This is a genomic window from Mesorhizobium captivum, assembly GCF_033977165.1.
Classification (GTDB): Bacteria; Pseudomonadota; Alphaproteobacteria; order Rhizobiales; family Rhizobiaceae; genus Mesorhizobium; species Mesorhizobium captivum.
In genome coordinates, this window is record NZ_JAVIJB010000028.1 from 55,934 (window position 1) to 102,185 (window position 46,252).

48 protein-coding genes, 1 other RNA gene and 2 pseudogenes (1 of these 51 only partly in view) are annotated in these 46,252 nt (G+C 64.2%); 14 read left to right on the forward strand and 37 right to left on the reverse strand.

Going from position 1 to position 46,252, the window contains the following annotated elements:
- Nucleotides 1-205: the final stretch of a carboxypeptidase M32 gene (locus RFM40_RS22385; RefSeq protein WP_320278249.1), read on the forward strand. The gene continues 1,280 nt to the left of window position 1, outside the view; the window shows 205 of its 1,485 coding nt (coding positions 1,281-1,485); the start codon falls outside the window, past its left edge; it ends in the stop codon at nt 203-205.
- Nucleotides 206-221: 16 nt separating this feature from the next.
- Here the strand turns inward: RFM40_RS22385 and RFM40_RS22390 are convergent, their stop codons facing one another.
- A complete protein-coding gene (locus RFM40_RS22390; RefSeq protein ID WP_320278250.1) occupies nt 222-2,024 on the reverse strand; it encodes an ABC transporter transmembrane domain-containing protein in 1,803 nt (600 codons plus the stop codon).
- A gap of 206 nt (nt 2,025-2,230) precedes the next feature.
- Here RFM40_RS22390 and rpmE point away from each other — a divergent pair, with 206 nt between their 5' ends.
- The gene (rpmE, locus tag RFM40_RS22395) at nt 2,231-2,452 is read left to right on the forward strand and encodes a 50S ribosomal protein L31 (protein WP_112559687.1); all 222 of its coding nucleotides are present in this window, start codon (nt 2,231-2,233) and stop codon (nt 2,450-2,452) included.
- A gap of 183 nt (nt 2,453-2,635) precedes the next feature.
- On the opposite strand, the gene RFM40_RS22400 is transcribed toward rpmE, so the two are convergent.
- Nucleotides 2,636-3,277 carry a TetR/AcrR family transcriptional regulator gene (locus RFM40_RS22400; RefSeq protein ID WP_320227605.1) on the reverse strand — a complete coding sequence of 214 codons (642 nt, stop codon included), beginning with the start codon at nt 3,275-3,277 and terminating at the stop codon, nt 2,636-2,638.
- Between the two features lie 133 nt (nt 3,278-3,410).
- On the opposite strand from RFM40_RS22400, the gene RFM40_RS22405 reads away from it, so the two are divergent.
- Nucleotides 3,411-3,887: an anthrone oxygenase family protein gene (locus tag RFM40_RS22405; protein WP_320278251.1), complete on the forward strand. Its 477-nt coding sequence runs from the start codon at nt 3,411-3,413 to the stop codon at nt 3,885-3,887.
- A 33-nt stretch (nt 3,888-3,920) separates the two neighbouring features.
- On the opposite strand, the gene RFM40_RS22410 is transcribed toward RFM40_RS22405, so the two are convergent.
- The 3 genes from RFM40_RS22410 to RFM40_RS22420 form a co-directional block, all read right to left on the reverse strand.
- Nucleotides 3,921-4,232: an Rdx family protein gene (locus RFM40_RS22410; protein ID WP_320227603.1), complete on the reverse strand. Its 312-nt coding sequence runs from the start codon at nt 4,230-4,232 to the stop codon at nt 3,921-3,923.
- Between the two features lie 18 nt (nt 4,233-4,250).
- Nucleotides 4,251-5,000: a YebC/PmpR family DNA-binding transcriptional regulator gene (locus tag RFM40_RS22415; RefSeq protein ID WP_320227602.1), complete on the reverse strand. Its 750-nt coding sequence runs from the start codon at nt 4,998-5,000 to the stop codon at nt 4,251-4,253.
- A 218-nt stretch (nt 5,001-5,218) separates the two neighbouring features.
- Complete coding sequence (locus RFM40_RS22420; RefSeq protein WP_320278252.1) at nt 5,219-5,542, reverse strand: ArsR/SmtB family transcription factor; 324 nt, start codon at nt 5,540-5,542, stop codon at nt 5,219-5,221.
- A 51-nt stretch (nt 5,543-5,593) separates the two neighbouring features.
- Between RFM40_RS22420 and RFM40_RS22425 the strand changes: the two genes are divergently transcribed.
- From RFM40_RS22425 to RFM40_RS22435, 3 genes are read left to right on the forward strand one after another with little or no spacing between them, the layout of a single operon-like run.
- Entirely contained in the window at nt 5,594-6,076 is a 483-nt protein-coding gene (locus tag RFM40_RS22425; protein ID WP_292341063.1) for an SRPBCC domain-containing protein, read from the forward strand.
- A gap of 29 nt (nt 6,077-6,105) precedes the next feature.
- Entirely contained in the window at nt 6,106-6,495 is a 390-nt protein-coding gene (locus tag RFM40_RS22430; RefSeq protein WP_320227600.1) for a VOC family protein, read from the forward strand.
- Nucleotides 6,496-6,512: 17 nt separating this feature from the next.
- Nucleotides 6,513-6,974 carry an SRPBCC family protein gene (locus RFM40_RS22435; protein ID WP_320227599.1) on the forward strand — a complete coding sequence of 154 codons (462 nt, stop codon included), beginning with the start codon at nt 6,513-6,515 and terminating at the stop codon, nt 6,972-6,974.
- Between the two features lie 219 nt (nt 6,975-7,193).
- Here the strand turns inward: RFM40_RS22435 and RFM40_RS22440 are convergent.
- The 4 genes and pseudogenes from RFM40_RS22440 to ssrS form a co-directional block, all read right to left on the reverse strand.
- Nucleotides 7,194-7,957: pseudogene (locus RFM40_RS22440) on the reverse strand (TerC family protein).
- An 82-nt stretch (nt 7,958-8,039) separates the two neighbouring features.
- Nucleotides 8,040-8,864, reverse strand: coding sequence for a TIGR00282 family metallophosphoesterase (locus RFM40_RS22445; RefSeq protein WP_320227597.1), 825 nt, complete (start codon nt 8,862-8,864; stop codon nt 8,040-8,042).
- Nucleotides 8,865-8,942: 78 nt separating this feature from the next.
- The gene (locus tag RFM40_RS22450; protein WP_320227596.1) at nt 8,943-9,530 is read right to left on the reverse strand and encodes a 5-formyltetrahydrofolate cyclo-ligase; all 588 of its coding nucleotides are present in this window, start codon (nt 9,528-9,530) and stop codon (nt 8,943-8,945) included.
- A gap of 82 nt (nt 9,531-9,612) precedes the next feature.
- Nucleotides 9,613-9,767, reverse strand: a non-coding RNA gene (ssrS, locus tag RFM40_RS22455) — 6S RNA.
- 126 nt (nt 9,768-9,893) lie between these two features.
- Between ssrS and RFM40_RS22460 the strand changes: the two genes are divergently transcribed.
- From RFM40_RS22460 to msrB, 4 genes are all read left to right on the forward strand, one after another.
- Complete coding sequence (locus RFM40_RS22460; protein ID WP_320278253.1) at nt 9,894-10,733, forward strand: AAA family ATPase; 840 nt, start codon at nt 9,894-9,896, stop codon at nt 10,731-10,733.
- Between the two features lie 90 nt (nt 10,734-10,823).
- Nucleotides 10,824-11,270, forward strand: coding sequence for a GNAT family N-acetyltransferase (locus RFM40_RS22465; RefSeq protein WP_320227594.1), 447 nt, complete (start codon nt 10,824-10,826; stop codon nt 11,268-11,270).
- 5 nt (nt 11,271-11,275) lie between these two features.
- Complete coding sequence (locus RFM40_RS22470; RefSeq protein ID WP_320272448.1) at nt 11,276-12,466, forward strand: vWA domain-containing protein; 1,191 nt, start codon at nt 11,276-11,278, stop codon at nt 12,464-12,466.
- 217 nt (nt 12,467-12,683) lie between these two features.
- Nucleotides 12,684-13,088: a peptide-methionine (R)-S-oxide reductase MsrB gene (gene msrB / locus RFM40_RS22475; RefSeq protein ID WP_320227592.1), complete on the forward strand. Its 405-nt coding sequence runs from the start codon at nt 12,684-12,686 to the stop codon at nt 13,086-13,088.
- Between the two features lie 71 nt (nt 13,089-13,159).
- On the opposite strand, the gene RFM40_RS22480 is transcribed toward msrB, so the two are convergent.
- On the reverse strand, nt 13,160-13,504 hold the full coding sequence (locus RFM40_RS22480) for a hypothetical protein (RefSeq protein ID WP_320227591.1): 345 nt from the start codon (nt 13,502-13,504) through the stop codon (nt 13,160-13,162).
- 181 nt (nt 13,505-13,685) lie between these two features.
- Between RFM40_RS22480 and RFM40_RS22485 the strand changes: the two genes are divergently transcribed.
- Nucleotides 13,686-14,195: an arsenate reductase ArsC gene (locus RFM40_RS22485; RefSeq protein ID WP_320278254.1), complete on the forward strand. Its 510-nt coding sequence runs from the start codon at nt 13,686-13,688 to the stop codon at nt 14,193-14,195.
- A 48-nt stretch (nt 14,196-14,243) separates the two neighbouring features.
- Here RFM40_RS22485 and RFM40_RS22490 read toward each other — a convergent pair whose 3' ends face one another.
- The 12 genes and pseudogenes from RFM40_RS22490 to RFM40_RS22545 form a co-directional block, all read right to left on the reverse strand.
- The gene (locus RFM40_RS22490; RefSeq protein ID WP_320278255.1) at nt 14,244-14,693 is read right to left on the reverse strand and encodes a hypothetical protein; all 450 of its coding nucleotides are present in this window, start codon (nt 14,691-14,693) and stop codon (nt 14,244-14,246) included.
- A gap of 21 nt (nt 14,694-14,714) precedes the next feature.
- Nucleotides 14,715-14,975, reverse strand: coding sequence for a DUF2312 domain-containing protein (locus RFM40_RS22495; protein WP_095804728.1), 261 nt, complete (start codon nt 14,973-14,975; stop codon nt 14,715-14,717).
- A 266-nt stretch (nt 14,976-15,241) separates the two neighbouring features.
- A complete protein-coding gene (gene pyc, locus RFM40_RS22500; protein ID WP_320278256.1) occupies nt 15,242-18,700 on the reverse strand; it encodes a pyruvate carboxylase in 3,459 nt (1,152 codons plus the stop codon).
- A 269-nt stretch (nt 18,701-18,969) separates the two neighbouring features.
- A complete protein-coding gene (locus RFM40_RS22505) occupies nt 18,970-20,088 on the reverse strand; it encodes a branched-chain amino acid ABC transporter substrate-binding protein (protein ID WP_320227588.1) in 1,119 nt (372 codons plus the stop codon).
- 137 nt (nt 20,089-20,225) lie between these two features.
- Nucleotides 20,226-20,573: a DUF6867 family protein gene (locus RFM40_RS22510; RefSeq protein ID WP_320221580.1), complete on the reverse strand. Its 348-nt coding sequence runs from the start codon at nt 20,571-20,573 to the stop codon at nt 20,226-20,228.
- A 14-nt stretch (nt 20,574-20,587) separates the two neighbouring features.
- A complete protein-coding gene (locus tag RFM40_RS22515) occupies nt 20,588-21,316 on the reverse strand; it encodes an ABC transporter ATP-binding protein (protein WP_320221581.1) in 729 nt (242 codons plus the stop codon).
- Between the two features lie 17 nt (nt 21,317-21,333).
- Nucleotides 21,334-22,512: pseudogene (locus RFM40_RS22520) on the reverse strand (ABC transporter ATP-binding protein); the annotation flags it as partial.
- Nucleotides 22,512-23,903, reverse strand: a complete 1,392-nt coding sequence (gene livM, locus RFM40_RS22525; protein ID WP_320221582.1) for a high-affinity branched-chain amino acid ABC transporter permease LivM — start codon at nt 23,901-23,903, stop codon at nt 22,512-22,514. The pseudogene RFM40_RS22520 and the gene livM, both read right to left, overlap by 1 nt.
- Nucleotides 23,904-23,908: 5 nt before the next feature.
- Nucleotides 23,909-24,811 carry a branched-chain amino acid ABC transporter permease gene (locus RFM40_RS22530; RefSeq protein WP_320221583.1) on the reverse strand — a complete coding sequence of 301 codons (903 nt, stop codon included), beginning with the start codon at nt 24,809-24,811 and terminating at the stop codon, nt 23,909-23,911.
- 340 nt (nt 24,812-25,151) lie between these two features.
- The gene (locus RFM40_RS22535; protein WP_320272445.1) at nt 25,152-26,153 is read right to left on the reverse strand and encodes a 4-hydroxyproline epimerase; all 1,002 of its coding nucleotides are present in this window, start codon (nt 26,151-26,153) and stop codon (nt 25,152-25,154) included.
- A gap of 32 nt (nt 26,154-26,185) precedes the next feature.
- On the reverse strand, nt 26,186-27,529 hold the full coding sequence (locus RFM40_RS22540) for an NAD(P)/FAD-dependent oxidoreductase (protein WP_320227586.1): 1,344 nt from the start codon (nt 27,527-27,529) through the stop codon (nt 26,186-26,188).
- A gap of 32 nt (nt 27,530-27,561) precedes the next feature.
- Nucleotides 27,562-28,455 (reverse strand): dihydrodipicolinate synthase family protein, encoded by an 894-nt coding sequence (locus RFM40_RS22545; RefSeq protein ID WP_320278257.1) that lies wholly within the window; start codon nt 28,453-28,455, stop codon nt 27,562-27,564.
- A 69-nt stretch (nt 28,456-28,524) separates the two neighbouring features.
- Between RFM40_RS22545 and RFM40_RS22550 the strand changes: the two genes are divergently transcribed.
- On the forward strand, nt 28,525-29,229 hold the full coding sequence (locus RFM40_RS22550) for a GntR family transcriptional regulator (RefSeq protein WP_320227584.1): 705 nt from the start codon (nt 28,525-28,527) through the stop codon (nt 29,227-29,229).
- A 47-nt stretch (nt 29,230-29,276) separates the two neighbouring features.
- Here the strand turns inward: RFM40_RS22550 and RFM40_RS22555 are convergent, their stop codons facing one another.
- The 3 genes from RFM40_RS22555 to RFM40_RS22565 form a co-directional block, all read right to left on the reverse strand.
- On the reverse strand, nt 29,277-29,594 hold the full coding sequence (locus RFM40_RS22555) for a hypothetical protein (protein ID WP_320227583.1): 318 nt from the start codon (nt 29,592-29,594) through the stop codon (nt 29,277-29,279).
- Nucleotides 29,595-29,850: 256 nt separating this feature from the next.
- A complete protein-coding gene (locus RFM40_RS22560; RefSeq protein WP_320227582.1) occupies nt 29,851-30,156 on the reverse strand; it encodes a hypothetical protein in 306 nt (101 codons plus the stop codon).
- 390 nt (nt 30,157-30,546) lie between these two features.
- Nucleotides 30,547-32,043: a CoA-acylating methylmalonate-semialdehyde dehydrogenase gene (locus RFM40_RS22565; RefSeq protein ID WP_320221590.1), complete on the reverse strand. Its 1,497-nt coding sequence runs from the start codon at nt 32,041-32,043 to the stop codon at nt 30,547-30,549.
- Between the two features lie 374 nt (nt 32,044-32,417).
- Here RFM40_RS22565 and RFM40_RS22570 point away from each other — a divergent pair, with 374 nt between their 5' ends.
- Nucleotides 32,418-33,299, forward strand: a complete 882-nt coding sequence (locus RFM40_RS22570; protein ID WP_320272439.1) for a LysR family transcriptional regulator — start codon at nt 32,418-32,420, stop codon at nt 33,297-33,299.
- 7 nt (nt 33,300-33,306) lie between these two features.
- Here the strand turns inward: RFM40_RS22570 and RFM40_RS22575 are convergent, their stop codons facing one another.
- The 11 genes from RFM40_RS22575 to rsfS form a co-directional block, all read right to left on the reverse strand.
- Nucleotides 33,307-33,879 carry a hypothetical protein gene (locus tag RFM40_RS22575; RefSeq protein WP_320227580.1) on the reverse strand — a complete coding sequence of 191 codons (573 nt, stop codon included), beginning with the start codon at nt 33,877-33,879 and terminating at the stop codon, nt 33,307-33,309.
- Between the two features lie 40 nt (nt 33,880-33,919).
- The gene (locus RFM40_RS22580) at nt 33,920-35,179 is read right to left on the reverse strand and encodes a D-amino acid dehydrogenase (RefSeq protein ID WP_320227579.1); all 1,260 of its coding nucleotides are present in this window, start codon (nt 35,177-35,179) and stop codon (nt 33,920-33,922) included.
- Nucleotides 35,180-35,201: 22 nt separating this feature from the next.
- On the reverse strand, nt 35,202-35,738 hold the full coding sequence (locus tag RFM40_RS22585; RefSeq protein WP_320278258.1) for a GreA/GreB family elongation factor: 537 nt from the start codon (nt 35,736-35,738) through the stop codon (nt 35,202-35,204).
- Nucleotides 35,735-36,154, reverse strand: coding sequence for a nucleoside diphosphate kinase regulator (gene rnk / locus RFM40_RS22590; RefSeq protein WP_320278259.1), 420 nt, complete (start codon nt 36,152-36,154; stop codon nt 35,735-35,737). Before rnk ends, RFM40_RS22585 begins: the two co-directional genes overlap by 4 nt.
- 274 nt (nt 36,155-36,428) lie before the next feature.
- The gene (gene alr / locus RFM40_RS22595; RefSeq protein ID WP_320278260.1) at nt 36,429-37,571 is read right to left on the reverse strand and encodes an alanine racemase; all 1,143 of its coding nucleotides are present in this window, start codon (nt 37,569-37,571) and stop codon (nt 36,429-36,431) included.
- Nucleotides 37,572-37,957: 386 nt separating this feature from the next.
- The gene (locus RFM40_RS22600) at nt 37,958-38,476 is read right to left on the reverse strand and encodes an RNA pyrophosphohydrolase (protein WP_320227575.1); all 519 of its coding nucleotides are present in this window, start codon (nt 38,474-38,476) and stop codon (nt 37,958-37,960) included.
- 33 nt (nt 38,477-38,509) lie between these two features.
- Nucleotides 38,510-39,703, reverse strand: a complete 1,194-nt coding sequence (locus RFM40_RS22605; protein WP_320278261.1) for a divergent polysaccharide deacetylase family protein — start codon at nt 39,701-39,703, stop codon at nt 38,510-38,512.
- 177 nt (nt 39,704-39,880) lie between these two features.
- The gene (locus RFM40_RS22610) at nt 39,881-41,212 is read right to left on the reverse strand and encodes a S41 family peptidase (protein WP_320221602.1); all 1,332 of its coding nucleotides are present in this window, start codon (nt 41,210-41,212) and stop codon (nt 39,881-39,883) included.
- Between the two features lies 1 nt (nt 41,213).
- Nucleotides 41,214-42,548: a murein hydrolase activator EnvC family protein gene (locus RFM40_RS22615; RefSeq protein WP_320227573.1), complete on the reverse strand. Its 1,335-nt coding sequence runs from the start codon at nt 42,546-42,548 to the stop codon at nt 41,214-41,216.
- Between the two features lie 149 nt (nt 42,549-42,697).
- Entirely contained in the window at nt 42,698-43,180 is a 483-nt protein-coding gene (gene rlmH / locus RFM40_RS22620) for a 23S rRNA (pseudouridine(1915)-N(3))-methyltransferase RlmH (protein WP_320278262.1), read from the reverse strand.
- A 61-nt stretch (nt 43,181-43,241) separates the two neighbouring features.
- On the reverse strand, nt 43,242-43,619 hold the full coding sequence (gene rsfS / locus RFM40_RS22625; protein ID WP_059189846.1) for a ribosome silencing factor: 378 nt from the start codon (nt 43,617-43,619) through the stop codon (nt 43,242-43,244).
- A gap of 242 nt (nt 43,620-43,861) precedes the next feature.
- On the opposite strand from rsfS, the gene RFM40_RS22630 reads away from it, so the two are divergent.
- On the forward strand, nt 43,862-44,713 hold the full coding sequence (locus tag RFM40_RS22630) for a mechanosensitive ion channel family protein (protein WP_320278263.1): 852 nt from the start codon (nt 43,862-43,864) through the stop codon (nt 44,711-44,713).
- Nucleotides 44,714-44,718: 5 nt separating this feature from the next.
- Here RFM40_RS22630 and RFM40_RS22635 read toward each other — a convergent pair whose 3' ends face one another.
- Nucleotides 44,719-46,005, reverse strand: coding sequence for an MFS transporter (locus RFM40_RS22635; protein ID WP_320278264.1), 1,287 nt, complete (start codon nt 46,003-46,005; stop codon nt 44,719-44,721).
- Nucleotides 46,006-46,252 lie beyond the last annotated feature (247 nt).

The window sequence follows — 46,252 nt, forward strand, 5'->3', positions numbered from 1 at the left end:
ATGGGCGGCCCTGACCAGGGAACATCCGTCCGCGGACAAGGACCTCGCCAAGGGCGATTTCGGCGCCATCAACGACTGGCGCCGCAAAAGAATCTGGTCGCGAGGCTCGCGCTGGTCGACGCCGGATCTTCTCGAGCGCGCCACCGGCGAGAGGCTCAACGCGGCTTATTTCACCGAGCACCTGCGCAGGCGCTACGGCGACTGACGCGTATCGGTCGTAGCTACTCCGCTGCGCCCTTGAAGGCGCTGGCGCCGCTCTCGAACTGCAGCTTGGCGAGCCGCGCATAAGTGCCGCCCTTGGCGACCAGGCTCTGATGCGTGCCTTCCTCGACGATGCGCCCGCCGTCCATGACCAGGATCCGGTCGGCCTTGAGCACCGTCGCCAGCCGGTGGGCGATGACGATGGTGGTACGGCCGCGCATCAGGCGCTCGAGCGCCGTCTGCACCAGCGTCTCGCTTTCGGCGTCAAGCGCCGACGTCGCCTCGTCGAGCAAAAGGATCGGCGCGTCGCGCAGGATGGCGCGGGCGATCGCCACGCGCTGGCGCTGGCCGCCGGACAGCGTCACGCCGCGCTCGCCCACCTGGCTGTCATAACCCTTGTCGAGCCTGGCGACGAATTCATCCGCAAGCGCCGCCTTCGCCGCTGCCTCAATCTCGGCATCGCCGGCGCCGGGCCGGCCGAAGCCGATATTGTCGCGGACGCTTGCCGCGAAGATGGTGACGTCTTGCGGCACGATGGCGATACGATCGCGGATCGCGGCCGGATCGGCCTCGCGCACGTCGACGCCGTCGATGACGATGCGGCCGCTTTCCGGATCGTAGAAGCGCAGGATCAGCGAGAAGACCGTGCTTTTTCCGGCGCCCGACGGGCCGACGATCGCCACCGTCTCGCCTGGCTTCACCTGGAAGCTCAGGCCATGCACGGCGGCTCGGTCCGGCCGCGCCGGATAGGAGAAGGAGACGTCGTCGAAGCTGATCGCGCCTTTCGCCTTTGCCGGCAGCGGCTGCGGATCGACGGGCGACTGGATGGCAGGCTCCTCAGCCAGGATCTCGGTCAGCCGCTCGGCGGCGCCCGCCGCCTGCGACAGCTCGCTCCACACCTCCGACAGCGCGCCGAGCGCGCCGGCGGCGAACACCGAATAGAGCAGGAACTGGCCGAGCGTGCCGGCTGACATCGTGCCGGCAAGCACGTCGCGCGAGCCGAACCAGAGCACCGCCACCACCGAGGAAAAGATCATGAAGATGGCGAAGAAGGTAAGGAAGGAGCGGGCGAAGACCGAGGTCCTTGCCGCCTCGAAGGCGGCCTCCACGGCTGCCGAGAAGTGCCCCGTGACCAGCTTCTCGTTGGTGAAAGCCTGCAGCGTGCGGACCGCGCCGATCTGCTCGCTGGCATAGGCGGTGGCCTCGGCGAGCGTGTCCTGCGCCAAGCGCGACTTGCGCCGCACCGAGCGGCCGAAGGCGACCAGCGGCAGCACGATCAGTGGGATGGCTGCAATGACCAGGCCGGAGAGTTTCGGACTGGTGAAGACCATCATCGCCACGGCACCGAGGCCGAGGATGAGGTTGCGCAGCGCGACCGAGGCCGTGGCGCCGACCGCCGATTTCACCTGCGTGGTGTCGGCGGCGAGCCGCGACACGATCTCACCGGAATGCGCTTTGTCGAAAAAGGCCGGCGAAAGCGTCGTGACATGCGAAAAGACGTCGCGGCGGATGTCGGCGACGACCCGCTCGCCGAGCGTGATGACGAAATAGTAGCGGCTGGCCGACGCCGCCGCCAGCAAGGCCGCCATCAGAACAAGCGCCGCGAAATACTCGGCGATGAAGGTGGAGCCCGACGCCTGGAAGCCATGATCGATCATGCGCCGCACGGCCATCGGCAGGGCCAGCGTCGTCGCCGCCGCCACGATCAGTGAGATGACGGCGCCGACCGCCAGTTTCCGGTAACGGGTAATATAGGGAAAAAGGCTTCTCAGCGGCCGGATCGAACGCTTGCGCGCGTCTCCACTGACACCGATATCCGCCATGAGCGTTTCCTCTGGCCGCTTGCCGGTAACGCGCTTCAATATGCGCTTGCCGCGGCCTTGTGATTCAATTCCGGCTGATGTATAGGCTCGCCGACCGTTTTAGAAGCCGTGGCTTTTCATTAGCTGCGGCTTCGAGTTTTAAAAAGGGGCGCATCGACGCAGGCCGTGGGCCCGTCACCGGCGCCGGCAAGCCAGGAAATAAGACAATGAAGGCCGATATCCATCCCGACTACCACACCATCAAGGTCGTCATGACCGACGGCACCGAATACATGACCCGCTCGACCTGGGGCAAGGAAGGCGACACGATGAACCTCGACATCGACCCGACCACGCACCCGGCCTGGACCGGTGGCCAGCAGACCCTGCTCGACCGCGGCGGCCGCCTGTCGAAGTTCAAGAAGCGTTTTGAGGGTTTCGGCCTCTAAGCCCTCATCCGCTTTGTCGCAGATCAAAAACCCGCCCTCGAGGCGGGTTTTTTGTTGGCCAGCGTTTGCCCCAACCTCCCCCTTGTGGGGAGGTCGGACCGAAGGTCCGGGTGGGGGCCTGGCGCCGCCCCCTCCCCGCTGCTTCGCAGCCACCCTCCCCGCGAGGGGGAGGGTGGGAGCATCCTACTCATCAACCAACTCCCGCAGCGCCATGCGCTTGTAGGCTGCGACCAGCCTGTCGCCTTCTTCCCGGTCGACCGATATCGCCAGCCGCACGGCAGCCTCGCCCATCTGCCAGACGAGGAATGCCGTAGTCTCCAGATGCACCGGATCAGCGTCCGGGCGTAGCCGCTTCAGCACCGCGACCAGGAATTCGGCGTTGGCCCGGCTGTCGGCGAGTTCCAACTCGCGCAGCGCCTTGTCGGCCTGCGTGCCCGACCAGATGTCGCGCATAACCGGCTCGGCCAGGAACAGCCGGTAGTAGACGTCGACCAGTTCCGAAAACGCCCGCTTCAGCGCTTCGGCGTCGCCGACATCCTTCAGCGCCGCCGAAATGCAAGCTTGACTTTCGGCGGTGTAGCGCTCGGCCAGCGCCCAGACGATCGCCCGCTTGTCCGGGAAGAATTGGTAGAGCGAGCCGATCGACACCCCTGCCCTTTCCGCCACCTCGCCCATGCGCATGGCGTCGCTGCCTTGCTCGGCAATCAGCGCGGAGGCGGCGGCAAGCATGCGCTCGACCCGCTCGCGGCTGCGTTGCTGCGTCGGCGCCCGCCGCGGTGAAGCAATGGCGGTCTGGTCGGTCTTCGCCGCGACTTTTTCATCCATGGCTCCCTCCGGGACGATTTTTCGAAAACTGGCTTGACTCGAAAAATACGAGGGTTTATCACGTTTTGCAAATGTGAGGATTTATCACATTTCAATCCCGGGCATCGCCCGCTGCAAATCTGGAGCAACCGACATGATGAAACTTCTTCCCACCCTCACCTTCATCGCCGCGATCGGCTCCGGCGTCGTCGGCGGCGTGTTCTTCGCCTTTTCCAATTTCGTCATGGCGGCGCTTGCCAGGCTGCCCGTCCCAGCCGGCATCGCAGCGATGAATTCGATCAACATCACGGTGATCACCCCGACCTTCATGACGGCGTTGTTCGGCACCGGCCTCATCTGCCTGGTGCTTATCGCCGCCGCCATCATGGGCTGGAGCCAGCCGGGCTCATACTGGCTGCTTGCCGGCGCCGTGATCTATCTCATCGGCAATCCGATCGTGACCATGCTCTTCAACGTGCCGCTCAACGATGCGCTCGCCGCCGTCGATCCTGCGAGCAGCAACGGCGCGGCCGTGTGGGCGAACCATCTGAGCCAGTGGGTAATGTGGAATCACGTCCGCACCGTCACCGCTATCGTGGCGATGGCTTGCTTCATCATGGCATTGATCTGACGATAAGCAGCCCGGGAACGCAAAGACCCCGTCTCAGGCGGGGTCTGTCTTCTTTTGCGTCTTGCGGTCGGCATGACCGAGATCCCGATCCGGATCGATGACGTCGCGCACCAGCTGTTTGAGCTTTGCCGCATCTGGAAAGCCGCCGTCGCGCTTGCGCTCCCAGATAAGCTGATCGTTGCAGGAAATGGTGAAGATGCCGCCGGTGCCCGGCACCAGCGTCACTTCGCCGAGATCGGTCCCGAAGGTCGAGAGCAATTCCTGCGCCATCCAGCCTGCTCGTAACAGCCACAGGCATTGCGTGCAGTAGGTGATGCGGATGGCCGGAAGCGGTTTCTCGCTCATGTCGGATCCCGCGGCCGATCACGCCGCGCTGAGCTTGGCCATCGTTTCGTCGTCGACTTCGAAATTGGCGTAGACGCTCTGCACGTCGTCATCGTCCTCGAGGGTGGCGACCAGCTTCATCAGCGACTGCGCCCGCTCTTCGTCGACCGGGACGTTGTTCTGCGGCCGCCAGATTGCCTTCACCGATTCCGCCTCGCCGAGCGAGGTTTCCAGCGACTTCGCCACGTCGCCGAGATTTTCGAAGCTGCAATAGATGGTGTGGCCTTCCTCGTCGGACTCCACGTCATCCGCGCCGGCCTCGATCGCCGCTTCCATGACCTTGTCGGCGCTCCCGGCAGCGGCCGGATAGTAGATCTCACCGATGCGGTCCCACATGAAGGACACCGAGCCGGTTTCGCCGAGCGCCCCGCCGGCCTTGGTGAAGGCGGCGCGCACATTGGACGCGGAGCGGTTGCGGTTGTCGGTCAACGCCTCGACGATCAGCGCCACGCCACCTGGACCGTAGCCCTCATAGCGCACGGCCTCGTAGTTTTCTCCGTCGCCGGCGGAAGCCTTGTTGATGGCGCGCTGGATGTTGTCCTTCGGCATCGACACCGCCTTGGCGTTCTGCACCGCAAGGCGCAGCCGCGGGTTCATCGCCGGGTCCGGCGTGCCGGTCTTGGCGGCAACGGTGATTTCGCGCGCCAGCTTGGAAAACATTTTCGACCGCACCGCGTCCTGGCGGCCCTTGCGGTGCATGATGTTCTTGAACTGTGAATGGCCAGCCATGGCACCCCTGTCGTGTTCGGCTAGAGCATTTTCGGCCAGGAGCGATCACCCGGCATCGGCAAATGCTCGAATTCAAAATTTCAGAACGCTGCAAGCATGCCCGCGAAGGCATGCGGCGTCTCTGTCGGAATGGCCGGCTTATAGATAAATCGGCTCAATTCGTCCAGCCGCGCCGTTTCACCGGTCGCGACGCCGAGCTGGCCATCCGGCTGAGTGCGTCAGCCCACCAGATCCGACTTGAGCCGGTCGAGGATGCTGATCGCGTGGCCGGCATACCGGCTGATCCAGCGGTCGTGGATCTGCTTGATCGGCAAAGCGTTGATATGGTTCCAGCGCTCGCGCCCCTCGCGCTTTGCCACAACCAGGTCGGCCTCTTCGAGCACCTTGAGATGCATCATCACCGTGCAGCGGTCCATGTCCGGGAAAGCCTCGCAGAGCGCGCCGGTGGTCTGCGGCTGATCCTTCAGCCGGTCCAGCAATTCGCGCCGGCGCGGATGCGCCAAGGCCTTGAAAACATGGTCGTCCGTGGTTTGACTTGACATGTTATATTTCTATAACATATCGTTTCGAGCGGCAAGCAAGGAGCTGTGGATATGTCTCTTGGATTCAGGATTTCCGGACGCATCGGCAAGCCGGTCGCGGAGGTCTTCGACGCGGTGGTCAATCCGACGAAGCTTAGCGGCTATTTCACCACCATCGGCGGCGCCTCCGCCCCACTGGTCGCCGGCACCACCGTGACCTGGTGGAAGACCGTGCCGGTCGAGGTCGATGAAGTGACGAAAGACAAGCGCATCGTGCTGCGCTGGGACGCGACCGACGCCGAGGGCAAGCCGGCCTACAAGACCCGTATCGAGATGAATTTCGAGCCATTGGATGACGGCGGCACCTTCGTCACCATCGCCGAGGAGGGCTGGCGCGAAGGCGAGGCCGGACTGAAGAAATCCTACCTCAATTGCGAGGGCTGGTCGCAGATGCTGGCCTGCATGAAGGCCTATCTTGAATACGGCATCAACCTGCGCGACGGCTATTATCGCAGTGAGCTGCGGGGCGAGCCGGCCAACGAAACCAACATCTGAGCCCCAACGTCAGAGTAAAGGAGGCCGCTGTGAAAGTAACGCCGTTCCTGATGTTCGAAGGCCGGGCGGAAGAGGCGATGACCTTCTATTGCGAGACCATTCCGGAGAGCCGCGTCGTCGACGTCACGCGCTATCGCGCCGGCGAGGACGGGCCCGAAGGGACGGTCAAGCTGGCCCGCGCCTCGATCGGCGGCACGGAGGTGATGATCTTCGACAGCCCGGTGCATCACGCCTTCACCTTCACGCCGTCGATCTCGCTCTTCGTCGACTGTTCCTCCGAAGCGGAGCTGGAGCGCATTGTCGAGGCGCTGGCCAAGGACGGCGCGTTCCTGATGCCGACCGGCAATTACGGCTTCAGCCGCCGTTTCGCCTGGCTCAACGACCGGTTCGGCGTCTCCTGGCAGATCAACCTGCCCTGAACGAACGGGAGGAAGTCATGGAACTCAAAGAATCTCCCACCGCCGAAGCCGCCATGCTGATCCGCCGGCCCGTCGCCGATGTCTTCGAGGCCATCGTCGACCCGGCGATCACCACGAAATTCTGGTTCACGCATTCCACCGGCCGGCTGGACGCGGGCAAGCCGGTCGAGTGGGAGTGGCGGATGTACAGCGTCTCGACCAGGGTCGAGGTCGGCGAGATCGTCCCCAACGAAAAGATCGTCATGCAATGGAGCGATCCGCCGACCACCGTCGTCTGGACTTTTACCGAAATGCCTGGCGACGCAACGTTCCTCGAAGTCCGCAATTTCGGCTTCGCCGGCAACGGCGACGAGCAGGTCCGTCAGGCAATCGGCTCGACCGGCGGCTTCTCTCTGGTGCTCGCCGGGGCCAAGGCCTGGCTGGAGCAAGGCCTGACGCTCGGCCTGATCGGCGACCGGCATCCGAAGGGCCTAAAATGAATTCGTCATGCTAGGGCGGAGCAAGGAGCGAAGCGACGCGCGCAGACCCTAGCATCCATGCCGTGACGCCGACGTTCCGCCGCGTCTCAGGATGAAACACCCAAAAATCCGACAGCTAACTCTCAGCCGATACTCAATTCTGCCTTTGGTCTGCGCGCCGCTTCGCGTCGCTACGCCCAAGGATGACGAAGCTGGAGACCCTTCGGCCGGCATCTTTCTTCAATGCCCACCTGACCTTTGCTTCTTGCGGTGCCGCGCCAGCATGTTGAGGCCTTCGACCAGCGCCGAGAAACCCATGGCGGTGTAGATGTAGCCCTTGGGCACATGGTAGCCCATGCCGTCGGCGATGAGCGTCATGCCGATCATCAGCAGGAAGCCCAACGCCAGCATGACGATTGTCGGGTTCTTGGCGATGAAATTGGCGAGCGGCGTCGCCGCCAGCATCATCACGCTCACCGCCACGATCACCGCGATATACATGATGGCGATCTCGTCGGTCATGCCGACGGCGGTGATGATCGAATCGATCGAGAAGACAAGGTCGAGCAGCAGGATCTGGAAGATCGCGCCGGCAAGGCTCATCTGCAGCGTCTCCCCCATCATCGTGTCCTGGTGATCTTGAGGATCGACCGTGTGGTGGATTTCCTTGGTCGCCTTCCAGACCAGGAACAGGCCGCCGGCGATCAGGATCAGGTCGCGCCAGGAAAAGCCATGCCCGAGCGCCGTGAACACCGGCGCCGTCAGCTGCACGATGATCGAGATGGTCGCAAGCAGCACCAGCCGCATGATCAGCGCCGCCGAGATGCCGAGCCTGCGGGCGCGGGCCCGCTGCGCTTCCGGCAGCTTATTGGTCAGGATTAGATGAAGATCAGGTTGTCGATGCCTAGCACGACCTCCAGCACCACCAGCGTCAGCAGCGCGACCCACGCGGTCGGATCGGAAACGAAGGCAAAGTGGGGCGCCAGGAATTCGACAAGCTGCATGGAGGTCGTCCCCTCTACGATCTGAAGCAGGTTTTTCGGCGAGTTCCGCGGGAGTTAGGTGCTTGAGGTCCTGATATCAATGTCACGACCAGAAGGCCGGCGCCGTTTCCTCCAGCCGCGGCCCGCGACGAAACGGCGCGATCCTCTCGGCGAGCCCGGTTCGGTCGGAAATCTCGACGCCGATGCCGCACAATGTCGCCGGTCCGCTCGCCGCCTCGAAGCGGCCTTTCGGCACTTTCGACAGGAAGCGGTTGAGCGGTTCTTCCTTGTCCATGCCGAGCGAGGAGTCGTAGTCGCCGCACATGCCGGCGTCCGAGATGTAGGCGGTGCCGCCATTGAGGATCTGGTGGTCGGCGGTCGGCTGGTGCGTGTGGGTGCCGACAACCAGGCTGGCGCGGCCGTCGACAAAATGCGCGAAGCACATTTTTTCAGAGGTCGCCTCGGCGTGGAAATCGATCACCGCCGCATCCGCCTGCTCGCCGAGCGGGCAGGCTGAAAGCTCGCGCTCGCCGGCCTGGAACGGATCGTCGAGCTCGGGATGCATGAAGACGCGGCCCATGATGTTGGCGACCAGCACCCGCGCGCCGTTCCTGGCGATGTAGACGCCGGAGCCGCGCCCCGGCGTGCCCTTGGGAAAATTGGACGGGCGCAGGAAACGCTCCTCGCGCGGCGCGAAGATCAGCGCGTCGCGCTGGTCCCAGACATGGTTGCCGGTGGTGACGACATCCGCGCCCGCCGCGAGCGTCTCGCGAAAGATCTCTTCGGTGATGCCGAAGCCGCCGGCGGCGTTCTCGCCATTGACGATGACGAAGTCGAGCCTGAAGTCGGAAATCAGCCCGGGCAGTTGTTCCCACACCGCCGTGCGTCCAGTTTTTCCGACCATGTCGCCGAGGAAGAGAAGTCTCATACGATCCCGCGCCGAAAGTCCGCCAAGCAAAAGCTGCATGACTTTCCGCAAAAGATCATGCGTTTCTCAACCGCTTTTCTACAATTGCGGCGTGAACCGGCGCAACCCGCTCTCGGTGAGTATTTCCGAGATGATCACGTCGTGGTTCTCATCCGGCACCTGGCCCACTTCCTGGCAATCGAAGGCGATGCCGATCAGCCTGGGCGTCAGGCCTTTGTCGGCGAGCCTGGCGATCGCCCGGTCGTAATAGCCGGCGCCGTAGCCGATGCGGTGGCCGCGCGCGTCGAAGGCGGCGAGCGGTATCAGCATGAGCGAAGGGTCGAGCACTTCGGCCTCGTCATGCGGCCCGACCGTGCCGAAGCCCATCTCGACCATCGGCGCGCCACGCACCAGTTCGCGGAAGACGATCGTCGTCTTGTCGAGGATCGCCGGCAGGCAGAGCCTGGCGCCTTTCTCGCGCAGCGCGAACATCAGCGGCCGCACATCGACTTCCGAGCGCATCGGCCAGAAGCCGGAGACGATCTGCCCCGGCTCGACGGCGATCTGGTCGCGCGCCGTCTCGGCCATTTCGAGCGCGATCTCCACCCGCCAGAACTCATCGAGCGCGTCCCGGCGCGCCAAAGCGTCCTTGCGAAGCTGTTTTTTCAGGTCTTTTGATGGGGTCATGCGACGACGGTAGAGATGGCCTGATCAGGGCGAAGTTGCAGGAGCGACGTTTTCTACCGCACGGCTCCCAAAATCGGGAGAGTGGCGATCCACACAACCGGTGGAGAGGTCGATCCCGGGTGCCTACAAAGTAGGTGGGCGCCGTGTGAGAAAACCCACGGGTCTTCCCAGGGACAGCTCCCTAAGGATCGATAAGGCCCCGGGGATAAGTTCTCCTGCCGGGAAGCGCAGACCGCCATTGCCAATATAGGCCGACGGTTGGCCGAGCGCCAGAGAAACGAAGGGCGAGAAACGAACGGCCGTTAGAGCTTGCGCGCATCCACAGGGCTCCTTACGGTCCCCGCCGCACGGACAGGAGAAAAAATGCGTTTCGAAGGCACCGCGAGCTATGTTGCCGACAAGGATCTGATGGTGGCGGTCAATGCCGCGATCGCGCTGGAGCGGCCCTTGCTGGTCAAGGGCGAGCCTGGCACCGGCAAGACCGAGCTCGCCCGCCAGGTGGCGGCAGCGCTTGGGCTGGATTTCATCGAATGGAACGTCAAGTCGACCACCAAGGCGCAACAGGGCCTTTACGAATATGACGCCGTCTCGCGGCTGCGCGACAGCCAGCTCGGCGACGACCGCTTCAACGACATCAAGAACTACATCAAGCGCGGCAAGCTCTGGGACGCCTTCGCCGCCCCGAAAAAGGTCGTGCTTTTGATCGACGAGATCGACAAGGCCGACATCGAATTCCCCAACGACCTCCTGCAGGAGCTCGATCGGATGGAATTCTTCATCTACGAGACCGGCGAGACCATCCGCGCCGCCTTCAGGCCGATCGTCATCATCACCTCGAACAACGAGAAGGAGCTGCCGGACGCCTTCCTGCGCCGCTGCTTCTTCCACTATATCCGCTTTCCCGACATCGAGACGCTGCACCGCATCGTCGACGTGCATTATCCCGGCATCAAGCTGAACCTGGTGCGCGCCGCCCTTACCCAGTTCTACGAGATCCGCGAGGTGCCGGGATTGAAGAAGAAGCCCTCGACCTCCGAAGCGCTCGACTGGATCCGCCTGCTTGTCGCCGACGACATCGCGCCGGAGGATCTGCGCGCCGACCCCAAGAACGCGCTGCCGAAGCTGCACGGCGCGCTGTTGAAGAACGAGCAGGACGTACACCTCTTCGAGCGCCTGGCCTTCATGGCCAGGCGGCAGGGATAGACTGGCAGCAATAGCGCTTTCCCCGGCTGTGGACCGTTGCCGGCGAACGGCCGACAGCGCAGCTTCGGTTCCAAAGCATTGGAGGAGAAAATGACCGAGATCACCGTCCGCCCCTTGGCGCAGTCCGATCACGCCGAATGGCGCCAGCTGTGGACCGCCTATCTCACCTTCTATGAGACCAAGCTGCCGGAAGAGGTCTACGACGTCACCTGGAAGCGCCTGTTCACGGCGGGCGAATTCGAACCGAAAGGTTTCATCGCGACGCTCGACGGCAAGGCCGTTGGCCTGACCCACTACCTCTACCATCGCTCCTGCTGGTCGCCGGTCAACAACTGCTACCTACAGGACCTGTTCGCCGACCCGGACGTGCGCGGCAAGGGCGTGGGTGCTGCCCTGATCAAAGCCGTGCAGGACGAAGCCGGCAAGATCGGTGTGAAGAACGTCTACTGGATGACGCACGAAACCAACGCCACCGCGCGCCGGCTCTACGACCGCGTCGCGCGCCGCACGGGCTTCATCGAGTACGATCTGCTATAAGGGCAATGTTCATCCCCTTCTTCCTCGAACTGAAGGCCGCGCGGGTTCCCGTTTCGCTCAAAGAATACCTGTCGCTGCTGGAAGGCCTGGAAGCGGGGCTGGTCGACTATGACGTCGAGGGTTTTTATTACCTCGCGCGCTCGGCCCTGGTGAAGGACGAGCGCCACATCGACCGCTTCGACCAGGTCTTTTCCCATGTCTTCAAGGGCGTCGAGGCGCTCGCCGGACCGGACGCCGTCGATGTCGCCAACATCCCCGAGGAATGGCTTCGCCGTTTGGCGGAAAAGCACCTGAGCGACGAGGAGAAGAAACTGATCGAGGCGCTTGGCGGTTTCGACAAGTTGATGAAGACGCTGAGGAAGCGGCTGGAGGAGCAGAAGGGTCGGCACCAGGGCGGCTCGAAATGGATCGGCACCGGGGGCACCTCGCCCTTCGGCGCCTATGGCTACAATCCGGAAGGCGTGCGCATCGGCCAGCATGAAAGCCGCCATCGCCGCGCGGTGAAGGTGTGGGACAAGCGCGAGTTCAAAAACTTTGACGACGCGGTCGAACTCGGCACCCGCAACATCAAGGTGGCGCTGAAGCGGCTGCGGCGTTGGGTGCGCGAGGGCGCGGAGGAGGAATTCGACCTGCCCGGCACAATCCATGCGACCGCCGAGCATGGCTATCTCGACCTCAAGACGCGCCCCGAGCGCCGCAACGCGGTGAAGCTCTTGATGTTCTTCGATGTCGGCGGCTCGATGGACGATCACATCAAAAGTGTCGAGGAACTGTTCTCGGCCGCCCGCGCCGAATTCCGCCAACTCGAATATTTCTACTTCCACAACTGCCTTTACGAGCGCGTCTGGAAGGACAATCGCCGCCGGCTTGCCGAGACGATCCCGACCTTCGACCTCATCCACAAATACGGGCCTGACTACAAGGTCATCATCGTCGGCGACGCCTCGATGAGCCCTTACGAGATCGTGCATCCCGGCGGCTCGGTCGAGCACTGGAATCCGGAGGCCGGCAGCGTCTGGCTCGGGCGGCTGTTGCAGCAATGGCCGAACGCGGTGTGGCTGAACCCGGAGGCCGAGAAGAACTGGCGCTACACCCATTCCGTCGCGATGATCAGCGATATTTTCGGCGGTCGCATGTTCCCGCTGACATTGGCCGGGCTCGAGGCCGCGACGAAGCAGCTTTCGAGGAAACATTGATCCGCTGTCTGGACGGCTGAGATTCAGGTCAGGCCGAGTCGAAAATGGTGGCGTCCGATAACCGGAGCGGAGCGTACTTGAAGTACGTGAGCACCGGAAGCGCAGGAGGCCGCCATTTGCAGGCCGGCCTGACCTGAATATAGTTGTAACAAATGCCTATGTTTGCGCGAATATAGGCTGCCAACCAACAACGAGCCGCCAAGGCCGAGGAGATTTCATGGACACCCACGCCTATCCCGTCACCCGCACCGATGCCGAGTGGCGCGCCCGGCTGACGCCGGAGCAGTATGCCGTCATGCGCAACCACGGCACCGAGCGTCCCGGAAGCTGCGCCCTGCTCTACGAGAAGCGCGCCGGCACCTTCTTCTGCGTCGGCTGCGACCAGCCGCTGTTCGAATCCAAGCTGAAGTTCGAGAGCGGCACAGGCTGGCCGAGCTTCAACGACCCGGTGCCCGACTCGATCGAAACCACCGTCGATCGCAGTTACGGCATGGTCCGCACCGAATGCCATTGCTCGCGCTGCGGCAGTCATCTCGGCCATGTCTTCGAGGACGGCCCGCCACCGACCGGCTTGCGCTACTGCATCAACGGCGTGGCGCTGCGGTTCGAGCCGGCGGCCTGACCGGTAACCCCGTCATAGCTTCGGAAAGGGCGGCTTCGGCCGCCCTTTTTCTGCGCGGCACCGAGCGCCGGTCAGGCAATGACCGTCGCAATCAGCCAGAGCGCCGAGCCCAACATCATCATCGATGCCTTGGCGCCGCCTGTCTTCTCCGCCGTTCGCCAGACGGCGAGGGCGAGGAAGATGTTGTAGGGCACCGGCAGGAGATGCACCGTAAGAACCAGCCAGAGCGGCAGCTTCAACCCGAGCAGAACGAGCGCCACCCCCGAGGAAGCGATGTTGATCGCGGTGCCGACAAGCAGCATGTCGCGCCAGAACAACCGGTCGAGCGACATCTCGCCCCGCCAGCACGCGCGAAAGAAGCTCGCCAGGCGGGCAATCTTGCCGGACGCAGTCCCGGCCGGATGCGAATCGTCCATTTGTCAGCCTCGCCTGCGCTCACACAACGCCGAAGATGCCGAACACCGTCGGCAAAGCAAGGCCCCGCGAGATCTCACGCGAATGTGACAGGAAAATCTGCCATCAATGTTCGAGTGGCCGCGATGCGCGATCCGCATCACCGGTCAGTCATTGGCAGAGTCCGGAATGGAGGGGTCCCAAATGAGTGATCATGTCTACAACGTTCTCTTTCTCTGCAATGCCAACTCGGCTCGCTCGATCATGGCCGAAGCCATTCTCAATCGGGTCGGAGCCCGCCGATTCAAGGGGTATTCGGCCGGCGCGCGTCCCAGGGGCAGCATCAACCCCTATGCCATCCAGCTGCTGCAAAGCCTGAGCTACGATACCTCCTTTGCCCGCTCGAAGAGCTGGGATGAGTTTTCAGGGCCCGACGCGCCGGAAATGAACTTCGTCTTTACACTCTGTGACAGCACGGCGAACGAAAGCTGTCCCGTCTGGGCCGGTCATCCAATGACGGCACTTTGGACAGTGCCGGATCCGTCCAGGGCCGCCGGCACGGACGCCGAGCGGCATTTCGCTTTCGCGGACGCTTATCGCATGCTCAACAACCGGATCGGCCTGTTTATCAACCTGCCGATAGGCTCGCTGGATCAACTGGCCCTGAAGCAGCACCTGGAAGAGATCGGTCGCGACCAGCCGCGGCCGAATTGAAGTTCCGGAATGTGCGGGGTCAGCGATCCGATCGAAAGCTGAACCGCTCTAAAGTCGGGATTCGTCTTCCAGGACCGCGAGAACAGCGCGCTCGAAGCGCGAGCATTCCGTCACCAGCCAGTCGGCCATGGCCGGCCAGTTGTCCTCGGCAAAACAGTTGACCCGCCACTGCGAATTGATGCCGAGGTTCTGCGCGCTCTGCTCCGGCCTGAGCTTCAGCCGCGCCTCGATCGCCGGCTGGAAAGGCTTCAGCCGTGTCCAGACACCGGTCGCGCCGAGCTTCTCATTGCGGCCGAAGAAGACGCCGACCACATTCTCGCTGGGCGCGACATACATGGAAAGCACCAGGCCGAACTCGGGCATTCCACGCTGCCAGAACCACGGCCCGCGTCGCGCCAACCGGGCCCTTTCTTCCGGATGCCGCTCGGCGAACAGCGCCCAGAAGCCGCGATGGCGGAACTCCGAAGCGCGGCGGCCGCCGAAGTCGAACTCACTCATGGCCGGCCCCGGCCATGAGACTTACACCATGCCGAGCGCGGCCTTGTAGAGATCAAGGATGGACTCCTCCTCCTGGCGCTCGGCCTGGTCCTTCTTGCGCAGCCGGATGATGGTGCGGATCGCCTTGGTGTCGAAGCCGGTGCCCTTGGCCTCGCCATAGACGTCCTTGATGTCGTCGGAAATCGTCTTCTTTTCTTCCTCGAGCCGCTCGATGCGCTCGATAATGGCGCGCAGCTGGCCGGCGGCTACAGTCTGGCTGGTCTCGGTGATCTCGTCGGCCATTTTTCTCTCCGCGTTTTTGCGCCACGGCGATTCCCGCCCCGGCAAAATTGGAGCGCGTTCGATGCCCGAGCAGGCACGGCGGGTCAAGACATTATCGATGCGGCATGAAAGGCCGCGGCACCCTAAGGTGTGTTGAGATTCAGGTCAGGCCGAGTCGAAAATGGTGGATTCCGAGTACCGGAGCGGAGCGTACTCAAAGTACGTGAGCACCGGAAGCGCAGGAAGCCTCCATTTGCAGGCCGGCCTCACCTGAATATCGGCACACCTTACCCAAAAGCGATCAGCAGATCTTTCGCATCGATCTGGTCGCCAGCCTTGACCAGCACTTCGGCGACAACGCCGTCGCGCTCGGCATGGAGTGCGGTCTCCATCTTCATCGCCTCGATCGAGAGCAGCACGTCGCCCGCCTTGACCGCCTGGCCGGCGGCGACGGCAAGAGCGGAAACCACGCCCGGCATCGGTGCGCCGATATGCGCTTCGTTGCCCGGCTCCGCCTTGCGCCGCGCCTTGGCGGCCGAGGCGCCATGCGCGCGGTCCGGCACCTTGACGCGGCGCGGCTGGCCGTTGAGCTCGAAGAAGACGGTGACCATGCCCTTTTCATCGACATCGCCGAACGCCTGGCAGCGTACCACCAGGGTCTTGCCCTTCTCGATGTCGACGAAGATCTCGTCTTCCGACTTCATGCCGTAGAAATAGGTCGGCGTCGGCAAGACGCTGACAGGGCCGTAGGTCTCCTGCGCTGCGGCAAAGTCGGTGAAGACTTTCGGATACATCAGCCAGGAGGCGAACTCGAACTCCGTGAGCTTGCGTTCGAGCTTCTCCTCGATCTCCTTGCGGCTGGCCTTGAGGTTAGCCGGCTTGAGCAGCGAGCCTGGCCTGACCGCGATCGGCTTCTCGCCCTTCAGCGCCTTCTTCTGCAGCGCTTGCGGCCAGCCGCCGGGCGACTGGCCGAGATCGCCGCGCAGCATCGAGACTACCGAATCCGGGAAGGCGATGTCCTTTGCCGGGTTCTCGACATCGGCAACGGTGAGGTCCTGGCTAATCATCATCAGCGCCATGTCGCCGACCACCTTGGAGGACGGCGTCACCTTGACGATGTCGCCGAACATCAGGTTGACGTCGTGATAGGCCTGCGCCACCTCGTGCCAACGCGTCTCCAGCCCCAGCGAGCGCGCCTGCTCCTTGAGATTGGTGAACTGGCCGCCAGGCATCTCGTGCAGATAGACTTCCGAGGCCGGCCCCTTGAGGTCGCTTTCGAAGGCGGCGTACTGGTTGCGCACCGCTTCCCAGTAGAAGGAGATGTGGCGGATCCACTGCGGATCGAGGCCGGGGTCACGCCCGGTGCCCTTGAGTGCCTCGACGATCGAGCCGAGGCATGGCTGCGAGGTGTTGCCGGAGAAGGAATCCATCGCCGCGTCGATAGCGTCGACGCCGCTTTCCACCGCCGCCAGTACCGTCGCCGCCGAGAGACCGGAGGTGTCGTGCGTGTGGAAATGGATCGGCAGATCGGTCTCTTCGCGCAGCGCCTTGAACAGCACGCGTGCGGCACTGGGTTTCAGGAGACCCGCCATGTCCTTGACGGCAATGATATGCGCGCCGGCCGCTTCCAGCTCCTTCGCCAGCCCGACATAGTATTTGAGGTCGTATTTGGCGCGTGCCGGATCGAGGATGTCGCCGGTATAGCACATCGCCGCTTCGATCAGCTTGCCCTCGGCGCCCACCGCGTCCATGGCGACGCGCATGTTCTCGACCCAGTTCAGGCAGTCGAAGACGCGGAACAGGTCGACGCCGCCGGCGGCCGCCTGTTTGACGAAATGCTGCACGACATTGTCGGGATAGTTGGTGTAGCCGACGCCGTTGGCGCCGCGCAGCAGCATCTGCAGCAGAAGGTTGGGCGCGGCTTCGCGCACCCGTGACAGACGCTCCCACGGATCCTCGGTGAGGAAGCGCATGGCGACGTCGAAGGTGGCGCCGCCCCAGCATTCCAGCGACAGGAGCTGCGGCAGCGCCCGCGCGTAGGCGCCGGCGATGCCGGCTATGTCATAGGTGCGCATGCGGGTGGCGAGCAGCGACTGGTGACCGTCGCGCATCGTCGTGTCGGTGACCAGCACCTGGTTCTGCTCGCGCATCCAGGCCGCGAACTTCTGAGGCCCGAGCGCATCGAGCCGCTGCTTGCTGCCATCCGGCACCTTGCCGTTGAGATAGGGCACGACAGGTGCGGCGGCATCGGCCTTGGGCACCGGCCGTCCGCGCGTCTCCGGATGGCCGTTGACGCTGACATCGGCCAGATAATTGAGCAGCTTGGTGGCGCGGTCCTGCCGCTTCACCTGCTGGAACAGCTCCGGTGTCGTGTCGATGAACTTGGTGGTGTAGGAATTGTCGGCGAAGCTCGGGTGATTGATGATCGCTTCGAGGAAAGTGAGGTTGGTGGCGACGCCGCGGATGCGGAATTCGCGCAGCGCCCGATTCATGCGGGCGATCGTCTCGGCCGGGGTCGGCGCCCAGGCCGTCACCTTTTCCAGCAGCGGATCGTAGAAGCGGGTGATGACAGCGCCCGAATAGGCGGTGCCGCCGTCGAGGCGGATGCCGAAGCCGGTGGCGCCGCGATAGGCGGTGATGCGGCCATAATCCGGAATGAAATTGTGCTCCGGATCCTCGGTGGTGATGCGGCACTGCAGCGCGTGGCCGTTGAGCCTGATGTCTTTCTGCATCGGCACGCCCGATTCCGGCGTGCCGATGGCGAAGCCGTCGAGGATGTGGATCTGCGCCTTCACGATATCGATGCCGGTCACCATTTCGGTGACCGTGTGTTCGACCTGGATGCGCGGATTGACCTCGATGAAGTAGAACTTGCCGGTATCGGCATCCTGCAGGAACTCGACCGTACCGGCGCCGATATAGCTGGTCTCGCGCGCGATCTTCAACGCATAGCCGCAAAGCTCCTGGCGTAGATCCTCGCTGAGATAGGGCGCCGGCGCGCGTTCCACGACCTTCTGGTTGCGGCGCTGGATCGAGCAATCGCGCTCGAACAGATGCACGGCATTGCCATGTGTGTCGCCGAGCACTTGCACCTCGACATGGCGCGCGCGCTCGATCAGCTTTTCGAGATAGACCTCGTCCTTGCCGAAGGCGGCCTTGGCCTCGCGCTTGCCTTCCATCACCTCGCGGGCGAGGTCGGCCTCCGAGCGGATGGCGCGCATGCCGCGGCCGCCGCCGCCCCACGAGGCCTTCAGCATCACCGGATAGCCTATTTTCGCGGCGAGCTTCTTCACCTCCTCCATGTCGTCGGGCAGCGGATCGGTGGCCGGCACCACCGGCACGCCGACCTCGATCGCCAGGTTGCGCGCCGCGACCTTGTTGCCGAGCCGGCGCATCGTCTCCGGTTTCGGCCCGATGAAGGTGATGCCGGCGGCAGCGCAGGCCTCGGCGAATTCCGGGCTTTCCGACAACAGGCCGTAGCCGGGATGGATCGCATCGGCGCCCGACAATCTGGCGACGCGGATCACTTCGTCGATCGAGAGATAGCTTTCGATCGGTCCCATGTCCTTGTTGAGGTGCGGCCCCCGCCCGACCTGGTAGCTTTCGTCGGCCTTGAAGCGGTGCAGCGAATATTTGTCCTCTTCCGCCCAGATCGCCACGGTTTTGAGGCCCAGTTCATTGGCCGCGCGAAAGACGCGGATGGCGATTTCGGACCGGTTGGCGACGAGGATCTTCGTGATTGCCAAGGACTGGGCTCCAGTAGCGGAAGGTGAGATGAACGGGGCAATGATTAGCGTGAAAATGCTGCAGCGCAAACAAAATCGCGCGACACTTAAACCGATTTAAATCGTTTGTTTGCGCCAAAACCCTCGCTGTCGTCCCGCAAGCGGTTCAGGAAGACTTTTCAGATTGTCCTAATAGCGGAACGCTTGGTCGACCGGACGCAAGCGTCCGCCAACAAAAATGCCCGGCGCTGAGCGCCGGGCATCCAAAAAGTCGGCTTCTGTTTGCCGGCTTATTTCTCGAAGTAGCTGTACTTGCCGTCTTCGCCCTTCTTCCACTCGTAGACGACATAGTCCGGACGGGTGATGTCGCCCTTGGAGTCGTAGCCGATCTCGCCGATGGCCGTCTTCCACGGACCGCCGGACTTGATCGTGTCGGCCACCTTCTGCGCATCGTCGGCCGAACCGACCTTGGCGATGGCCTGAGAGATGATCTGGATGGCGGCATAGGAGTAGAGCGTATAGGCTTCCGGCTCGAAGCCGGCGGCGCGGAACTTCTCCACCACTTCCTTGGCGGCCGGATTCTTGCGCGGATCCGGAGCGAAGGTGTTGAGCGTGCCGGCAACGGCGTCGCCGGCGATCGAGGCCAGCTCGTTGGAGACGATGCCGTCGCCCGAGAACAGCGGCGCCTTCAGGCCCTGGTCGGCCGACTGACGGATGATCAGGCCGGCTTCGGTATGCAGGCCGCCCCAGTAGATCAGGGTGACGCCGTTTTCCTTCATCTTGGCGATGAGGGCCGAGAAGTCCTTATCGCCGACGTTCACGCCTTCATACATGACTTCCTTGGTGCCGTTGGCGTTCAGGTTCTTCTTGGTCTCGTCGGCGAGACCCTGACCGTAAGGCGTCTTGTCGTGGATGATGGCGATCTTGGCGTCCTTGAAGTTCTTGGCGATATAGTCGCCCGCCACCTTGCCCTGCTGGTCGTCGCGACCGCAGGTACGGAAGGTGTTCCACAGGCCGCGCTCGGTGAGCTTCGGATTGGTCGCCGCCGGCGTCATGACGAGGATGCCGTTCTCGGCATAGACTTCCGACGCAGGAATGGTCACGCCCGAGTTGAAGTGGCCGTCGACGAACTTGACGCCGTCGGCGACGAACTTGTTGGCGACCGAGATGCCCTGCTTGGGATCGGAGACGTCGTCACCGACCTCGAGCTTCAACTGCTGACCGTTGACACCGCCGGCCGCGTTGATATCGGCGACCGCCTGTTCCGCGCCCTTCTGCAACTGCGCGCCGAAGGCGGCGTTCGGACCGGTGATCGGGCCGGCGACGCCGATCAGGATGTCGGCCCACGCGCTGCCGCTGAACGCGATGAACGCGGTCAGCGCCACGGCGGACAAAAGTGATTTTTTCATTGAAACGCTCCCATTTACGGAGTGGGCGTGGATGATACTTTCATGCGATGCCCACCCTTATCGCAGAAAGCATAGAATGCCGATTTTCAGGCACTTGTCACGCCGATTCATCCCTGAAACGACGTTAAGCATGAACCTCAACCTTTCGGTTTCCAGCTCAATAAGGAAGCTCTTTCGTAGAGCCAATTATACTGCGTGACCATCTGGTTGGTGCGCGTGTATTGATAGCCGAGGAAGCCCAGTATCATCAGCACGATGGTGTCGACGATATAGTAGTGCAGCGAGAACATCGTGCCTTCGAACAAGGCATGATGGATGAACCTTACCGCGATGCCGAGGCCGAGCATGTACAGGAACAGGCGAAAGTGGGTGCCCCAAGTCTGGGCCACTGCTTTGCCGGTCATCCATGCGGCCCCGCCGCCGAGCAACCCGGTGACGAAGAGAAAGTGCCAGATCGAAGCCTCTTCGTAGAGAATACCCTGCATGATGAAGACCTCTCTTAGTGATGCCCGCCTTCGAGATAGGCGGCGCGCACTTCCGGATTGGCGAGCAACTCCTTGCCGGTGCCGCTCATCGTCACATTGCCGTTGACCATGACGTAACCGCGATCGGCGAGCTTGAGCGCGCCAAAGGCGTTCTGCTCGACCAGAAACACGGTCAGCCCCTGCGTCTTGTTCAGTGCGCGGATGGCGTCGAAGATCTGCTTGACGATCAGCGGCGCGAGGCCCAGCGACGGCTCGTCGAGCAGAAGCAGTTTCGGCCGCCCCATCAGTGCGCGCCCGATCGACAGCATCTGCTGTTCGCCGCCCGACAGCGTGCCGCCGCGCTGGGCGATGCGCTCCTTGAGCCGCGGGAACAATGCGAACACCTTCTCGGCATCCTCGTCAAAATGCTTGAGGTTGTCGATGCTGGCGCCCATCTGCAGGTTTTCCATCACCGTCATGCGCGGGAAGATCCGGCGTCCTTCCGGCGACTGGGCGATGCGCAGCCGCGCGATCTCGTGCGTCGGCATCTGGGTGATGTCGGTGCCGGCGAAGGTGATGGTGCCGGCGCGAGCGCGCGGCGCGCCGAAGATGGTCATCATCAGCGTCGACTTGCCGGCGCCGTTGGCGCCGATCAGCGCCACGATCTCGCCCTGGTTGACGTTGACGTCGACGCCGTTCAGCGCCCGGATGTTGCCGTAGTAGGTCTGCACGCCTTTGATATCGAGCAGCGTTGTGCCGGCCATTATTTACGCCCTCCACGCTTGCCCGCTGGGGGCCTAGCCGCCGCTTCCTTGCCCTTCGAAGCGCTGTCGGCCTTTGCGGCCGGAGCCTTGGCGGCCGTTTTCTTCGGCGCTGCTTTCGCCGTGCCCCGCTTCGCGGCCGGCTTGGCTGCTGCGGTGGGCTTGCTGGCGACCGATGCGGCGCGCGCATCGACCTGAGCCGCCTTCGAGGCGCCTTTCGACACCGTGACCCGCTCGCCCTCATCCGCATGTTCGACACTATCGGAAACCGGCCCCGCCATCATCGAAGCGGAATTGCCCGGACCATGCGCAGAGTCGGGGCCGGTATCTAGCTGTTCGATCACATCCTCGTCGCCGACTTCGGTCAGCACGGTTTCGACCTCCTCGTCGTCGACGCCGAGATAGGCGGCGATGACTCGCGGGTCGGTCCGGACCGACTGCGGATTGCCGTCGGAGATCTTGCGGCCATATTCGAGCACGACGACATGGTCGGAGATCTGCATGACGACCGACATGTCGTGCTCGATGAGCAGGATCGAGGTGCCGGTGTTGTCCTTGATATCGTTCAGGAGCGCGTTGAGCGAGGCCGATTCCTTCGGGTTGAGGCCGGCTGCCGGCTCGTCGAGGCAAAGCAGCTCAGGCCCGGTGCACATGGCGCGCGCGATCTCCAGCCGCCGCTGCGCGCCGTAGGGCAGGTCGCCGGCCGGATCGTCGGCGCGGTCGACGAGGTCGGCCTTCTCCAGCCAGTGCCTGGCGAGATCGATCGATTCGGCCGAGGCCTGGCGATAGGTCGGGAAGCCGAACAGGCCGAGGAAGGTGTAGCCTGAGGCCTTCATCAGCTTGTTGTGCTGGGCGACCAGCAGGTTCTCCAAGAGCGTCATGCCCGAGAACAGTCGGATGTTCTGGAAGGTGCGCGCCACGTTGGCGCGCGCCGGGATCTCGTGATTGGGCAGGCGCTCGAGCAGATAGGTCGAGCCGTCGCGTTTGTTGAGCGTGATCATGCCCTCGGTGGGCTTGTAGAAGCCGGTGATGCAGTTGAACACCGTCGTCTTGCCGGCGCCGTTCGGACCGATCAGCGCGGTGATCTCGCCGCGCCTGGCCTGGAAGGACAGGTCGCCGATGGCGACCAGGCCGCCGAACTTCATCGACAGGTGTTCGACCTGCAGAATGAAATTGTTGGAGGGAGCTTGCGCGTCCATCAGCCGTGGCCCTCCTTGGTGAAGGAGCCTGAGACCGCTTTTCGCTTCTTCAGGAAGGCCGTCGGTTCCCGGCTGCCGACGAAGCCGCGCGGCTTCCACAGCATGACGATGACCATGGCCATGCCGAACAAAAGCATGCGGTAGAGCTCCGGCGTGAAATCGGGCCCGAACACCGCCTTGAGGAAGCCGAGCTCGCGCAGGATCTCGGTGCCGCCGATCATCACCAGCGCCGCCACCGCGATGCCGCCGAGCGAGCCCATGCCGCCTAGCACCACGATGGCAAGGATGATCGCCGATTCCAGGAAGACGAAGGATTCAGGGCTGACGAAGCCCTGTCGGGCGGCGAAAAACGCGCCGGCGAAACCGCCGAACATGGCGCCGGTGGCGAAGGCGGTCAGCTTGGTGGTGGTGGTGTTGATGCCGAGCGAGCGGCACGCGATCTCATCCTCGCGCAGCGCTTCCCAGGCTCGGCCCACCGGCAGGCGGCGAAGCCTGATGGTGACGAAGGCGGTGAGGAAGCAAAGCCCCAGGATCAGGTAGTAGAGGAAGATCTTGTAGTAGGCACCCGACTGGGCAATGCCCAGAACCTTGGCGATGTAGTTCGGGTCCGAGACGTTGAACGACATCAGCCCGAAGAGGGAGACTTTCGGGATGCCCGAGATGCCGGCCGAGCCGTTGGTCACCTCGCGCCAGTTGATGATCACGAGACGGATGATCTCGCCAAAGGCGAGCGTCACGATCGCCAGATAGTCGCCGCGCAGCCGCAGCACCGGGAAGCCGAGCATGACGCCCCAGAAGGCGGCCATTGCGCCGGCGGCCGGCAGCAGGATCCAGAACGACAGGCCGAAATGCGTGCCGAGCAGCGCGTAGGCATAGGCGCCGACCGCATAGAAGGCAACGTAACCGAGGTCGAGCAGGCCGGCCAGCCCGACGACGATGTTGAGCCCCCAGGCCAGCATCACATAGATCAGGATCTGGATGCCGAAATTGTCGACCCACTTCAGCGAACCCTGGAAGCCGAAGGCGAGCACCATTGCGACCGGGTAGAGGATCAGCACTGTGACGCCGATCTTGTTGAAGTTTCGCCGCACGAAGCCGGGCTCCGCCGCGACCGCGGGCGCCTTAGCCTTTTCGGCCCTTGACCGTTCGATCGCCGGAACCGCATAGGCGACATAGAGAAAGCGCCCGGCGGCGACGGCGACGACCACCAGGGCAAGCAGACCCCAGCGCTGCACCAGGATCAGCTCGTTGCTGATGTTCTGATCGGTCCTGAGCCCGATGAACAGCACGAACAGGCCAAGCGCGATTGCGCCGGCATAGAGGGCTTCGCGTATGGCGCGCTGCATGGGAGGGACGACCACGTCACGCTCCGGAGATACGGTAACGGCCATGAGAATCAGACCTTTTCGACTTCAGGCCGGCCCAGGATGCCGGAGGGCAGGAAGATGAGCACGATCGCCAGGATCGAGAAGGCTGCAACGTCCTTGTAGTCGATCGAGAAATAGGCCGACCACATGCTCTCGATGAAGCCGATCAGCAGCCCGCCGAGCACCGCACCTGGCAGCGAGCCGATGCCGCCGAGCACCGCTGCCGTGAAGGCCTTCACGCCCGGCACGAAGCCATCGGAGAACACCACCACGCCGTAATACATCAGGAACAGCGTGCCGGCGACCGCGGCCAGCGCCGCGCCCATGATGAAGGTGATCGATATAGTGCGGTCGACATCGATGCCAAGCAGCGCCGCCATCTTGCGGTCCTGCTCGCAAGCGCGCTGCGCCCGCCCCAATGCGGTCCTGTTGACGAGATACCAGAAGATCGCCAGCAGGGCGGCGGTCACCAGCACGATGACGATCTGCTTCAGCGAGACGCTGATGCCATCGATGGTATAGACTTGGCTGACCAGCGGCGGGATCGGCTTGTTGCGCGGGCCCTGCGTGACCTGCACGAAGTTGGACAGCGCGATCGACATGCCGATGGCGGTGATCAGCGGCGCCAGCCGGAACGAACCGCGCAGCGGCCGGTAGGCTACCTTCTCGATCGTCCAATTGTAGAGGCCGGTCAACAGCATCGCCACGATCATCATGATCAGAAGCGCCACCACGACCGGCACCGAATAGAACATCGCGCCGAGGATGAGGAAGACGATGAGGGCCGTGAAGGCGCCGACCATGAAGATGTCGCCATGGGCGAAATTGATCATGCCGATGATGCCGTAGACCATCGTATAGCCGATCGCGATCAGCCCATAGATAGATCCCAGCGTCAGCCCGTTGATAAGCTGCTGGACGAAGTACTGCATAGTTATGCGGCTCCCCTGGAATGTCGCCCGTTTCCGGGTCGCACTCCTTTTCGTATTGCCCCTAGTCGTAAAGTTTCAAGCCCGGATTGCAACGTGATTTTTTCAATCGCCGCACGTGGTTTGGAAGCACGCCGCCTGATTGCCCGTTTTCTCGCACCCAGCCCCTGGACTATCGCGGACCCTATCATTGGCACAACGAAATGTCTTTGACGATTCAGCCGTAGCATGCGCACCGTTTCGAAGAAATCGCCGTCAAAATAAGTTGATGAGAAGATTCCTTGCGTCCCTGAGCGTGGCCGATTTTGCGCGGAAAGCCTTCCGCTGGGTGAGGCCGTGACGGTTATGTGACGATGAATCCGTGCGCGAACGGATCTCGGTCGTCGATGAAGATGGTGTTGAGCCCGGTCATGCGCGCCCAGCCGCCGATCGAGGGGATGATCGCCGGCTTGCCGGCCACGCTGACCTCCTTTTCGACCCTGCCCTTGAACAGCGAGCCGATGATCGATTCATGGACAAAACTGTCGCCGGCCTTGAGCTTGCCCTTGGCATGCAGCTGCGCCATGCGCGCCGAGGTGCCGGTGCCGCAAGGCGAGCGGTCGATCGCCTTGTCGCCGTAGAAGACGGCGTTGCGCGCATCGGCCTCGGCATCTCTCGGCTTGCCCGTCCACAGCATGTGCGACAGCCGGTTGATGCCGGGGTTTTCCGGGTGGACGAACGAGTACTTCTCGTTGAGCCGCTGCCGCACCACGGGACTCCAGGCGATGAGATCGCCGGCCGAATAGTCGCCCATGTCGCGGTAGTTCGTCTGCGGCTCGACGATGGCGTAGAAATTGCCGCCATAGGCGACGTCGACGCTGATCTCGCCGAGCACGGGGCACTCGACCGTCAGCCCTTCGGCGTAGAGGAAGGACGGCACATTGGTGATGCGCACTTCCTCGACATATTCGCCGACCTGTTTGTATTCGGCGATGACGAGGCCGGCCGGCGTATCCAGCCTCAGCACGCCCGGCGTCTTCGGCTTCACCAGCCCATGCTCGATCGCCATCGTGACCGTGCCGATGGTGCCGTGGCCGCACATTGGCAGGCAGCCGGAGGTCTCGATGAACAGGATGGCGATGTCGCAGTCCTCGCGCGTCGGCGGATAGAGGATCGAGCCCGACATCACGTCATGGCCGCGCGGCTCGAACATCAGTCCGGTGCGGATCCAGTCATACTCGGCGAGGAAATGCGCGCGCCGCTCCATCATCGTCGCGCCTTCAAGCAACGGCCCGCCGCCGGCGACCAGCCGCACCGGATTGCCGCAGGTGTGGCCGTCGATGCAGAAGAATGATTTCTTGGCCATGATGCTCCTTAAAATATCACAATCCGGGGGTGTCAGAACCGTTGCGGACGGAATGGAGTGAGATCGAGCGGCGGAGTCTGCCCGAGAACGAGATCGCGGATCAAGCGGCCGGTCGCCGCCGCCTGGGTGAGGCCGAGATGGCCGTGGCCGAAAGCGTAGAAGACGCCCGGCGCCCGCGCGGCTCCAATGACCGGCAGCGAATCCGGCAGCGACGGGCGAAAACCCATCCATTCGCGGCCGCCCGACGGATCGAGCCCCGGCAGGAAGCGTTTTGCCTTTTCCAGCATCGCCTTCGAGCGCCCGAAATTGGGCGGGCGTTCGATGCCGCCGAGTTCGACGGCGCCGCCGACGCGCAGGCCCGTCTCCAGCGGCGTGATGACGAAGCCGTGCCCGGAAAAGATCAGCTGCCGCTTCACGTCGAACGCCGACACCGGCAGCGTCGTGTTGTAGCCGCGCTCAGTTTCCAGAGGGATGCGGTCGCCGAGATTCTTGGCCAGAAGATGCGACCAGGCGCCGGCGGTGACGACGAGTTGCTTCGCCTTCCGCGTCGTGCCGTCGGCAAGCATGATCGTGGCGCCGTTTGTTCCGGCCTCGATACGCTCGATCCGCGCATGCTCGAACCGAGCGCCGAGCTTCTCCGCATAGGCCCAGACCGCCTTGCCGAGCAGCTTCGGATCGGCGACCGTCTTCCAGCCCGGCACGAAGGTACCCTTGACGAAGCGCGGTGACAGGCCGGGCTGCAAGCTGGCCATCTCCTCGCCCTCGACATGGCGAAAGCCGATGCCGAAGCGCTCACGCTCCGCCCAGCCCGGCAGCGAGGCGCGGAACTCGGCTTCGCTTTCGTAGAGCTCCAGCGAGCCGTCCTCGCGCAGCATCGGCCTCGTGCCGGAGCGGTCGAGCAGGCCCATCCATTCGGCTTCTGCAAGCTTCATCATGCCGACCTGCGCCGCGAGGCTCGCTTCGTAGTGCTTAGCAGCGCCGGCGCGCCAGAAGCGGATCAGCCAAGGCAGGAGTTTGGGCAGATAGGCTGGCGGGATGGTCAAAGGGCCGAGCGGATCGGCAAGCCATTTCGGCAACTGCCTGATCATGCCCTTATGCGCCAGCGGCAGCACATCGGAGAAGGCGAAGGCGGCGGCGTTGCCGGAGCTCGTCTCCTCGCAGATGCCGGTGCGGTCGAAGACGGTGACGCTGCGGCCAGCCTCGGCGAGGTATGTGGCAGCGCAGATGCCGATGATGCCGCCGCCGACGATGGCGATGCCTTCCCCTTCTCCCCGTTCACGGGGAGAAGGTGCCCGAAGGGCGGATGAGGGCCCCTCGTCCGGAGATTTGGGATTTCCTTGCACGTCGGCGCTGCCCCTTGATCTGGCTGCCGCCATCTTCTCCCCGTGAACGGGGAGAAGAAAGCCAATCAAAACGCCGGCAGTTCCGGCCGCACGGCCAGCGCATCCTTGACGATCTTTTCCACCGCCTTGCGGCGCTCGCCCGACAGCGGCTGGCGCGGCATGCGAACGCGGTCATTGGTATCGATCGCCAGCACTTCGGCAAGCTTGATGTTTTGGACCAGATAGGTCGAGACATCGAGGTCGAGCAGCGGCCGGAACCAGCGGTAGATTTTCAGCGCCTCCTCGCGGCGACCCTTTCTCATCAGCTGGTAGATGGCGACGGTCTCGCGCGGGAAGGCGGTGACCAGGCCAGCGACCCAGCCGATGGCGCCGACCAACAGCGCCTCGAAGGCGAGGTTGTCGACGCCGGTGAAGAGGTCGTAGCGATCGCCGAGGCGGTTGATGATCTCGGTCGAGCGACGGATGTCGTCGGAGGATTCCTTGATGGCGACGAAGCGCTTGTCGGACGCCAGTTCCTCCATCAGGTCGACGGTGACGTCGACGCGGTAGGCGAGCCGGTTGGAGTAGATCATGACCGGCAGGTCGCCGGCTTCCGCGACGGCGCGAAGTGCCGCCACCGTCTCTTGCGGGTCGGTGTGGTAGATCGGGCTCGGGACCACCATCAGGCCGTTGGCGCCTTCCTTGGCGGCGCGGCGCGCGATGCTCGCCGCCTCGCGTGTGCCGGGCTCGTTGACGGTCAGCAGCACCGGCTTCTTGCCGGCGACCTTCTGCGCTGTCTTCAGCACCTCGATCTTCTCGTCGGAGGACAGCATCGGCCCTTCGCCGAGCGAGCCGCAGACGATGATGCCGTCGCAGCCGGCCTCCATCTGCAGGCCATAACAGCGCTCCATCTCGGCATGGTCGAGACTGTCGTCGGCGGTGAATTTGGTCGTGACTGCGGGGAAAACTCCGGCCCACATGGCTATCTCTCCAACTGATATATCAGCCGTATATTTATTAAGAGTTGGCCTGTCAATGATGAATCCGTTATGATATATAAAAAATATATCAGGAGCCTGCCTTTGATATCCCCGCTGATATCTCTCGATACGAGCGCGGCCTTCGAGCCGGTCGCGACCAAGGCCTATCGCGTGCTGGAGCACATGGTCGTGACGCTTGAACTGGCGCCTTCGAGCTTCGTCACCGAGGGCGCGCTGATCGAGCGGCTCGGCCTCGGCCGCACTCCCGTGCGCGAGGCGATCCAGAGGCTGGCGTGGGAAGGCTTGCTCGATGTCAGGCCGCGCGCCGGCATCGCGGTTGCGCCGCTTCATCCCGGTGACTGGCTGCGCGTCATCGACGCCAGGCGCGGCGTCGAGGTGGTGCTCGCCCGCTCCGCCGCCCGCTTCGTCACCCGCGAAGCGGCCGACCTTTTTCACGAAGCAGCCCTTGCCATGCAGAAGGCGGTGATCTCCGGCAACGTGCTTGCCTTCATCCAGGCCGACAAGCAACTCGACGAGGCGCTGGCGATCGCCGCCGACAATCCCTTCGCGGCGCGCGTGGCGGCGCCCTTGCAGACGCACAGCCGCCGCTTCTGGTTCCGCTACAAGGCCGATACCGGGCTCGCCGAATCGGCCGAGCACCATGTCGCGCTGATCCGCTCGATCCTCGACGGCGACGAGGAAGCCGCCGCCAAGGACGTCAAGAAGCTGATGGCGCTGCTGCGCGGCCACGCCGAGGTGGCGGCGACGCGCTGACCGGATCGGTTCGGCCTTCGCTGAACTCCCGTTATTTATCTACGCATTCAGCCGCCCGGCTGCCCAACGGCGGTGGCCAGCGTGTCTTCCCATCCGTCACCGGCCGCCAGGATGCAGCTTTGGCCCTTAACGTCGGTCATCAGGATGGTCCACGTTCCGCTCGCCGACACAAACACCTCGAAGATCGCGACCTCTCCGGCCACGCCGTAACCGAGCCGCTTCTCCTCGAATGCCTCCGCCAGCCTCGCGACCAGATAGTCATGGCCGCCGCAGATGACTTGCGCCCGCACGGGGAATGCCGGCAGCGCCATCACGGCGGCGACAGCCGCCAGCTTGATCGATCGATACGAAAATATGCGTGCCATAGGGCACCTCCTTTGCCTTCGCATTCCGGCAAGGGAGGCACATTCGGCCGCCTCAGGGTGCCGGAACGCTCCAGGCCGGATTGGACGTCTTCATCGCGTCACTCCTTCTGGTTTCCGGTCTGTCGCAGGGAGATCATGACTCCCTCGATTCGATATGGTGAACCTCCATCCTGCAAACAAGCGGGCGTAATGGGGAGCGCCTGGGTCGGCCTTCGCTCAGCGCGTGGCAGGGCGTTCGACCAGGCCGTTTGGTGGTTCAGGCACCTGGCATGGCTGCCGTGATCGAAGGGCTGTCCCAGCCTTCGCCGACGGACAGGATGCAGCTTTGCCCCTTGGTGTCGGAGGCAAGCACGGTCCAGCTGCCCCGGTCGGACACAAAGATCTCGAGCACCACGTTCGGATTGATCAGCCCACGCCCGGCCTCGCTTTCGTGGAACCGGTCGCCGAGCGCCTTGATGATATCGGCGCGCGGTGCGCATTGCGCGGCCGCGTTGGCCTGGGCGGCGCCGCCAAACACTGCAGCCGCCGCAAGGAACGTCGTCGCCATAAGAAATCGTGTCATCTGACACCTCCTCGCGCCAGACGAGAACCCCGGCTGCTACCGGCGCTGTTTGATTGGCCTGCATCTCGGCAGGGATGCAATTTAAGGCGAATGGTAGCCTGTTGGTTCCATCGCCTATGCGTGATGTCCTTTCCAAATGCAGTAGGCCCGGGCGTTGCCCGGGCCTACCTGTACGACCTTTCGACTGGTCAGTTCATCGTCGGGATGACGAACTCGGCGCCGTCCTTGATGCCGGCCCCGCGCCCGCAGCCGCAACGCGGCGAGGACGCGCAACCGAGGGACCGTCCAGTCAGTTCATCGTCGGGATGACGAGCTCGGCGCCGTCCTTGATGCCGGCCCCGCGTCCGCAGCCGCAACGCGGCGAGGACGCGCAACCGAGACACCGTCCGGTCAGTTCATCGTCGGGATGACGAACTCGGCGCCGTCCTTGATGCCGGACGGCCAGCGCGAGGTGACCGTCTTAGTCTTGGTATAGAAGCGGAACGCATCCGGGCCGTGCTGGTTGAGATCGCCGAAGGACGACGCCTTCCAGCCGCCGAAGGTGTAGTAGGCGATCGGAACCGGGATCGGCACGTTGACGCCGACCATGCCGACCTGGACGCGCGAGGCAAAGTCGCGCGCGGCATCGCCGTCGCGGGTGAAGATGGCGACGCCGTTGCCCATCTCGTGGTCGTTGGCGAGCTTGATGGCGTTCTCGTAGGTCGGCGCGCGCACCACCGAGAGCACCGGCCCGAAAATCTCTTCCTTGTAGATGCGCATGTCAGCGGTCACGTTGTCGAACAGGCAGCCGCCCATATAGTAGCCGTCCTCATAGCCCTGCATCTTGAAGCCGCGGCCATCGACGACGAGCTTGGCGCCTTCCTTGACGCCGAGATCGACATAGCCCTTCACGCGCTCCAACGCCTGCGCCGTCACCAGCGGGCCGAAATCGGCGGAAGAATCCGTCGACGGACCGACCTTCAGGCTTTCGACGCGCGGCACCAGCTTTTCCATCAGCCGGTTGGCGGTGTCGTTGCCGACCGGAACCGCTACCGAGATCGCCATGCAGCGCTCGCCGGCCGAGCCGTAGCCGGCGCCGATCAGGGCGTCGACCGTCTGGTCCATGTCGGCATCGGGCATGATGATCATGTGGTTCTTGGCGCCGCCGAAGCACTGCACGCGCTTGCCGGCCGCGCAGCCGCGCGCATAGATGTACTGCGCGATCGGCGTCGAGCCGACGAAGCCGATGGCCTTGATGTCCGGATCGTCGAGGATGGCGTCGACCACTTCCTTGTCGCCGTTGACGACGTTCAGCACGCCTTCCGGCAAGCCGGCTTCGATGAACAGCTCCGCGATACGCAGCGGCACGCCCGGATCGCGCTCCGACGGCTTCAGGATGAAGGCGTTGCCGCAGGCGAGCGCCGGCGCGATCTTCCAAAGCGGGATCATGGCCGGGAAGTTGAACGGCGTGATGCCTGCCACCACGCCGAGCGGCTGGCGCATCGAATAGGTGTCGATGCCGGGGCCGGCGCCGTCGGTGAACTCGCCCTTCATCATGTGCGGCGCGCCGATGCAGACCTCGACCACTTCGAGGCCGCGCTGGATGTCGCCGCGCGCGTCGGCAATCGTCTTGCCGTGCTCGCGCGCCAGGATGTCGGCCAGTTCTTCATAGTCGCGCTGGACCAGTTCGAGGAACTTCATCAGCACGCGCACGCGGCGCTGCGGATTGGTGGCGCCCCACTTGAGTTGCGCGGCCTTGGCGTTCTCGACCGCGGCGCGCAGTTCCTGCGCCGAGGCCAGCGCCACCGTAGCGCGCACGGAGCCGTCCATCGGCTGCATGACGTCCTGCTTGCGGCCGCTGGTGCCGGCGACACGCTTGCCGCCGATGAAATGACCGTATTCGATCATGGTTTCTCTCCCTGTTTGGTGATGAAGGCATTGTCCGCCTTTGCGGCGGCGATGGCAACGCGAGCTAAAACGCAACCGTTGTGCGGAAAATAGACAACGGTGGCTGGCTGTGCATTAATTGCCGCAAATGGCGGCTACGTCCATTGTTGCTGGGTCTGTTAAGTTGAGTTCCTTCGCGCCCCCCTCTGTCCTGCCGGACATCTCCCCCTCTAGGGGGGAGATTGGCAGCTTAGCCGACAGCGCCTTCTCCTGCATCGGCGATTGGCGAAAACCGGCGCGATATCTGATCTCCCCCCTAGAGCGGGAGATGTCCGGCAGGACAGAGGGGGGCGCGAAGGAACGCGGCGTTGACAATCATAGTGCGGACCATCCCCATGAACTGGGATGACGTGCGCATCTTCCTTGCCGTGGCGCGCGCCGGGCAGATCCTCGGTGCCGCCAAGCGCCTGGAGCTCAACCATGCCACCGTCTCGCGCCGCATCGCGGCGCTCGAGGACGCGTTGCGCACAAAGCTGTTCCGCCGCCTGACCACCGGTAGCGAGCTGACCCCGGCCGGCGAGCGTTTCCTCGACATTGCCGAACGCATGGAAAGCGACATGATCGCCGCGCGCTCGACCATCGCCGGCGAGGGAGACGATGTTTCCGGCACAGTGCGCATCGGTGCGCCCGACGGTTTTGGCGTCGCCTTCCTGGCAAAGCGGCTCGGCGAGCTGACCGCGCTTCACCGCGAGTTGAACATCCAGCTGGTGCCGGTGCCGCGCTCCTTCTCGCTGTCGCGGCGCGAGGCTGACATCGCGATAACCGTCGAACGGCCGACCGAGGGGCGATTGGTGGCGGGAAAGCTGGTCGACTACACGCTCGGCCTATTCGCCTCCCGCGCCTATGCCGATACCAACGGCCTGCCCAGGGCGGCGGCCGAGCTCGGCCGGCACACGCTGATCGGCTATGTGCCCGATCTCATAGTCAGCCCCTCGCTCGACTATGCCGCCGAGTTCAGCCCGGACTGGCGCTCGAGCTTCGCCATCTCCTCGGCGCTCGGCCAGGCGGAAGCCGTGCGCTCCGGCGCCGGCATCGGCATCCTGCACACCTTCGTTGCCCGTTCGATGCCCGAGCTCGTGCCCGTCGACATCGTGGCGCCCATCCGCCGCGCCTACTGGCTGGTCTATCACGAATCGGTGAGGCCGCTGCGCCGGGTCCAGCTCGTCGCCAATTTCATCACCAAGGCGGTGGAGCGGGAAAAGGGGTTGTTCGTGTAGAATCCCTTCAAGGCGGATCGAGCACGAATGAGTTCACGACCTTCTCGGCCTCATCGGCCAGCGGCGCCCACATCTGGGCGGTTTCCTCGGCGCTGTTGCCCATGAGTCCGCAGGTGACGAAGCCGTAGCGGTCGCTGCGGATCGAAATCGCGATCTTGGCCTGCCCATAGAACCCGGCGCTGCCGTCGCCGAGCCGGAAATCCATGTCGGCCATCCGCACCGGATAGCCGTCCGGGAATCGCGCCAGCCTGTCGTTGCTGAAATTGGCCGAGCCGAAGGCCGCGCCGATCAGCGTCTGCCAGCTGTCCAGCGACCAGTCCTTTTCGACAAAGACCCTGGGATCGGGCGGATTGTCGGGGGCGGTCGGATCGTAGAGATTTTCCGACACGCGGCAGGTCAGTCCTTTTTCGCCGGATTTGACCTTGAGCCCCATGGTATCGCCGGACGTGGTTTCGCTCGTCCATTCCTCCGGATAGGTCAGCGAAAAACCGTGCTCCTTGTCGTGAACCGTCTTGTCCGCCGCAAGTGCCGGGGCGCAGATCAAACATCCGGCGGCCGCAGCCAAAACAAAAGCGCGCATCGCACCACCCTCCCCATCGCGCCGACGCTGATCGCCTCGGTTAAGCCTTGACATACCGGTCGGGGCTGAGATCGAGCGCGTTGATCTCCGGCACCCGGTTGGACATGATGTCGGAAAGCACCTTGGCCGAGCCGCAGGCCATGGTCCAGCCCAGCGTGCCGTGGCCGGTGTTGAGATAGAGGTTGGACAATTCGCTCTGGCCGACCAGCGGCGGCCCGTCCGGCGTCATCGGCCGCAAGCCGCACCAGAAGGTCGCCGCCTTGAGGTCGCCGCCGCCCGGATAAAGGTCGCCGACGGAATGCTCGAGCGTGCGGCGGCGCGTTTCATGCAGGCGGAGATCGAAGCCCGAAATCTCAGCGGTGCCGCCGACGCGGATGCGATCGCCGAGCCTGGTGATCGCCACCTTGTAGGTCTCGTCCATCACGGTCGACACCGGCGCCGCCTCGGTGTTCGTGATCGGCACGGTGATGGAATATCCCTTGACCGGATAGACCGGGATCGGCCGCTTCAGCTTGCGCATGAAAGGCGCCGAATAGCTGCCCAGCGCCATCACATAGGCGTCCGCCGTCCGCCAGCCCTTGTCGGTGCCGACATTGACGACGCGGTTGCGGTTCCTGACGACGCGTCGGATGGTCGTGCCGTATTCGAAAGTGACGCCGCGCGCCGCGCAAAGCCCGGCGAGCTTCTCGGTGAACATCTTGCAGTCGCCGGTCTCGTCGCCCGGCAGCCTGAGACCGCCGACGAATTTTTCGCGCACGCCGGCAAGCGCCGGCTCCGCCGCGATGCAGCCGTCCCGATCGAGGATCTCGTAGGGAACGCCGTACTTCTTCAGCACCTCGACGTCGCCGCCCGTGCCGTCGAGCTGCTTCTGCTTGCGGAAGAGCTGCAACGTGCCCTTGGACCGCTCGTCGTAGGTGATGCCTGTGGCGGCGCGCAGCGCCTTCAGCGTGTCGCGGCTGTATTCGGCGACCGGCACCATGCGCGACTTGTTCAGCGCATAGCGCTCGGCCGTGCAGTTGCGCAGCATCTTGAGCAGCCACGTCCACATATGCGGATCGAAGGCCGGCCGCACCACCAGCGGACCGTATTTCATCAAGAGCCACTTGACCGCCTTGACGGGGATGCCGGGCCCGGCCCATGGCGAAGCATAGCCGGGCGACACTTCGCCGGCATTGGCGAAGCTGGTTTCCAGCGCTGGCCCCGACTGTCGGTCGATCACTGTGACTTCGTGGCCGGCCTCGGCAAGGAAGTAAGCGGTGGTGACCCCGATCACGCCGCCGCCCAGCACCAGGACTCTCATTCAATGCTCCCTCAAAGTCCGGTCATGCCGCCGAAGGGCCCGGATCGTCGCGTTCTGTCTGCCGGATTTTGCCGTCCCCGCCAAGGGGCCAACGGTCGGCTTCGGCGCTGTAGACCAGCCTGAGGCCATGGGATCGCCGTCCGGCAGCGGCATCCGGTGCCGTTCGCCGCGCGGCTTCCGGCTGGTAGGCCACATCCTCGAGGAGGATGCGCTCACCGCTGCCGTCGGGGCGCTCTATCAGTGCTGACTGGCCTGCCCTCATGCCAAGCAGGCAGAGGCCGCGCCAAGTACCGACCGGCAGGCCGGACCCGACAGGAGCGTAGGCGTCGCCCAGCACCAATGTCCGCGTCTCGGCTTGACCGTCGTCGACGCGGAAGATCACCCGGCTGTTCAGCGTGGCGACGTCAGGCTCGACCGTGCCGATCGGGACGACGCTGCTCTCGGCGAGCTTGCGTTCGAGCATCGGCACGGCAGGGTCGGCAAGGGCGCGCCGGCGCATCAGCATCACTTCGAGAACCGCGAAATCCTTCGTCGTGAGACGATATATGGTCCCGGTCATGGCGCTCCCCGCGATGAGGATTGCTCGACGGCATGGATGGTCGCCGAAAGGACACGGCCGTCGCGGCTTCGCCAGGAGACCACCCGGCCGGCACGAGTGCCGATCAGCGCCGTTCCGAGCGGCGTCAGCACCGAGATGCGTTTTTCGGCGATGTCGGCCTCGGCGGGATAAACCAGCGTGACGCGCTGAACGCTCCCTTCTGCGTCGTGAAGCGTCACCGTGGAGCCCATCCGCACCACGTCGGCAGGCATCGCCGCTTCGGCGGCGATCCTGGCGCGGTCCATTTCGGCGAGCAGGTCCTCGGCCATCTCGGGCGTGCGCTCGAGAAAGGCCCTGGCAAGGCCGATCAGCCGGTTGTGATCCGCGTCGCTGACGAGGATCTGATTTCTGGGGCGCGATTGCGTTGCTGCTTGCATGGCGAACCTCATGGATTGGCGCATCGACGAACGAATGCGCGGACGGCCGCCGTTCAAAGGCGGCGGACAAGAGCCGGTAGCCGCAACGGGGCTGACTGGCTCGATGACGATGTCAGGAATTCAAATGCCCCGGCTCGGCGGCCGCCAAAGCGGCCGCGCCGGGGCTACGCTCCCGCGATGGGGCAAACCCTGAAAAAGGTTCTGCTATGGGCGGGGTTGCTCATGTTCCGAGCCTTGCCGAGAAGCACCGGCTTGTCAAGCAAGGCAGTAGCTCTCAGATCCCGACATAGCGGCGGTGAAAGCGCGCACCCAGGCTGGTAAGCACCTCGTAGCCGATGGTGCCGGCATGGCCGGCCACGTCGTCGAGACTTTGCGACGGGCCGATAAGCTCGACGAGGTCGCCCTCGCCCAGCCCGCCGGCCGGAAGCGCTGAAATGTCGAGGATGATCGAATCCATCGATATCCGGCCGACGAAAGGCAGCCGCACGCCCTCGAACCAGGCGGCCGAGGCAGCGCGCCGGTGCCAGCCATCGGCATAGCCGAACGAGATCGTCGCCAGCCTGAGCGGTCCGCGCGCATGATAGGTATGGCCGTAGCCGATGCCGGCGCCCTTTTCGACCTCTCGCGTCTGCGCCACTTTCGCCTGCAGCCGCACCACCGGCAGCATCGGGTTTGGTTCGCCCGGCGTCGGGTTGATGCCGTAAAGTGCTGCGCCCGGACGGGCTAGATCGTAGTGGTAGGGCGCCCCGACGAAGATGCCGGACGAATTGGCGAGCGACGCCGGTGCCCTGGGCAGCATCCCGCGCAGCCGTTCGAACGCCAGCCGCTGCGCTTCGTTGGCGGGATTGCGCGGCTCGTCGGCGCAGGCGAGATGGCTCATCACGAAGCGGATGTCGATGTCGTCGAAAGCATCCTTCGCCAGCGCCTGGACTTCGGCCGGCGGCATGCCGAGACGCGACATGCCGCTGTCGACCTGGATGGCGGCCGCCAGCTTTCGACCCGCAGTTCGCGCCGCTTCGCGCCACGCCTTCAGTTGAGCCGCGCTGTTGATGACGGGATGAAGCCCGGCCGCGAGCGCTTCCGATTCGGACCCTGGCGGCAGGCCGTTCAGGACAAAGATGTCATGTCCTGCCCCAAGCGCCTTGCGCAACGCGATGCCCTCGCCGAGCAGCGCGACGAAGAAGATATCGCAACCTTCCTTCAACAGCGCCGACGCCACCTGCGCGGCGCCGAGACCATAGCCATCGGCCTTGAGCACACCAGCGCAGCGGGCTGCGTTGAGTCGCGTCTTCAGCCGACGATAGTTTTCCCGGATAGCGCCGAGATCGATCGTCAGGATCGCGCCGGCGGCCGCCGCGCTGACCGTCGAAGCGTTGGCGAAAGTCGTTGGCGGCAAAGGCGCTTTGGCGTCGCTCATCGAGGCAATCGCGCTGGAAAAGACGGTTTTGCACTTGTTGCGGAGACGCGTGCTTTCCGACGCCAGCGCTGCCCCTCACCTGCCTGCCGGCATCCTCTCCCCGTATAGTGACGGGGAGAGGGGCGCTGTCGATGCCGATTTCGCCAATCACCAACGTCGCAAGAACGGCGCCGAGGCTGCGGCCAGCCCCTTCTCCCCGTCACTATACGGGGAGAAGTGCCCGGCAGGGCGATGAGGGGCAGCGCCGACGCTCCGCTAAAGTGCGCTTGCCGCGCGTCGTTCATGTTTGCCTCTTTGGCTGCGGCACATCTCAACAAAGCATGATCTCGACTATGGTGCCAACCTCTTCGCTTACCGAACTTAGTTGGAAGCAAGCCTGCCAACGTCTAACGAGCCAAATGCCGGAACGCCGCCACCACCTGCTCATAGACCTTGCGCTTGAACGGCACGACGAGGTCCGGCAGTTCCTGCATGGGCTGCCACGCCCATTGATCGAATTCGGCCTTGTGGTCGCCTGGCGGCGGGTTGATCTGGATCTCGCTCTCGTCGCCCTCGAAGCGGTAGGCGAACCATTTCTGCGTCTGGCCGCGATAGCGCCCCTTGAAGGCAATGCCGACCAGATGCGGCGGCAGGTCGTAGTTGATCCAGTGCGGCGCTTCGGCAAGGAGCGACACGCTGCGCATGCCGGTTTCCTCGTAAAGCTCCCGCCCCGCCGCCGCCAGCGGCTCCTCGCCCTTGTCGATGCCGCCCTGCGGCATCTGCCAGAGTTTTGTCGTGCCGGAAAACTCGCTGTCCGGTTCGGCGATGCGGTGCCCGACCCAGACCAGGCCGGCGCTGTTCAAGATCATCAGCCCGACGCAGGGGCGATAGGGCAGCGTCTCGGGATCGATCATTTTCTTGGACATTCCTGGATTGCGGTATCGGCGAGAGACCGATGACTAGCCCTTCTGCGGATCGATGGCCACCGCCGAAATCGGCACGATCTCGATGCCGCGCTTCTTCGCCTCGGCGACCCAGGACGTGACCGTGTCGACGGTGATGTCGAAAGCCGAGCCGATGCCGACGGCGCTGCCCTTGGCCCGCGCCGCGGCTTCCAGGCTGTCCAGCTTTTTGAGGATCTCGCCGCGATCCTGCACTGCGTCGATGGCCATGTCGCCGGCGACGAAGGGCACGCCGTCCTTCAGCGCGAGTTCGGGCGCCAGGCTTCGCGCGGACGAGCCGTCGTCGACATAGGCAAGCCCTCGCTTGCCGAGCTCGGCCATGAACGGTCCCATCGCGTTTGCATCGGCCGAAAAGCGCGCACCCATATAGTTCATGACGCCCGTATAATTGGTCGTCCTGGACAGCGCCCAGTGCAGGCTCTTCAAATTCTCATCCGGACTTGCCGAGACCGTCAGCGTGTTGCGCCCTGGATTGATGTTCGGATAGTCGAACGGCTCGAGCGGTATCTGCATGACGATCTCGTGCCCGCCCTGCCGCGCCGCCTTCATCCAGCGGTCGATGCTGTTGCCTTGCGGCGCGAAAGCCAGCGTCACCTCGGCCGGCAGTTTGGCGAGCGCCGCCTGCGTGCCGGTCTGCGAGACCGCGAGCCCGCCGATGACGATCGCCACGCGCGCGCCGCGCGCGCCGGACCATGGCCGGGCATAGACATCGAAGGGGCGCCTGCCGTCGGCCGAGCGGACCGGCAGCGGACCGCTGTCGCTGGCCTCGATCAGCCCCCTGTCCGGAATATGGGCGACCTTCAGATTCTGCCCGAGCGAGGAGGGATCGCGGATGACGATCCCGGCTTTGGGCGGACCGTCGCCGTTTTCGGTCTGGACATGGACGATCTGCGGGCCGCCGCTCTTCATCGGCGTGCTCGCATTGGGATTCGCCCCCGCCGTTTCAGCCGGCGCTGATGTCGACGCCGGCGCTGGAGCTGGCGCCACGGTCACCTTCGGCGTCGAAACGGCCATCTCTTCCGGCTTGCGGAAAGGTTTTTCACGCAACGCGATCGCAGCGGAAATGCCGATCACGGCGAGGAAGGCGACCGCGGCGCCAAGCGTGCCGGCGCTGATGCCGCGCGCGGCGGGGCGCTGAGGCCGGAGCGTCTGTCCGAGCGGGCGTTCGATATCCTTGCCGATGTCAGCCAAGCCGCATCCCCAGGCCCGTGGCGCGGCTGACCGCATTGTCAGCGCTCACGAGCGAATTCAACCCTCGGCGCCCCGGCGCCTCATCCCCGAATCAAACTGCCGGAACCTCGCGGTCCCGGCAGCATCGCATCGCTTCGGTCGGTCAGCCAGAGCGATATGCTCCGGCCAATCCCGCCCTTACTGGTTCAGCACGGCCTTGTCCGGGTTCGGCGGGAAGGCCGGATCGGTCTTTTGGCCGCGCAGCAGCTGTTCGGCATAGATCAGTTGCAGGTCGTCCTTCGGCTCCGGCGGCACATAGGCGGCCGAGCCCGAGCCGGTTGTACCCTCGTCGGCACCCTTGATGTGGCCCTTGAGGTCCGATTCGCCGCGGGTCAGGTCCCTGCCCTGCAGGTCCGGCGGCAGCGGCTGCTCGACCTTGATGTCGGGCGTGATGCCCTTGCCCTGGATCGACTTGCCGGACGGCGTGTAATAGAGCGCCGTGGTGAGCCTGAGCGCGCCATTCTCGCCGAGCGGGATGATAGTCTGCACCGAGCCCTTGCCGAAGGACTGCGAGCCCACCACCGTGGCGCGGCGCAGATCCTGCAGCGCGCCGGCGACGATCTCGGACGCGCTCGCCGAGCCGCCATTGACCAGCACGATCAAGGGCTTGCCGCCGATGTCGTCGTTCTGCTTCGGCTTGGCGTCGAAGCGAGTGACGTCCTTCGGGTCGCGACCGCGGGTCGAAACGATCTCGCCGCGCTTCAGGAAGGCATCCGACACGCTCACCGCCTGGTCGAGCAGGCCGCCCGGGTTGAGGCGCAGGTCGAGCACATAGCCCTTCAGCTTGTCGTTCGGCACCTGCTTCTTGATGGTCTCGATGGCGTTCTCGAGATCGTCATAGGTCTTCTCGGTGAAGGAGGTGATCTTCATGTAGCCGACGTCGTTCTCGACCCGGTACTTCACCGCCTTGACCTTGATAATGTCGCGCACCACCGTCAACTCGATCGGCTTGTCGGCGCCCTGGCGCAAAATCGTGAGCTTGATCGGCGTGTTGACCGGGCCGCGCATCTTCTCGACGGCGTCGTTGAGGGTGAGGCCGCGCACCTCTTCGCCGTCGATCTTGGCGATGTAATCGCCGGCAAGCACGCCCGCCTTCGCGGCCGGCGTGTCGTCGATCGGCGTGATCACCTTGACCAGGTCGTTCTCCATGGTGACCTCGATGCCGAGGCCGCCGAACTCGCCCTTGGTCTGCACGCGCATATCCTGCGCCTGCTCGGCGTTCATGTAGGAGGAGTGTGGATCGAGCGAGGCGAGCATACCGTTGATGGCGTTCTCGACCAGCGACTTGTCGTCCGGCGGCGTTACATATTGCGCGCGCACGCGTTCAAAGATGTCGCCGAAGATCGCCAGCTGCTTGTAGGTCTCGGAACCCGCAGCGTTCGCCGCCGAGCCGGGTGCGCCGTAGACCAGGCTCATTGCCGATGCGCCCATCAGCGCGCCGGCAAACAGAAGCGACAATTTCCGCATCATTTCACGTCCTTCCAGAAAATCGGTCCGCCCACCAGGGTGCCGGATCGACGGGTTTTCCATCCTTGCGGAACTCAACATAGAGTTCCGGCGTCGCATTTCCATTCTGCGAGGCCGAGGTGCTCGCCACCCGGGCCTCTCCCATCGCGCCGATCGGTTCTCCTGCGAGCACCGACTGTCCGGTCGCGACGCTGATTCTGCTCATCCCCGCCAGGACGACATGATACCCGTCGCCGGCGTTGAGGATCAAGAGCTGACCATAGGAGCGAAACGGCCCCGCATAAAGCACGTTTCCATCCGCCGGCGCGGTCACGATGGCTCCCGATTGTGTCGCAACCATGTCACCCTGCATCATGGCGCCATTGCCGTCGTCGGTCCCGAACCGCCTTTTGATCTTGCCGATGACCGGCAGCGCGATCTGCCCCTGCAGCGCCGCGAACGGGGCGGAAGCGGTCAAACGGTTGCCCTCCGGCACCGGCAGCGCGGCGGGTTCGGTCGTGGAGGCCGTTCTATCGCCATCCGCCGATTTCCGTTCGGCCGCGCTGGCCTGATCGGCCGCCTTGCGCGCCTTGTCGGCCTCGAGAGAGGCGATGAGGTCCTTCAGGCTGCTGGCCTTGGCCGCCAGCTGCTGCGAGCGCTGCTGCTCGGCCGCGAGTGCCGCTTCGGTATCGGCCTGCAGCTTCTGCTTGGCCTCGAGCAGCATGGTGAGCCGCTTCTTCTCCGCCGTCTGCTCGGTGACGGCAGCGGTGAGCCGTCCCCGTTCGGCCTCGATCGAGGCGGTCACCCGGGTCTGTTCCTTGAGATCGGCGAGCAGCCTGTCGGTCTGCTGGCGCAATTCCGGCACCACGGCGCCGAGCAGGATGGCGCTGCGCACCGACGACAGCGCGTCCTCCGGCTTGACCAGGATCGCCGGCGGCGGGTTGAGTCCCATGCGCTGCAGCGCGCCGAGAACTTCGGCAAGCACGTCGCGGCGCGCGACCAACGAGGCGTGCAGCTTCTCTTCCTCGGCCTTCAGCCCTTCGAGCTTGGCGCCGATGTCCTCGATGTCCTGGCCGAGCTTCTGCTCGGTCATGGCCGACTGGATGAGCGCCGCGCTGATCGAGGCATGGTCCTTCTTGACCGTCGCGACGTCGGCGGCAAGCTGGGCCAGCCGCTCGGACGACAAGGTGATTTCCTTGGAAACCTGCTCGTATTCGGCCCGGCTCTGGTCGGGATCGGGCGCGCGATCGAGCGCGTTTTCCGCCGCCTGGGCCGGCCCGAGCGCAACCAGCGCGGCGACAAGGGTCAAGCCGCAGCGGCTGCGCCAGGCGCGCGTTCTCGAATTCCAGCCTTCAGACATCAGGTCCCGACTCTATCCGCCGCTTCGTTAACGAACCATCAACCATGTTGGACGAGCCCCAACCATTGGGATGATGTTGACTGCCATTGGGGCGGAAATCCGGGCACAGGCATGCAATCCCCAGCTTTCGGCGGGGTTTCGGACTGTCCTCACGCGCGATGGTAGGGATGTCCGGACAGGATCGTGGCGACGCGATAGAGCTGTTCGCCGAGCATGACGCGCACCAGTTGATGCGGCCAGGTAAGCGCTCCGAACGACAGCACCAGATCGGCCTGCTCGCGCAAGGATTTGTCATGGCCGTCGGCGCCGCCGATCGCGATGACCAGCGCCTTGCGGCCGCCGTCGCGCAACTGACCGATGCGTGCGGCCAGATCCTCGGAGGACAGCGACTTGCCGCGTTCGTCGAGCAGGATGAGCACGGAGCCCTGCTGCAACTGGGCCTGCAGCTTCTGGCCCTCCTCGCGGCGGCGCTCGTCGGCGCTCTGGCCGCGGCTCTCGGGTATCTCGACGATGCCGGCAAATTCCAGCCCGACCGCGGGCCCGCTCTTGGCGAAGCGCTCGAAATAGCGGTCGGCCAGTTCTCTCTCGGGGCCGGTCTTCATCCGGCCCACGGCATGAACGGTAATCTTCATCCTCGCCTCGGCGAGCCGTCGATCGCTACCGGACCGGAACGGTCACGGCATGCGATACGGTTCAGTGCAAGGTCTCTTCCTCGAGATCCGGCGCCTGCCACATCTTTTCGAGATTGTAGAATTCGCGGACTTCGGGACGGAAGACATGGACGATGATGTCGCCCGAATCGATCAGAACCCAGTCGGCGCTGGCCAGCCCCTCGACGCGCGCCATGCCGAGACCGGCATCCTTGAGCGCCTTGAGGAGATGATCGGCGACAGCCGAGACATGACGGTGCGATCGGCCCGACGCGACGACCATATAGTCGCCGAGGCTCGATTTTCCCTGGATGTCGATTGAGACGATGTTTTCGGCCTTGGAGTCTTCCAGACTGGCAAGGACTGTCTTGATGGCGAGGGAGGCAGCATCGCTTCCGCTGATCCCGGCCGGCGAAGGCACGATGTCGGCCTTCTTCCGCAGTGCTGTTCTCAGTGTGTTTCCTTTCCCAATAAGAACAACCAAATCACCCCGCAAATCAGGTGACACCACTTAGATAGGCAGAGTTCCATTGCAGTTTCAAGACTGGCGCCCTTTCAGAGGAAGTCGCGCATCGGCGCTCGCCTGCTCAAGGAAGGCTGGAAAGATCGGAACTCCTGGCCGCCGCACGGGTTATCGGCTCACCGGACAAAGGGGACTTCACCATGCCGACAGACCCGCAAGACGCACTTCTCATCGTCCAGGCCGGGCTTGCGCAGCTCTCTACGCTCATCGTTTCCTATTCCTTCTCGGCGATCGGCGCCGTCATCCTTCTGATTGCCGGCTATTTCGTCGCCGGCCTCGCCGAGCGCTCGATCTTCGCCGGCCTCGGCCACATCCACGGCTTCGACGCGACGCTTCGCCATTTCTTCTCGAAGATCGTCCGCTACGCCATCCTGATCCTCGTCGTCATCATGGTGCTCGGCCAGTTCGGCGTGCAGACCGCTTCCATCATCGCCGCCATCGGCGCCGTCGGTCTGGCCATCGGGCTGGCGCTGCAGGGCACGCTGCAGAACATCGCCGCCGGCATCATGCTCCTGGCGCTGCGGCCGTTCCGCATCGGCGAATCCGTCGAAGTCGGCTCAGTGGCCGGCACGGTCGAGGAGATCGGCCTGTTCGCGACCAAGCTGCGCACCGTCGAAGGCGTCTACATCCTGGCGCCCAATTCGACTTTATGGAATCAGCCGGTGCGCAACTTCACCCGCAATGGTGTCCGCCGCACCGACATCACGCTCAGCATCGGGTCGTGGAACGATATCGACCGCGGACAGAAGACGCTGCTTGCCGCCGCCAGTGCCGAGAAGCGCATCCGGCGAGAGCCCGCGCCGATCGCCTTCGTGGCGAGCCTGGGTGAAGCAACGGTTTCCCTGACCTTGCGCTACTGGACGACGGCCGCCGACTATTTCGCCACCCAGATCGACATGACCAAGCGCGCCAAGCAGGCCTTCGACAACGAGGGCATTTCGATCCCGCTGCCGCCGCCCGAGGCGCCACCGCCGGGAGTCCGCAAGCAATAGCCGGTTCAATTCTCTTGGGACTGTTCATCCGGTCCAAAAGCGAGCTCCACCGGCAGCGGCGTCTGCGCCGACATCGGCGCGAAGTTGCCGGTGGCGGCGGCGGGCGTTGGCCGCGCGGCAAACACGCGCCACAGCACGAACAGGCAGAACGCCGAAGCAATGACGATGCCGACATAGATGAAGGTTTCGGTGCCGAAGACGGCCGAAAGCACCGTCACGATGCCGGGCACGATGAAGCCGGACAGCGACCAGGCAAAGAGCAGCGAGCTCGAGAGCGCCAGCAGCTCTTCCTTCCTGGCGCGGTCGGCGGCATGCGCGCTGGAGAGCGAATAGATCGATTCCGAGGCTCCGTCCCAGATCAGATAGATCATCACCAGCGCCATCAGCGCGCCGCCGTCGAAGGTGATGGCGAGCAGGCTCGCCACCACCGCGAGCGCCGCCGCGCCCGCAAGCACATAGCGCCGGTCGGTGCGGTCCGAGAGCCAGCCGAGCGGTATCTGCAGGATCAGCGTGCCGACCGGCATCGCCGACAGAAGCAGCGCCACATCCGCCTGCCTGTAGCCCTTGGCCGTGGCGTGGATCGGCGCGAAACCGGAAATGATCATCGACAGCCCGCCCACCGCCAGCATGCCGACGACGCCGACCGGCGAGATCTTCCAGGCCTGACCGAGCGCCACTGAAGCCGCCTGCGGCGCGGGCGGCTGGGCAAGCCGCGTCATGCCCACCGGCAGGATCGAGAGCGCGGTGAAGGCGATGCCGATCAGCGGCACCGCCGCCGTATGGATGTCGACCGCGGCGAGCGTCGCATAGCCGACGCCCAATCCGCCGATATAGGCGACGTAGAACACGGCCATCACCCGGCCGCGTATGGCGTTCGGCAAGGCATCGTTGAGCCAGCTCTGCGCGACGATGAAGAGGCCGCAGATGGCAAAGCCGTAGAGCGCCCGCGCCGCGATCCAGAGCAGCGGCATCGGTCCGGCGCCGATCGCGACGTTGGAGAGCGCGATCAGCGCCGAAAGCACCATGAACGCGCGGGCATGGCCAACTCTCTTGACGAGAGGCCCCGTCAGGATGCAGCCGGCAAGCCCGCCGGCCGAAAGGCCGGTGACGATCAGTCCGGCCCAGGTCGGATCGAAGCCGTCGGCGCCGAGCCGCACGGGAATGAAGGCGAACATCAGCCCATTGCCGATCGCGATCAGCGCCATCGACACGATGACGCTTGCAATGGCGATCAACGGCGCCGATTGCGCGGCGCGGCCTAGATCGGTCGTGGTGCGGCTCTTCTCCAGCATGCTTCAGCATCGCCTACCGGTGGGCGAAAAGCCGCCGTAAAAGCGACATGGCCAGGTTTTCCCCTTCTCCCCCTGTGGGAGAGGGGATCGGCGCGCAGCGCCGAGACGGATGAGGGGTGTTGGACGGATCGCCGTCCTTGCCAAGCTGGAGCACCCCTCATCCGGCCGAGCTAGGCTCGGCCACCTTCTCCCACAAGGGGCTAGCGTGCGCACACATTTGCTTCGTGGTGTGGTCAAGTGTGAAGAA

Bases quoted from the DNA above. Each gene is read 5' to 3' on its own strand.
- RFM40_RS22390 (WP_320278250.1), bottom strand. From the start codon at position 2,024: ATGGCGGATATCGGTGTCAGTGGAGACGCGCGCAAGCGTTCGATCCGG.
- rpmE (WP_112559687.1), top strand. From the start codon at position 2,231: ATGAAGGCCGATATCCATCCCGACTACCACACCATCAAGGTCGTCATG.
- RFM40_RS22400 (WP_320227605.1), bottom strand. From the start codon at position 3,277: ATGGATGAAAAAGTCGCGGCGAAGACCGACCAGACCGCCATTGCTTCA.
- RFM40_RS22405 (WP_320278251.1), top strand. From the start codon at position 3,411: ATGATGAAACTTCTTCCCACCCTCACCTTCATCGCCGCGATCGGCTCC.
- RFM40_RS22410 (WP_320227603.1), bottom strand. From the start codon at position 4,232: ATGAGCGAGAAACCGCTTCCGGCCATCCGCATCACCTACTGCACGCAA.
- RFM40_RS22415 (WP_320227602.1), bottom strand. From the start codon at position 5,000: ATGGCTGGCCATTCACAGTTCAAGAACATCATGCACCGCAAGGGCCGC.
- RFM40_RS22420 (WP_320278252.1), bottom strand. From the start codon at position 5,542: ATGTCAAGTCAAACCACGGACGACCATGTTTTCAAGGCCTTGGCGCAT.
- RFM40_RS22425 (WP_292341063.1), top strand. From the start codon at position 5,594: ATGTCTCTTGGATTCAGGATTTCCGGACGCATCGGCAAGCCGGTCGCG.
- RFM40_RS22435 (WP_320227599.1), top strand. From the start codon at position 6,513: ATGGAACTCAAAGAATCTCCCACCGCCGAAGCCGCCATGCTGATCCGC.
- RFM40_RS22445 (WP_320227597.1), bottom strand. From the start codon at position 8,864: ATGAGACTTCTCTTCCTCGGCGACATGGTCGGAAAAACTGGACGCACG.
- RFM40_RS22450 (WP_320227596.1), bottom strand. From the start codon at position 9,530: ATGACCCCATCAAAAGACCTGAAAAAACAGCTTCGCAAGGACGCTTTG.
- RFM40_RS22460 (WP_320278253.1), top strand. From the start codon at position 9,894: ATGCGTTTCGAAGGCACCGCGAGCTATGTTGCCGACAAGGATCTGATG.
- RFM40_RS22465 (WP_320227594.1), top strand. From the start codon at position 10,824: ATGACCGAGATCACCGTCCGCCCCTTGGCGCAGTCCGATCACGCCGAA.
- RFM40_RS22470 (WP_320272448.1), top strand. From the start codon at position 11,276: ATGTTCATCCCCTTCTTCCTCGAACTGAAGGCCGCGCGGGTTCCCGTT.
- msrB (WP_320227592.1), top strand. From the start codon at position 12,684: ATGGACACCCACGCCTATCCCGTCACCCGCACCGATGCCGAGTGGCGC.
- RFM40_RS22480 (WP_320227591.1), bottom strand. From the start codon at position 13,504: ATGGACGATTCGCATCCGGCCGGGACTGCGTCCGGCAAGATTGCCCGC.
- RFM40_RS22485 (WP_320278254.1), top strand. From the start codon at position 13,686: ATGAGTGATCATGTCTACAACGTTCTCTTTCTCTGCAATGCCAACTCG.
- RFM40_RS22490 (WP_320278255.1), bottom strand. From the start codon at position 14,693: ATGAGTGAGTTCGACTTCGGCGGCCGCCGCGCTTCGGAGTTCCGCCAT.
- RFM40_RS22495 (WP_095804728.1), bottom strand. From the start codon at position 14,975: ATGGCCGACGAGATCACCGAGACCAGCCAGACTGTAGCCGCCGGCCAG.
- RFM40_RS22505 (WP_320227588.1), bottom strand. From the start codon at position 20,088: ATGAAAAAATCACTTTTGTCCGCCGTGGCGCTGACCGCGTTCATCGCG.
- RFM40_RS22510 (WP_320221580.1), bottom strand. From the start codon at position 20,573: ATGCAGGGTATTCTCTACGAAGAGGCTTCGATCTGGCACTTTCTCTTC.
- RFM40_RS22515 (WP_320221581.1), bottom strand. From the start codon at position 21,316: ATGGCCGGCACAACGCTGCTCGATATCAAAGGCGTGCAGACCTACTAC.
- livM (WP_320221582.1), bottom strand. From the start codon at position 23,903: ATGGCCGTTACCGTATCTCCGGAGCGTGACGTGGTCGTCCCTCCCATG.
- RFM40_RS22530 (WP_320221583.1), bottom strand. From the start codon at position 24,811: ATGCAGTACTTCGTCCAGCAGCTTATCAACGGGCTGACGCTGGGATCT.
- RFM40_RS22535 (WP_320272445.1), bottom strand. From the start codon at position 26,153: ATGGCCAAGAAATCATTCTTCTGCATCGACGGCCACACCTGCGGCAAT.
- RFM40_RS22540 (WP_320227586.1), bottom strand. From the start codon at position 27,529: ATGGCGGCAGCCAGATCAAGGGGCAGCGCCGACGTGCAAGGAAATCCC.
- RFM40_RS22545 (WP_320278257.1), bottom strand. From the start codon at position 28,455: ATGTGGGCCGGAGTTTTCCCCGCAGTCACGACCAAATTCACCGCCGAC.
- RFM40_RS22550 (WP_320227584.1), top strand. From the start codon at position 28,525: ATGATATATAAAAAATATATCAGGAGCCTGCCTTTGATATCCCCGCTG.
- RFM40_RS22555 (WP_320227583.1), bottom strand. From the start codon at position 29,594: ATGGCACGCATATTTTCGTATCGATCGATCAAGCTGGCGGCTGTCGCC.
- RFM40_RS22560 (WP_320227582.1), bottom strand. From the start codon at position 30,156: ATGACACGATTTCTTATGGCGACGACGTTCCTTGCGGCGGCTGCAGTG.
- RFM40_RS22565 (WP_320221590.1), bottom strand. From the start codon at position 32,043: ATGATCGAATACGGTCATTTCATCGGCGGCAAGCGTGTCGCCGGCACC.
- RFM40_RS22570 (WP_320272439.1), top strand. From the start codon at position 32,418: ATGAACTGGGATGACGTGCGCATCTTCCTTGCCGTGGCGCGCGCCGGG.
- RFM40_RS22575 (WP_320227580.1), bottom strand. From the start codon at position 33,879: ATGCGCGCTTTTGTTTTGGCTGCGGCCGCCGGATGTTTGATCTGCGCC.
- RFM40_RS22580 (WP_320227579.1), bottom strand. From the start codon at position 35,179: ATGAGAGTCCTGGTGCTGGGCGGCGGCGTGATCGGGGTCACCACCGCT.
- RFM40_RS22585 (WP_320278258.1), bottom strand. From the start codon at position 35,738: ATGACCGGGACCATATATCGTCTCACGACGAAGGATTTCGCGGTTCTC.
- rnk (WP_320278259.1), bottom strand. From the start codon at position 36,154: ATGCAAGCAGCAACGCAATCGCGCCCCAGAAATCAGATCCTCGTCAGC.
- alr (WP_320278260.1), bottom strand. From the start codon at position 37,571: ATGAGCGACGCCAAAGCGCCTTTGCCGCCAACGACTTTCGCCAACGCT.
- RFM40_RS22600 (WP_320227575.1), bottom strand. From the start codon at position 38,476: ATGTCCAAGAAAATGATCGATCCCGAGACGCTGCCCTATCGCCCCTGC.
- RFM40_RS22610 (WP_320221602.1), bottom strand. From the start codon at position 41,212: ATGATGCGGAAATTGTCGCTTCTGTTTGCCGGCGCGCTGATGGGCGCA.
- RFM40_RS22615 (WP_320227573.1), bottom strand. From the start codon at position 42,548: ATGTCTGAAGGCTGGAATTCGAGAACGCGCGCCTGGCGCAGCCGCTGC.
- rlmH (WP_320278262.1), bottom strand. From the start codon at position 43,180: ATGAAGATTACCGTTCATGCCGTGGGCCGGATGAAGACCGGCCCCGAG.
- RFM40_RS22630 (WP_320278263.1), top strand. From the start codon at position 43,862: ATGCCGACAGACCCGCAAGACGCACTTCTCATCGTCCAGGCCGGGCTT.
- RFM40_RS22635 (WP_320278264.1), bottom strand. From the start codon at position 46,005: ATGCTGGAGAAGAGCCGCACCACGACCGATCTAGGCCGCGCCGCGCAA.